Annotated in this window: 58 protein-coding genes and 3 pseudogenes; 30 read left to right on the forward strand and 31 right to left on the reverse strand. The window is 67.2% G+C overall.

Annotated features, from left to right (window positions below):
- A partial coding sequence (locus tag AC07NS_RS21940) for a toxin-activating lysine-acyltransferase (protein ID WP_494607027.1) occupies positions 1–177 on the forward strand: 177 nt, incomplete at its 5' end.
- A 1121-nt stretch (positions 178–1298) separates the two neighbouring features.
- Here AC07NS_RS21940 and AC07NS_RS21945 read toward each other — a convergent pair.
- The 3 genes from AC07NS_RS21945 to AC07NS_RS21955 form a co-directional block, all read right to left on the reverse strand.
- Positions 1299–1592 (reverse strand): DUF6894 family protein, encoded by a 294-nt coding sequence (locus tag AC07NS_RS21945; protein WP_110117681.1) that lies wholly within the window; start codon positions 1590–1592, stop codon positions 1299–1301.
- A gap of 203 nt (positions 1593–1795) precedes the next feature.
- Positions 1796–2554 (reverse strand): Crp/Fnr family transcriptional regulator, encoded by a 759-nt coding sequence (locus AC07NS_RS21950; RefSeq protein ID WP_494606727.1) that lies wholly within the window; start codon positions 2552–2554, stop codon positions 1796–1798.
- Entirely contained in the window at positions 2551–2751 is a 201-nt protein-coding gene (locus tag AC07NS_RS21955) for a hypothetical protein (RefSeq protein ID WP_158285926.1), read from the reverse strand. Before AC07NS_RS21955 ends, AC07NS_RS21950 begins: the two co-directional genes overlap by 4 nt.
- 146 nt (positions 2752–2897) lie before the next feature.
- Here AC07NS_RS21955 and AC07NS_RS21960 point away from each other — a divergent pair, with 146 nt between their 5' ends.
- Positions 2898–3617 (forward strand): Crp/Fnr family transcriptional regulator, encoded by a 720-nt coding sequence (locus AC07NS_RS21960; RefSeq protein WP_494606729.1) that lies wholly within the window; start codon positions 2898–2900, stop codon positions 3615–3617.
- Positions 3618–3647: 30 nt separating this feature from the next.
- Here the strand turns inward: AC07NS_RS21960 and AC07NS_RS21965 are convergent, their stop codons facing one another.
- The 3 genes from AC07NS_RS21965 to AC07NS_RS21975 all read right to left on the reverse strand — a co-directional run bounded on the left by AC07NS_RS21965 (position 3648) and on the right by AC07NS_RS21975 (position 5282).
- Positions 3648–3908, reverse strand: coding sequence for a hypothetical protein (locus tag AC07NS_RS21965; protein WP_494606731.1), 261 nt, complete (start codon positions 3906–3908; stop codon positions 3648–3650).
- Positions 3909–4134: 226 nt separating this feature from the next.
- Positions 4135–4668, reverse strand: a complete 534-nt coding sequence (locus AC07NS_RS21970) for an iron-containing redox enzyme family protein (RefSeq protein ID WP_494606732.1) — start codon at positions 4666–4668, stop codon at positions 4135–4137.
- Positions 4665–5282: a hypothetical protein gene (locus AC07NS_RS21975; protein ID WP_494606734.1), complete on the reverse strand. Its 618-nt coding sequence runs from the start codon at positions 5280–5282 to the stop codon at positions 4665–4667. Before AC07NS_RS21975 ends, AC07NS_RS21970 begins: the two co-directional genes overlap by 4 nt.
- Before the next feature lie 84 nt (positions 5283–5366).
- Here AC07NS_RS21975 and AC07NS_RS21980 point away from each other — a divergent pair, with 84 nt between their 5' ends.
- The 7 genes from AC07NS_RS21980 (at position 5367) to AC07NS_RS22010 (ending at position 10064) form a co-directional block, all read left to right on the forward strand.
- A complete protein-coding gene (locus AC07NS_RS21980) occupies positions 5367–5954 on the forward strand; it encodes an SRPBCC family protein (RefSeq protein ID WP_110117678.1) in 588 nt (195 codons plus the stop codon).
- A 26-nt stretch (positions 5955–5980) separates the two neighbouring features.
- On the forward strand, positions 5981–7171 hold the full coding sequence (locus AC07NS_RS21985) for a zinc-dependent alcohol dehydrogenase (protein WP_494606736.1): 1191 nt from the start codon (positions 5981–5983) through the stop codon (positions 7169–7171).
- Complete coding sequence (locus AC07NS_RS21990; protein WP_110117677.1) at positions 7171–7962, forward strand: SDR family NAD(P)-dependent oxidoreductase; 792 nt, start codon at positions 7171–7173, stop codon at positions 7960–7962. Before AC07NS_RS21985 ends, AC07NS_RS21990 begins: the two co-directional genes overlap by 1 nt.
- A gap of 192 nt (positions 7963–8154) precedes the next feature.
- Positions 8155–8337, forward strand: a complete 183-nt coding sequence (locus tag AC07NS_RS21995; protein ID WP_101716315.1) for a hypothetical protein — start codon at positions 8155–8157, stop codon at positions 8335–8337.
- 182 nt (positions 8338–8519) lie between these two features.
- Positions 8520–8960 (forward strand): hemerythrin domain-containing protein, encoded by a 441-nt coding sequence (locus tag AC07NS_RS22000; RefSeq protein ID WP_494606739.1) that lies wholly within the window; start codon positions 8520–8522, stop codon positions 8958–8960.
- Between the two features lie 3 nt (positions 8961–8963).
- The gene (locus AC07NS_RS22005; protein ID WP_110117675.1) at positions 8964–9476 is read left to right on the forward strand and encodes a CinA family protein; all 513 of its coding nucleotides are present in this window, start codon (positions 8964–8966) and stop codon (positions 9474–9476) included.
- 195 nt (positions 9477–9671) lie between these two features.
- Entirely contained in the window at positions 9672–10064 is a 393-nt protein-coding gene (locus AC07NS_RS22010) for a GFA family protein (RefSeq protein ID WP_110117674.1), read from the forward strand.
- A gap of 353 nt (positions 10065–10417) precedes the next feature.
- On the opposite strand, the gene AC07NS_RS22015 is transcribed toward AC07NS_RS22010, so the two are convergent.
- Positions 10418–11404, reverse strand: coding sequence for a helix-turn-helix domain-containing protein (locus AC07NS_RS22015; RefSeq protein ID WP_110117673.1), 987 nt, complete (start codon positions 11402–11404; stop codon positions 10418–10420).
- Positions 11405–11942: 538 nt separating this feature from the next.
- Between AC07NS_RS22015 and AC07NS_RS22020 the strand changes: the two genes are divergently transcribed.
- Both AC07NS_RS22020 and AC07NS_RS22025 read left to right on the forward strand, forming a co-directional pair.
- Positions 11943–12077 carry an antirestriction protein ArdA gene (locus AC07NS_RS22020; RefSeq protein ID WP_233245120.1) on the forward strand — a complete coding sequence of 45 codons (135 nt, stop codon included), beginning with the start codon at positions 11943–11945 and terminating at the stop codon, positions 12075–12077.
- A gap of 131 nt (positions 12078–12208) precedes the next feature.
- Positions 12209–12508 (forward strand): hypothetical protein, encoded by a 300-nt coding sequence (locus tag AC07NS_RS22025; protein ID WP_110117672.1) that lies wholly within the window; start codon positions 12209–12211, stop codon positions 12506–12508.
- A 329-nt stretch (positions 12509–12837) separates the two neighbouring features.
- Here the strand turns inward: AC07NS_RS22025 and AC07NS_RS22030 are convergent, their stop codons facing one another.
- Entirely contained in the window at positions 12838–13182 is a 345-nt protein-coding gene (locus AC07NS_RS22030) for a hypothetical protein (RefSeq protein ID WP_110132752.1), read from the reverse strand.
- Between the two features lie 261 nt (positions 13183–13443).
- On the opposite strand from AC07NS_RS22030, the gene AC07NS_RS22035 reads away from it, so the two are divergent.
- Positions 13444–13722 (forward strand): SemiSWEET family sugar transporter, encoded by a 279-nt coding sequence (locus AC07NS_RS22035; protein ID WP_494606743.1) that lies wholly within the window; start codon positions 13444–13446, stop codon positions 13720–13722.
- 37 nt (positions 13723–13759) lie between these two features.
- Here the strand turns inward: AC07NS_RS22035 and AC07NS_RS22040 are convergent, their stop codons facing one another.
- Both AC07NS_RS22040 and AC07NS_RS22045 read right to left on the reverse strand, forming a co-directional pair.
- Positions 13760–14221, reverse strand: coding sequence for a response regulator (locus AC07NS_RS22040; protein WP_494607029.1), 462 nt, complete (start codon positions 14219–14221; stop codon positions 13760–13762).
- Positions 14219–15559, reverse strand: a pseudogene (locus tag AC07NS_RS22045) (sensor histidine kinase); the annotation flags it as partial. The pseudogene AC07NS_RS22045 and the gene AC07NS_RS22040, both read right to left, overlap by 3 nt.
- Before the next feature lie 109 nt (positions 15560–15668).
- Between AC07NS_RS22045 and AC07NS_RS22050 the strand changes: the two are divergent.
- The 4 genes from AC07NS_RS22050 (at position 15669) to AC07NS_RS22065 (ending at position 18125) form a co-directional block, all read left to right on the forward strand.
- Complete coding sequence (locus AC07NS_RS22050; protein WP_110117668.1) at positions 15669–16160, forward strand: MarR family winged helix-turn-helix transcriptional regulator; 492 nt, start codon at positions 15669–15671, stop codon at positions 16158–16160.
- A gap of 92 nt (positions 16161–16252) precedes the next feature.
- Positions 16253–16735 carry a hypothetical protein gene (locus AC07NS_RS22055; RefSeq protein ID WP_110117667.1) on the forward strand — a complete coding sequence of 161 codons (483 nt, stop codon included), beginning with the start codon at positions 16253–16255 and terminating at the stop codon, positions 16733–16735.
- Between the two features lie 155 nt (positions 16736–16890).
- Positions 16891–17676, forward strand: a complete 786-nt coding sequence (locus AC07NS_RS22060) for a TIGR02587 family membrane protein (protein ID WP_494607031.1) — start codon at positions 16891–16893, stop codon at positions 17674–17676.
- Positions 17676–18125 (forward strand): hypothetical protein, encoded by a 450-nt coding sequence (locus AC07NS_RS22065; protein WP_494606745.1) that lies wholly within the window; start codon positions 17676–17678, stop codon positions 18123–18125. The genes AC07NS_RS22060 and AC07NS_RS22065 overlap by 1 nt, the downstream gene beginning before the upstream one ends.
- Before the next feature lie 5 nt (positions 18126–18130).
- On the opposite strand, the gene AC07NS_RS22070 is transcribed toward AC07NS_RS22065, so the two are convergent.
- From AC07NS_RS22070 to AC07NS_RS22085, 4 genes are read right to left on the reverse strand one after another with little or no spacing between them, the layout of a single operon-like run.
- The gene (locus tag AC07NS_RS22070) at positions 18131–18436 is read right to left on the reverse strand and encodes a hypothetical protein (protein WP_110117664.1); all 306 of its coding nucleotides are present in this window, start codon (positions 18434–18436) and stop codon (positions 18131–18133) included.
- Positions 18433–20976, reverse strand: coding sequence for a cbb3-type cytochrome c oxidase subunit I (locus tag AC07NS_RS22075; protein ID WP_494606747.1), 2544 nt, complete (start codon positions 20974–20976; stop codon positions 18433–18435). The genes AC07NS_RS22070 and AC07NS_RS22075 overlap by 4 nt, the downstream gene beginning before the upstream one ends.
- Entirely contained in the window at positions 20973–21938 is a 966-nt protein-coding gene (gene coxB / locus AC07NS_RS22080) for a cytochrome c oxidase subunit II (RefSeq protein WP_494606748.1), read from the reverse strand. The genes AC07NS_RS22075 and coxB overlap by 4 nt, the downstream gene beginning before the upstream one ends.
- Positions 21928–22317, reverse strand: coding sequence for a c-type cytochrome (locus AC07NS_RS22085; protein WP_494606750.1), 390 nt, complete (start codon positions 22315–22317; stop codon positions 21928–21930). The genes coxB and AC07NS_RS22085 overlap by 11 nt, the downstream gene beginning before the upstream one ends.
- Before the next feature lie 202 nt (positions 22318–22519).
- Here AC07NS_RS22085 and AC07NS_RS22090 point away from each other — a divergent pair.
- Positions 22520–22966, forward strand: a pseudogene (locus AC07NS_RS22090) (c-type cytochrome); the annotation flags it as partial.
- 25 nt (positions 22967–22991) lie between these two features.
- Here AC07NS_RS22090 and AC07NS_RS22095 read toward each other — a convergent pair.
- From AC07NS_RS22095 to AC07NS_RS22110, 4 genes are all read right to left on the reverse strand, one after another.
- Positions 22992–23702 (reverse strand): cytochrome b, encoded by a 711-nt coding sequence (locus tag AC07NS_RS22095; RefSeq protein ID WP_494606751.1) that lies wholly within the window; start codon positions 23700–23702, stop codon positions 22992–22994.
- Positions 23699–24412 (reverse strand): cytochrome c oxidase assembly protein, encoded by a 714-nt coding sequence (locus tag AC07NS_RS22100; RefSeq protein WP_494606753.1) that lies wholly within the window; start codon positions 24410–24412, stop codon positions 23699–23701. Before AC07NS_RS22100 ends, AC07NS_RS22095 begins: the two co-directional genes overlap by 4 nt.
- Positions 24413–24415: 3 nt before the next feature.
- Positions 24416–26764 (reverse strand): membrane-bound PQQ-dependent dehydrogenase, glucose/quinate/shikimate family, encoded by a 2349-nt coding sequence (locus AC07NS_RS22105; RefSeq protein WP_494606755.1) that lies wholly within the window; start codon positions 26762–26764, stop codon positions 24416–24418.
- A gap of 107 nt (positions 26765–26871) precedes the next feature.
- Positions 26872–27771: an SDR family oxidoreductase gene (locus tag AC07NS_RS22110; protein WP_494606756.1), complete on the reverse strand. Its 900-nt coding sequence runs from the start codon at positions 27769–27771 to the stop codon at positions 26872–26874.
- A 133-nt stretch (positions 27772–27904) separates the two neighbouring features.
- On the opposite strand from AC07NS_RS22110, the gene AC07NS_RS22115 reads away from it, so the two are divergent.
- The gene (locus AC07NS_RS22115) at positions 27905–28084 is read left to right on the forward strand and encodes a DUF3008 family protein (RefSeq protein ID WP_494606758.1); all 180 of its coding nucleotides are present in this window, start codon (positions 27905–27907) and stop codon (positions 28082–28084) included.
- A gap of 69 nt (positions 28085–28153) precedes the next feature.
- Here the strand turns inward: AC07NS_RS22115 and AC07NS_RS22120 are convergent, their stop codons facing one another.
- The 3 genes from AC07NS_RS22120 to AC07NS_RS22130 form a co-directional block, all read right to left on the reverse strand.
- Entirely contained in the window at positions 28154–29173 is a 1020-nt protein-coding gene (locus AC07NS_RS22120) for a sensor histidine kinase (RefSeq protein WP_494606760.1), read from the reverse strand.
- A gap of 653 nt (positions 29174–29826) precedes the next feature.
- On the reverse strand, positions 29827–29952 hold the full coding sequence (locus AC07NS_RS22125) for a hypothetical protein (protein WP_110117655.1): 126 nt from the start codon (positions 29950–29952) through the stop codon (positions 29827–29829).
- 298 nt (positions 29953–30250) lie between these two features.
- A complete protein-coding gene (locus AC07NS_RS22130; protein WP_494606762.1) occupies positions 30251–30475 on the reverse strand; it encodes a hypothetical protein in 225 nt (74 codons plus the stop codon).
- 182 nt (positions 30476–30657) lie between these two features.
- Here AC07NS_RS22130 and AC07NS_RS22135 point away from each other — a divergent pair, with 182 nt between their 5' ends.
- Positions 30658–30795, forward strand: a complete 138-nt coding sequence (locus AC07NS_RS22135; RefSeq protein WP_158285867.1) for a hypothetical protein — start codon at positions 30658–30660, stop codon at positions 30793–30795.
- Between the two features lie 70 nt (positions 30796–30865).
- A complete protein-coding gene (locus AC07NS_RS22140) occupies positions 30866–31969 on the forward strand; it encodes a catalase family protein (RefSeq protein WP_494606764.1) in 1104 nt (367 codons plus the stop codon).
- Between the two features lie 46 nt (positions 31970–32015).
- On the opposite strand, the gene AC07NS_RS22145 is transcribed toward AC07NS_RS22140, so the two are convergent.
- The 3 genes and pseudogenes from AC07NS_RS22145 to AC07NS_RS22155 all read right to left on the reverse strand — a co-directional run bounded on the left by AC07NS_RS22145 (position 32016) and on the right by AC07NS_RS22155 (position 37708).
- Positions 32016–32900: a hypothetical protein gene (locus AC07NS_RS22145; protein ID WP_494607039.1), complete on the reverse strand. Its 885-nt coding sequence runs from the start codon at positions 32898–32900 to the stop codon at positions 32016–32018.
- Positions 32901–33087: 187 nt separating this feature from the next.
- Positions 33088–34269, reverse strand: a pseudogene (locus tag AC07NS_RS22150) (molybdopterin-dependent oxidoreductase); the annotation flags it as partial.
- 91 nt (positions 34270–34360) lie between these two features.
- Positions 34361–37708, reverse strand: coding sequence for a DEAD/DEAH box helicase (locus AC07NS_RS22155; RefSeq protein WP_494606766.1), 3348 nt, complete (start codon positions 37706–37708; stop codon positions 34361–34363).
- Between the two features lie 180 nt (positions 37709–37888).
- Here AC07NS_RS22155 and AC07NS_RS22160 point away from each other — a divergent pair, with 180 nt between their 5' ends.
- The 4 genes from AC07NS_RS22160 to AC07NS_RS22175 all read left to right on the forward strand — a co-directional run bounded on the left by AC07NS_RS22160 (position 37889) and on the right by AC07NS_RS22175 (position 43159).
- The gene (locus AC07NS_RS22160) at positions 37889–39121 is read left to right on the forward strand and encodes a DUF2252 family protein (protein ID WP_494606768.1); all 1233 of its coding nucleotides are present in this window, start codon (positions 37889–37891) and stop codon (positions 39119–39121) included.
- Between the two features lie 67 nt (positions 39122–39188).
- Positions 39189–39446 carry a GlsB/YeaQ/YmgE family stress response membrane protein gene (locus AC07NS_RS22165; protein ID WP_110117701.1) on the forward strand — a complete coding sequence of 86 codons (258 nt, stop codon included), beginning with the start codon at positions 39189–39191 and terminating at the stop codon, positions 39444–39446.
- A gap of 154 nt (positions 39447–39600) precedes the next feature.
- Entirely contained in the window at positions 39601–41115 is a 1515-nt protein-coding gene (locus tag AC07NS_RS22170) for an ATPase domain-containing protein (protein ID WP_110117700.1), read from the forward strand.
- A gap of 40 nt (positions 41116–41155) precedes the next feature.
- The gene (locus AC07NS_RS22175; protein ID WP_494606771.1) at positions 41156–43159 is read left to right on the forward strand and encodes a hybrid sensor histidine kinase/response regulator; all 2004 of its coding nucleotides are present in this window, start codon (positions 41156–41158) and stop codon (positions 43157–43159) included.
- 305 nt (positions 43160–43464) lie between these two features.
- Here AC07NS_RS22175 and AC07NS_RS22180 read toward each other — a convergent pair whose 3' ends face one another.
- A complete protein-coding gene (locus AC07NS_RS22180; protein ID WP_494606773.1) occupies positions 43465–43737 on the reverse strand; it encodes a hypothetical protein in 273 nt (90 codons plus the stop codon).
- Between the two features lie 316 nt (positions 43738–44053).
- Here AC07NS_RS22180 and AC07NS_RS22185 point away from each other — a divergent pair, with 316 nt between their 5' ends.
- Together AC07NS_RS22185 and AC07NS_RS22190 are read left to right on the forward strand one after the other, a co-directional pair.
- Positions 44054–44344 carry a hypothetical protein gene (locus AC07NS_RS22185; RefSeq protein WP_146217985.1) on the forward strand — a complete coding sequence of 97 codons (291 nt, stop codon included), beginning with the start codon at positions 44054–44056 and terminating at the stop codon, positions 44342–44344.
- A gap of 96 nt (positions 44345–44440) precedes the next feature.
- On the forward strand, positions 44441–44785 hold the full coding sequence (locus AC07NS_RS22190; RefSeq protein ID WP_494606775.1) for a CsbD family protein: 345 nt from the start codon (positions 44441–44443) through the stop codon (positions 44783–44785).
- 51 nt (positions 44786–44836) lie between these two features.
- On the opposite strand, the gene AC07NS_RS22195 is transcribed toward AC07NS_RS22190, so the two are convergent.
- Entirely contained in the window at positions 44837–45754 is a 918-nt protein-coding gene (locus tag AC07NS_RS22195) for an NAD(P)/FAD-dependent oxidoreductase (RefSeq protein WP_494606777.1), read from the reverse strand.
- Positions 45755–45767: 13 nt separating this feature from the next.
- Positions 45768–47969: a catalase gene (locus AC07NS_RS22200; protein WP_494606779.1), complete on the reverse strand. Its 2202-nt coding sequence runs from the start codon at positions 47967–47969 to the stop codon at positions 45768–45770.
- A 231-nt stretch (positions 47970–48200) separates the two neighbouring features.
- Here AC07NS_RS22200 and AC07NS_RS22205 point away from each other — a divergent pair, with 231 nt between their 5' ends.
- On the forward strand, positions 48201–49106 hold the full coding sequence (locus AC07NS_RS22205) for a glycosyltransferase (protein ID WP_158285985.1): 906 nt from the start codon (positions 48201–48203) through the stop codon (positions 49104–49106).
- On the opposite strand, the gene AC07NS_RS22210 is transcribed toward AC07NS_RS22205, so the two are convergent.
- Genes AC07NS_RS22210 through AC07NS_RS22225 form a run of 4 tightly spaced genes read right to left on the reverse strand, consistent with a single transcriptional unit; the run spans position 49103 to position 52110 of the window.
- Positions 49103–49684, reverse strand: a complete 582-nt coding sequence (locus tag AC07NS_RS22210) for an SAM-dependent methyltransferase (RefSeq protein ID WP_494606781.1) — start codon at positions 49682–49684, stop codon at positions 49103–49105. The two genes, AC07NS_RS22205 and AC07NS_RS22210, sit on opposite strands and share 4 nt — an antisense overlap.
- On the reverse strand, positions 49681–50427 hold the full coding sequence (locus tag AC07NS_RS22215) for a PIG-L deacetylase family protein (RefSeq protein ID WP_494606783.1): 747 nt from the start codon (positions 50425–50427) through the stop codon (positions 49681–49683). Before AC07NS_RS22215 ends, AC07NS_RS22210 begins: the two co-directional genes overlap by 4 nt.
- A 5-nt stretch (positions 50428–50432) precedes the next feature.
- Entirely contained in the window at positions 50433–51536 is a 1104-nt protein-coding gene (locus tag AC07NS_RS22220; RefSeq protein WP_109099841.1) for an acyl-CoA dehydrogenase family protein, read from the reverse strand.
- 1 nt (position 51537) lies between these two features.
- On the reverse strand, positions 51538–52110 hold the full coding sequence (locus AC07NS_RS22225; RefSeq protein ID WP_109099898.1) for a ferritin-like domain-containing protein: 573 nt from the start codon (positions 52108–52110) through the stop codon (positions 51538–51540).
- A 302-nt stretch (positions 52111–52412) separates the two neighbouring features.
- Between AC07NS_RS22225 and AC07NS_RS22230 the strand changes: the two genes are divergently transcribed.
- The 3 genes from AC07NS_RS22230 to AC07NS_RS22240 all read left to right on the forward strand — a co-directional run bounded on the left by AC07NS_RS22230 (position 52413) and on the right by AC07NS_RS22240 (position 54850).
- Positions 52413–52757 carry a hypothetical protein gene (locus AC07NS_RS22230; RefSeq protein WP_109099840.1) on the forward strand — a complete coding sequence of 115 codons (345 nt, stop codon included), beginning with the start codon at positions 52413–52415 and terminating at the stop codon, positions 52755–52757.
- Positions 52758–52808: 51 nt separating this feature from the next.
- Positions 52809–53552 carry a hypothetical protein gene (locus AC07NS_RS22235; protein ID WP_109099839.1) on the forward strand — a complete coding sequence of 248 codons (744 nt, stop codon included), beginning with the start codon at positions 52809–52811 and terminating at the stop codon, positions 53550–53552.
- A gap of 146 nt (positions 53553–53698) precedes the next feature.
- Positions 53699–54850, forward strand: coding sequence for an extracellular catalytic domain type 1 short-chain-length polyhydroxyalkanoate depolymerase (locus AC07NS_RS22240; RefSeq protein ID WP_494606787.1), 1152 nt, complete (start codon positions 53699–53701; stop codon positions 54848–54850).
- Positions 54851–54915: the final 65 nt, after the last annotated feature.

Raw genomic sequence — 54915 nt, forward strand, 5'->3', positions numbered from 1 at the left:
TGGCAGGCCGGCGATCGTCCCTGGCTGATGGAGCTGGTCGCCCCCTTCGGCGGCCAGGACGAGATCCTCGCCGACCTCGCCGCCAACGTCTTCCCCGGCAAGACCTTCAAGTTCCACACCATCGGCGCAGACGGCCAGCGCGTGGTCGTCTCCTATCCCCCGCAGCCCCAAGCCTGAGTTCGTGTCGTCGTGCTGATCGCTACTCTCGCCGCGGCGGGCGCGCTGGGCCTTTCCTGGCCCAGCCTGCCGCATTCCATCCCGTTCCCGACCGAGGGGATGCATCGGCGCGCCGGCTACCGGGGTCCACGTCTAGGTTTCCGCTAAAGGGCGCCTAACCGTCTCTGAGCGCAGACATGTGATGCTGGCGGAGTGAGTGGTCGGCTCTCATTACACCGTAGATGAACTATGCTCTTTCCATTGATGCTCAGCGGGATTCGGAAACGACGAGGGCATTTCCCTGAGGTCTGGCTAGCGATTGTCGAGTCAGAGGCTGGCTCTAGTCATCGAACAGATCGCCGCGCAATCAGGTGACATACTCGGTTCGGAAGAACGAGCGCGAGAGTGGTTACGATCTCATCCGATACCGGCGCGTGATGGCAAAGCAGCCCAGCAGCTCGTCGCCGAGGATGGGTAATGCAGTTATTGGCTACCTCAATGAGATGAGGTACGGCAGTCGCGTATAGGCGAGCACTGACTCATCGCTCCCGTTGGGAAGGTCTCTGGCGGCTCACCTGGAGTATGACTATAGCTTCCGGCTTTAATGTCCCTAAGCTCGGCGACAGAGCCATTGCTGCGCTTTCTTAATATTTGTGCATAAAGACCATGATTGTTTTCGCCTCGTCGTCAAGTTGCGCGCATGTATATTCTCATTTTTCTCTGATAATTATCATTATATCTGAAAATTAATACAGGCCCGAGCTCCTCGGCGGGGCAGCGCCTGGACACGCGTGGCGAGATTCCCGATCGTCCCGCGGACAGCCTCTTCGAGGTCCGTGCGGCCCATGACCTCGCCTTCTTCGACCGGCATCCTGACGTGGCCGCTTGGCGCGCAGAGATCGCCCTCAACGAACATGGCCCCGGCGCCGTTCATAAGGTCGAAGTGTGGATGAGGCCGCCGCGTGTCGGCTAGGCGCTCTCGCGCGAGCAAGGGGCATAAGCAGCCCCTTCCGGCTCGGGCTGGATCGTAGCGGTGTTATACTTAGGACAAGCGCTGTTCCTCTTCCGGCGCCGGAGGGCGGTGATCCGGACTGGTTGGGACGGGCAATTTGGCTTGAGCGAACACCCAAGCGGCAAAGGCCTCAGAGCGGGTTTGACCCTGGGCGATCAGCTCGGGTCTCGCCTGGGTCCTTGACGTCGTTGTCCTCCACGACCGGCTGAAGCCCGCGGGCGCTGCCTTGCCACACGACCTGCTCGTCCTGACTGCGGACGCTGATGCGCAGGGATATGGCGGTGTGATCGCAAAGCGCATGGTCGCGGAGAATTTCCGAGACCAGCAGCAAGGCTTGTCTGATCGCCGCGGGAGCGTCGGCCGCATCAACCTGTTCGGTCGTGGCCGCGCCGTCGCTGTCGATGTCGAAGTGAAAGGTGGTCATGCTCACACGCCCGCGTGGCGCCTCGATCCTGTGCTGTCGACGCGCGGCGGCCGGTGAGACCTGACCTCTCCGCGGACTGTTGCCCGTCGGTTCAACAGTTCAAGGCTCCCCTGGAGCCGGTCTTGATCCTTGGCTGAAGCCCCTGACAAGCCGGCCGTTCCCTGATCGCGCTCCGCTGATCAATTGATGATCCTGGTCACGCATCACGCCTCCTGTCGGCTCGGCTGGGGACGACGCAGGACAGACCCTTCACTAGCCTCGGTCTGGGGGCGAAAGACTTCAGGATCAAAGCCGCCAAGCGCGGCCAGGCGATCCCAATCGAGAATTTGCAGAACGCCGTTCTTGACCACCGCCAGGTGATCGTCGCGAAGGCCGCGCAGCACCCTATGGATATGAACCACAGAAAGTCCTAGGGCGTCGGCGATGTCGCTCTGCACAGCCGGCAGGGCGCAACGGCTGTCGCCGGCCAGGCCCAAGGTCTTTTGACGCCAGTAGATCTCGCAAAAGAAATTGGCCGTCCGCGCCGACGCAGATCGCCGTCCCAGGCTGATGAGGCCGTTTCGCTGGGCGCGCGCCTCGGTCAGCACCGCGCGGCAGAGCGTGGCCAGAAGACTGGCATGGTCGCGCAGCATGGCCCGAAGATCCGGGGCGCTGATTTTCCGCACCTCGCAAGGCGCCAGCGCGCGCACCTCGTAGTCGACCCCGACAAAGAGGCCGGCCAGGTCAATAAGGTCGCCAGGCGTGGCCACGCTGAAGATCTGGCGCCCGCCGTCGCTGAGCACCGTCTGCTTCACGGCCAGACCGCGCGCCAGGAGCCGCAAGCACGAGCGCTCGCCGGGAGCCAGGATGAGATCACCAGCCTCGAATGTCTCAGACGTGGGGGCGCACTCCGACAGGCGCTCGCGAACGCCTTCGCGCAAAGGCCCGAACCGGTCGAGGCTGGCTATCAAAAGACGGTTCAAGCCGGCGGTTCCGCTGGCGAGCGGGTAACGACGGCGATGCGTTCTTCGTCGCGCCAGATCTCGATCTCCTGGCAGCTGCGATGCTCGGCCAGCAAGGCTTGAGCACGGTGCTGAGGATCTACGGTTTCGACATCCAGATCGACAAACGTCGTCCTGCAATCGTCGGTGACGCCGATAAAGATAAGCGGAGTGAGCAACGAAACCTCCAGGCGCGAGGAGTCTAGGCCCCTCGCAGCAGGTTCGCGTTGATCTAGGTTATCGGCTCGATCGTTTGACGGCCTTAAAGCTCTTTGTCCGTAAAGGGAGAGGGGAGTTTCCCCATGTCGCTATGCCGCCAGCCCCAGTGATCACGCCTCTCATCGAAAAGATGGCAAGACGCGACGTCATCTCTCCGATCGAGCGCGAGGCGCTGGCCGGCCTTCTCGGGCCAACGCGCAGGGTCGCCGCCGGCAAGGCGCTGGTCGAGCCCGGCGACCGGCCCGATTTTAGCACCTTCGTCGTCAGCGGCTTTTGCGCCCGTTTCACGCTGACGCCGACCGGCGGGCGTCAGCTCACCGAGATCAATATCGGCGGCGATTTTGTCGACCTGCACAGCCTTCTGATGCGGCAGATGGATCACGGCGTCGTGGCCTTGGCCGATTGCGTCGTCGCGCCCGCCGCCCACGAGGATCTGCGTCGCCTTAGCGAACAGCAGCCGCATCTGATGCGGTTGCTCTGGCTGGAAACCGTGGTCGACGCGGCGATCCATCGCCAGTGGCTGGTGGCGCTTGGGCAACAGAACGCGGCCAGTCGCTTGGCGCACCTGATCTGCGAACTCTATCTGCGGCTCGAGGCGGCCGGCATCGCCCGGAACTTCGGATTTGTTCTGCCCATGACACAGGCTGATTTGGGCGACGTGCTCGGCTTGACTCAGGTCCACGTCAATAGAGTGCTTATGGACCTGCGGCGCCAGGGGCTCGTGGACTGGAAGGCCGGTCACATGACCATCAACGATTGGGAGTCCTTGGCGCGGCTTGGCCAGTTCGACCCAGCCTATCTTCGCCTCCAGAACGACCCCGTCTGATCGCCGCCGCCGATCTTGACCATCAGCGCTTTAACGCCCGGTCGACCGTCGTTTTCGTGCGCGCGTCGGCGGCGCGCGCGATCTGAGAAGCTCGTGGATGATCAACGCGGCGGCCTGCTTTCGAGACGCCGCCAGGCCCTGAACACGTGGCTGCCCATCGCCTTCGAATACCCTCCAGAGCCAGTGGCCTGCCGGGGTTGGCGAGACGGTGAAGCGGATGACCACTTCGCCAGCGGCGTTCTTCGAGCGCGTCGCCGCCGGCGTGAGGGCGCACTGCGCTTGCGTGGTCATGCCGGCGCTCCCAAAGGATAGGCAAAGCTATCCGGGGCGCGCCAGGGCTCAGGGCTTGGCGCCCGTCGAGCGTGGACCTCGACCCTGGGGCTCCGCGGCCAGGCGTGCGCCAGGCGTCGGGCTTGAGCGATAGCGCCCCGGCGCCCGGTGAAGAAGAAGAAACTCGCCCGTCTCGGCGATCTTTACGCACCGCAGGGCAGGACATCCAGGATGGTCGTCATGGCGATCACTCGGCCGCGTAGACCAGAGGGGGGGCGTGGGCCCAAAGATGAGCGCGATAGGTCTCAAAGCACTGCTCGCCGCAGATCAGCCGCATCACCGCGCCCTCGGCGATGTAGCGAGCGCGCGTGGGATCTTCCGCTACGAGCGGCAGCAGGGCCTCAGTGTTCCAGGCCTTGGAATGCTCGATGTCGAGATGGGCGTGAAGCGCGAAGTATTTGCGGGCGTCGGGCGAAACGCCGACACGCTTGAGACCGGCGTCAACGCAAGACACCCGCGTTGGCGCGGTCAGCTCCACCACCCCCAAGGCGCCGATTGAGTGCCATGCATAACGGCGCGTGGTGGCGAAGGCGGTCATGGTGTTGGCCAGGCACAGTGACTGCCAAAGCGTGGTGTCGATGGTGGGGGTCAGGCCCAGGGTCGCAGTCGTTCGCGAGAGCATCGGGCCATGCATCCCCTTGGCGCTGCCGCGACCCATCTCGTCCCAGTAGTTGCGGGCCAGTTCGAGCTTGGCGCGGTCTGGGATCTTGACCTGGGTCAAGGCGACCAGATCGTCGAATCCGGCCTCGCCGCCGCCTCCTGGGTCAGAAACCACTTGATATCCTCAAGGCTGGCCGCGCCCTGCAGCCAGCCGAACAGGGAATCCCCTTGGCCGGGGCCGTGGTCCTTCAGCGCCTCGAACCACGCCACGAATGCTTCGGCCTCTTGCGGGACCGCCTCGACCAAGGGCGCGACTAGATCGCGGAAGGCTTCGATGAACTCGCCCTCGACCGCTTTCATGAGGCGCTCTTCCTCGATGGTGCAGCGCCAATCAGCGCTCGGCGTCGCGGGCGACAGGCGGCGGTGGTTCCAGTGCGCCAGACCTTTGTGCAAGGCGTCGGCGTCAGGAAATTGCGGGCTGAAGCCGCCAAGGCGCGAGAGGCGATCGCCACCGAACACGGTTGGCACTCCGATAAGGCGGGAAAAGGTCGGCGTGAACGCAGATCGCACGTCCTGGCCTTCTCCCGCGGTTGCACTGGCCGCGTCATCAGCGGCGAGCAGCACAAACGACACGCCCCGGCGCGTGTTCCAATGTCGACAAGCCGGCTCAGCGCCGCGCGTCAAAAGAACCTTGCTGCCTTTGGCGATCGAACGGTTTTCGCCGCGGACCGTCATTTGATGGGGCGCCTGGCCTGGACCTTGGCTTTCGGAACAACGGCGACGGCGGGTGGTTGATCCGCCGAACCCAGGAGATCGAGGATGTCCGAAGAGACCATCGGCCGCGCGCTGCAAAGCGACGCGCCGCTGACCGCCGCCGTGCACCAGCGCGATATCGCCCACGAGGTCGCTGAGGAGCGCGGCTGGCGCGAGGCCGCCTTGGTGGGGCGCACCGTCACCATCAATCGGCCGCGCGCCGAGCTCTATGCGTTCTGGCGCGATTTTCGAAACCTGGCGCACTTCATGGAGGACGTCGAAAGTATCACGCCGAGCGACGATCGCCGCTGGCGCTGGGTGGTCAAGGGGCCGGCGGGTAAGACCGTGGCGTGGGAAAGCGTCCTCACCGACGAGGTCGAAAACGAGCTCCTGGCCTGGGAGTCGGTTGAAGGCGCCGACATCAAGAACTTCGGTCGCGTGGAGTTTCGCGATGGTCCGCCCGGACGGGGGACCGAAGTGACCGCCACCATCATCTACGAGCCGCCGGGGGGAGACCTGGGCAAGCTCATCGCCAAACTGTTCCAGAAGGAACCCAAGATCCAGGCGCGCCGGGAGCTGCGCCGGTTCAAGCAGTTGATGGAGACGGGCGAGATCTCCACCGCAAAAACCTCCAACGCCGCGCCGCAAGGCTGACCCCAACCCAATTGATGGAGCCGCCGATGCGCGCTTTGACCTGGCACGGCAAACACGACGTACGGATGGACACCGTTCCAGACCCCAAGATCGTCAATCCCCGCGATGCGATCATCAAGATCACCTCGACTGCGATCTGCGGCTCGGATCTGCATCTCTACGACAGCATGATCCCCTCCATGGAGCGCGGGGACATCCTGGGCCATGAGTTCATGGGCGAGGTTGTCGAGACCGGTCCCGGCTCGACCTTGCAGAAGGGCCAGCGCGTCGTCGTCCCGTTCGTGATCGCCTGCGGCAAGTGTTTCCACTGCGAAAAGCAGCAGTTCTCCGGCTGTGAGAACTCAAACCCGGCCGAAACCCAGGACCTGGGCGAGATCGCTTACGGGACGGCGATGACGGGCCTTTTCGGCTATTCGCACATGACCGGCGGCTATGCCGGCGGCCAGGCCGAATATGTCCGCGTGCCCTATAGCGACGTTGGCCCCATCGTCATTCCCGACGGGCTGGAGGACGACAAGGTGCTATTCCTGTCGGACATCCTGCCCACCGGTTGGATGGCGGCGGAGAACTGCCAGATCGAGCCGGGCGATACGGTGGCGGTCTGGGGTTGCGGGCCCGTTGGTCTGTTCGCGGTCCAGAGCGCGCTGATCCAGGGCGCGCACAAGGTCATCGCCATCGACCATCACCCCCATCGTCTGGATCTGGCCAGGTCCATGGGCGCGGAGGTGATCAACTATCACGATGTCAAGGTCCGCGAGGCCCTGATGGCTATGACCGGCGGCATCGGTCCGGACGCCTGCATCGACGCGGTGGGCATGGAGAGCCACGGTTTCTCGATCGACAATGTCGTGGACGCGGTAAAAGTGGCCACGCGGGTCGGCACCGACCGAGCCCATGTCCTGCGCGAGGTGCTGATGGCCTGCCGCACCGGCGGGCGGGTTTCGATTCCCGGCGTCTATGGCGGCATGGGCGACAAGATCCCGATCGGCGCCCTGATGGAGAAGGGCCTGCAGATCCGCACCGGCCAGACCCACGTCCACAAGTACCTGCGGCCGCTGCTCGACCTGATCGGCGATGGGGTCATCGACACCACCTTCCTGATCAGCCACCGGCTGCCGCTGGAGAGCGCCCCGGCCGGCTACAAGATGTTCAAGGAAAACCAGAACGAGGTGACCAAGGTCGTCCTCAAGCCTGACTGGCAGAAGGAAGCCGCCTGATGATCGAGGAACAACGCCCCCTGGCCGTGATTACCGGCGCCTCGTCGGGCATCGGCTACGAACTGGCCAAGCTGGCGGCCGAAGACGGTTACGACCTGGTGATCGCCGCCGACGAACCGTCCATCGTCGAGGCCCATGCCGGTCTCAAACAGCACGGCACGCGGGTCCAATCCCTGCAGGTGGACCTGTCGACCACGCAAGGCGTCGACCAACTACTGGACCTGGTCGGCGATCGCACCGTGGACGCCCTGATGGCCAACGCCGGCCGGGGCCTGGGTCACGGCTTCCTCGACCAGGACTGGGACGACGCTCGGTTCGTGATCGACACCAACATCACCGGCACGGTCTATCTGATCCAGCAGGTGGCCAGGGACATGCGCGACCGCGACCGCGGGCGGATCCTGATCACCGGCTCGATCGCCGGCTTGATGCCAGGCTCCTTCCAAGCCGTCTACAATGGCACCAAAGCGTTCCTCGACAGTTTCGCCTGGGCGTTGCGTAACGAGCTCAAGGAAACCGGCGTTTCGGTTAGCTGCCTGATGCCGGGTCCGACCGACACCGAGTTCTTCGACCGTGCCGACATGCTCGACACTAAGGTCGGGGCCGATCCCAAGAAGGCAGATCCCGCCGATGTCGCGCTCGCGGGCTATCGCGCCATGCAAAAGGGCGAGGGTGACGTCGTGGCCGGCTTCAAGAACAAGTTGCAAGCGGCGATGGCGGCGGTGACGCCCCAGAGCGTGCTGGCCGAGCAGCATCGCAAGATGGCCGAGCCGGGGTCGGGAGACCGATGATGGGCGCCCAAGACCCAGAAGGTTCGCAGAAGCCTGGGGACAGGGATGCGGCCTTGAGGCGCCGCCGCCGCCGGCGCTCGACCCGAACCGCAAGACCGATGCGACCTGCGACCCGACGGCTGACGATCCGGGTAACGGCGCGGACTGAGGGAACAGCGCAAACCGGTAGCTTCACGGCGATAGGAGAAGGTTATGAGCGACAAGCCCAATACGGAAGGGCGCCAGTCCAACGCGGCGTTGCCGCCGGGGGAGCGACCTGGGTTGGTCTCGGAGAAGGGGACGGTTCGCACTGGCAAGGCCGAGCAGAAAGCCGCCGGACCGGACGGCCCCAGCGCCGCCGAGGTCGGTGACACGTTCAAGGGCAAGGCCCCCTAGGTCGCGTCCGCTCGAGGGGCGGTCCAGTCCGACTTTGGCGCGGTTTCTGGATGCGTCCTACTTCAATAACCAATGCAAGCCTTAGAGGAGAGCGTCCCATAGTCGCCGCCGCCAAGTCCAAAGCCCCCGCCAAGAGCCGCCGCACGCGACGCACCGGGCGTCGCGATCCCCTCGCCATCACCTTGCTCAAGAAGGACCATCGCCAGGTCGAGAGCTGGTTCGACGAATACGAGCAACTCGAGGACGACGGTGAGAAGCTCGTCCTGTTCAACAAGATCGCCCTGGCCCTCAAGGTCCACACCCAGATCGAGGAAGAAATCTTCTATCCGGAAGAGCGCGGCGAGATTGAGGACGACATGCTGGACGAGGCCTATGTCGAGCACGACGGCGCCAAGAAGCTGATCGCCGAGATCGAGGAAATGCAGCCGGGCGAAGAGTTCTACGACGCCAAGGTCAAGGTCCTGGGCGAATACATCAAGCACCACGTCAAGGAAGAGGAGCAGCCGGGCGGCATCTTCGCCCAAGCCAAGAAGGGCGATGAGGATCTGGACGCCATGGGCGAACGCCTGAAGGCTCGGAAGGAAGAGCTGATGGCGACCATGGGCGCCGAGCGAGCGAACTGACGGGTGGCCCAGGCGCTAGACCCTATCCTGACGCCGCAGCTGGACGCCTTGACGCGACGAGTTCTGGAGAAGGCCTGCGCCCAGGACTTGAAGCTGGGTACGGCGGAAAGCTGCACGGGAGGTCTGCTGGCCTCCCTGCTGACCGACGTGCCCGGCTGTTCGCACGCGTTCGAACAGGGCTTCGTGGTCTATTCCGACCACGCCAAGCATCAGCAACTGGGCATTCCCCTCGAAAAGCTGGTCGGCGGCGGCGCGGTGTCACAGGACGTCGTCGTGGCCATGGCCAGCGCCGCCCTGGCCCGCTCCCAGGCGGACATCGTCCTGGCGGTGACGGGCTGGGCCGAGGACATGGGCGACCCTGAAAGGCCTGGCGGTCTGGTTCATTTCGCCTGCGCGCGACGCGACAGGCCGACCCAACATCGCAAGGTCGAACTTGGCGTCATCGGCCGCCAAGCTTTTCGTCTGGCATGCCTGGCGATCGCCATGGACATGCTGGCCGTCGCGGTCTCCACGTGAATCCGGCTCGCGTTTGAAGCCGAAGCTCAAGTTCAAAACCCTCAGAAGGTCTCTGGCGTGGTCTAGGTCAGTGGACACCGATGGTCGGCTGGCCGTGGGAGCTCCGGGCGCGACCCTCATTGAGGTTTGAGCTAGGCGATCGCAATGCAACCTGGAGCATGCTGAATTGTTTGCAGTGCAGCATGGAGATTTAGCATGCGTATCGCTCGATGCAGATGCGGGTCGGTGTCCGCCCAGTGCATGGGAGAGCCTGTGCGGGTTTCAGTCTGTCATTGTCTTGCCTGCCAGCAGAGAACTGGCAGCGTTCTGGCGTCCCAAGCCCGGTTTGAAGAAACCTCAGTCGCGATCGGCGGTCGGACCAGCACCTACATCCGGACAGCCGATAGCGGTTCCAGGGTCCTCTACATGTTCTGCCCGAACTGTGGCGACACGATCGCCTACGTCAATGAAGGCGAGCCTGATGTGGTGGCCATCCCCATCGGGGCATTCGCCGACCCTTCGTTCCCGGCGCCGACCGTGTCGTTTTACGAGCATCGCGCACATCGATGGGTCCTGATTGCGCTACCCGGCGGAGACCATCGCCATTGAGGAAAGATCGTAGATCTTTGCCCCGGGTTCGCGCACCACTTGGGCCTCGCACGAGGACGCTCAAGCGGCAGCCAAGAACGGAGCGGCCCTCTGCGCCAGAAGGCCCATGATCAGGCCGCCGAGAACGTCGCCAGAACCTAAAATCAAGCTCCGCCCCACCGCCGAGGTAGCCCGCGCAGCAGCTTGGGCGTCAATCAAACGATCCCATAAATCGCGGCGGCAACGCGCTGGGCGTCTTCATCGGCCCGGCTCTCAGCTTTTGGGAGCGATCATGAGCTATTTGAGCGACTAGGCGGCCGGGTCCAGCGCGCCTTGCTGCACGGAGACGTAAAGGCGTTGTGGCCATTGGTCGGCTAGGCCACGCTTGACGGCTGGTCCTTAGGGCTTTGCAAGACTGCAAAGCGACATGGATCGCCGCTCTCATTTGCGACCTGGACTTGGTGGGGTGAGTTCAGCGCCAGACAGTCTCCGGCGTTGAGGTGATGGTGTTCATCGCCGTCCATTACGGTTACGTCCCCGTGCAGCAGCCAAATGGCCGGCCGTGACGCCGTATGGGTGAGCGAGAGTTTGGAGATCGCACCGCCTGGCAAAGTGTAGTCCGCCAGCAGGATAGGGTGCCCGGGCAGGGCAAGTACTTGCGTGCGGCTGAGGCCTGTCTCCGGGTCGGTCCAGCGCGATTGATCGCGCGCCCGCGAGAGGCGGTCGGCATGCTCTGGCTTAATAAGAAGATCTGAGAGATTCAGCTCGAAAGCGGCCGCCAATCGAATGAGTAGGGCCGCCGTGGCGCCGGTCTGATTTCGTTCGATTTTACTGATCATCGCCTTCGATACGCCCGAGCGCTCGGCGACAACGGCCAACGACCATCCTCTTACTTCCCGCTCCAGGCGAAAGCGCCACGCCAGCAGCGGTCCAACGTCGGGCGCGGCCAGCGCCTTTCGGGGCTCAGGCCGCGGCGGGGGAAGGGGCGGCTCATTTAACGATGCTAACGCGTTCGGTGTGGACGAGCCGCTGTCGTCCGCCGGGGCTAGGCCTGGCCAGAGATCGTAGTCTTCCTGGCTCAACCACAGGCGTCCCTGCGGAATGAAGCGGGCCGGGGTATTCAGCATCAAGGGTTCGCCTGGCGAGACCTCCTGATTTTTCAAGAACCGGTACGGTGATGAGCCGGACCTGTGCAGGTCAAGCGTCGCCCAAATGCGGCCGATGCCGATGATCGTAACAGGATAGGGCTTGGACCTGACAGTCGGGTCTGGATCCGTTGATTCCAGTAAAAGAACTTGGCCTACGTTGATCGCGACCTTGGCCTTTGTCGCAGCGGCAGGCCGGATGGAGGGGAGCGGCATGATCAGCCCGAAATTGCCGAGAACGATCCAGCAAAGAAGCAGGTGATGAAACAGTGTCTACTATAGGCGATATGGTCAATTATAGAAGCCAATTCCATGCATCGACTCGTTGCGTGTAGCTAAGGTCGAGTCGTTGAGCCTGGGCGCGGTGGGCGGCGACCCTTCGGCCAGAAATTCCTCGCAGACGGTGACCCTCTCCTGAAGCTCCAGGGTCAGCTCATAAGTTAGCGGATGCTGATCGTAGACACGCAGCGCCTCAAGTGGCGAAATTGAAGGCGCCAGGCCTCGCGTCCTCCCAAGCGTGTAAGCATCTTCTGACCGCTGCTGCGGCCCCAGCTTAGGGCGCCGCCCTCGGCGCGCTTCGGATCGGCTTCCGCCCAGCTTCGGTCCCTTCGGGCCCTGCAGCCGGGTCCCCGCGAAGCCGCCCTCCGCTTGCACACCCGCTCTCGCCGAGGGGCAAGGGTTCGATGACGAACCCCTGCCTCTATGTGTGAGGATCATTGGACAAGCTTCTGAAAGCCTTGAGCCCCGCATCTATGTGGCGTGTCTTGCCGCCTATAATCGCGGCCTCCTCCATGGCGCCTGGATCGAGGTCGAGGACGACCTTGCGGCCATGCTGGCGGGGCTGCTCGCCGCCTCGCCTGGAGGGGGGCGAGGAGTACAGGCGCGGTGAGGAGGTGTGGTGAAGGCGCAGGCCCCTGGAGATCGATCAGGTCGGGCCGGCGAGCCGCTGCGGCCGTGAGGGAACCGGCGGGCTCGCCCGTGGTTGTGGCAGGCGAACCCAACATCCTGCAAGGAGACATCATGACCGACACCGGTATTTCCCAGGCCAATGTACGCCATCGCGATAAGGCCAGGGATCAGCTTGGCGCGGCCGGCGCGTCGGCCAAGGACGCCTATGGCAGCCTCCGGACCGGCGCCGAAGAGCTCTATGCCGGCGGGCGCGAACATTTTCAGGACGGTCGCCAGGTCATCGAGGAAAAGGTTCGCGAAAGGCCGATCCTGGCGTTGACCGCCGCGATCGGCGTCGGCGTCCTGCTGGGCCTCCTGCTGCGCGGCCCGCGCACCGTCTATGTCCGCGTGCCTGCCACCACCCGGCCCTAGTCCTGGAGAGAAGCCCCGCGCCTTGATGGCCGGGCGGGCCGCCCTGGATGAGACACCCAGAGCGGCTGGGCCAAACGGATCTGATAAGCGGCCTGCTCCTACAAGGCCGCATTGGCGCGACCAGTCCGCTGTCCTGGCTAAGCTCAGCCTCGGTGTGAAGGCCTAGCGCCGCCGGGTGGTCCGAAGTGTCCAGCCGTCCCGCGGGCCGAGGCGCTCCGCTGGCAGGATCGGCGCTCCCAAGGCGTGGAATGTTCGGCTCGCAGCGGCTCGACCACCTCGCCGTCGGCGACGAGCCGCGCCTGGCGACCGTGCGCACGAACCTCGGATCTTTAAGTCTCGGCGGCGTCGAGAGCGACCTTGAGAAGGTCCCGGCTCGCGCCTGCGCGGATGATCGGAACGTCGATCAGCACATCGGCGGCAAAAACGCCGTCGTGCTCGATGGTTTCGGCCACCGCGACCAGCGGCAAATCAGGAGACAGGGCCTTTAGGACGGCGAGCCGGCGCAGGTCATCCTCGTAATGGTCGGGCCGCAGACCGGCGATGACGAAATCCACCTGCGACAACGTTCCGAGACGATCCAGATCGGCCTGCTCGGCGTCGACGACCTCCCAGCCGCGCGCCTCCAAAGCCGCGCGGGTCTCGCCACCGCAATGGTCGGTCAATACCCGGACCATGAAACCTCCCAACCGCGCCTTCAGTCTGGACGCGCCAAAAGGTTTGGCCGTCCCGTTCATCAGGCCAAACCACAGTGCTCGCCAGACGGTTCCTGGCGAGGGGGCGGTGGGCGATGAAGGCGCGAGGCCACAGCTTCACTTCCTTTGTCGCAGCCGTCTTTTGATAGGCGAGCAGGGTGGTTTTGGGCCCCGCCCGCTGCGGCGTGAAGCCATCGACGCCCCGATCGCTTATTGCGCCTGATGACAGACAGGTTGGCCTGAATGACCACACATTTCGACGTCGTGGCGCTGATCGGACTGGGCGCGGCCCTCTGCTCGATGAGCAGCTTCGTGCCTCAACTGATCAAGATCTGGCGCGAGGGCGATGCTTCTGCCGTCTCGCTGCGAATGTTCGCCCTGACGGTCGCCGGCTTTACGCTGTGGGCGGTCTACGGCGTCTTGCGGGGAGGCTGGCCGCTGGTGCTCAGCAACCTCGTCTGCCTGGAACTGTCGGCGACGATCCTGATTTCCAAGACGATCCTGGAGCGGCGCTCAGCCTGAGGCCGACATCGCCGCAGCCGTCCAAGATGCTGGCGCATCATGCCGCGCCAGTTTCGGGAACGCGGGCGTTCGAGCCAAGGCGGCTCATCACCGCGTGGAGCGCGGCAAACTGCACCGGCTTGGCCATGTACCCGTCCGCCCCCGCCTGCAGGCCCGCCGCCCGGTCGGTCTCCCCGGCGCTGGCGCTGAGCATCACGATGGGCACGCAGAACCCCTCGAACCGTATGGCCCGGACGGCCTCCAAGCCGTCCATGACCGGCATGTTGACGTCCATGAGCACCAGGTCGAAGCCGCCTTGACGGACAGCCGCCAGGCCTTCCGCCCCGTTCCCGGCCACGACGCACAGGTGCCCAAGGCCCTCTAGCCAGGCGGCGAGGATGCGCTGGTTGGCTGGGTGATCCTCGACGACAAGGACGCGGCGCGCCGGCGAGGCTGCATCTGGCGCCTCGGGCTCAGGGAGGATCTGGGGCGAGGCGCAACGAACCAGCGGCAGATCGATGACGAACCGTGCGCCCGCCTCGCTCGGCTCAAGGCGAAGATCGCCGCCCAAGAGGCCAGCCACTCGTCGCGAAATCGCCAGGCCAAGACCCGCGCCGCCATGGCGGCGGGTGCTGGAGCTGTCGACCTGGCTGAAAGCCTGGAAGAGGCGGGCCTAGCCAGCGGCCGTCACGCCCGGACCGGTGTCGGCGACGGTAATCCGTAGGCGCTCGGACCCTGGCGACCGGGCTGCCTCGACATGGACGTTTACGGCGCCGGCGTCGGTGAACTTCACCGCGTTGGACAGCAGGTTGTGAAGCATTTGGCTGAGGCGGATAGGGTCGCAGAGCAAAGCCTCTGGGGCCTGCGGCGCAAACGTCACGTCAAGCGCCAGCCCCTTGTCCTGAGCCCTCGGCCTCCAAAGCGCCGCGATGCGGCGCACGAGCGGCGCAAGCTCGACATCGACGATCGCAACCTCGAGCTTGCCCGCCTCGATGCGCGCGAAATCCAAGATATCGTCCAGCAGGCACGCCAGGGTGCGACCCTGCTCGTCGATGACCGCAACCAGTTCCTGCGTCGGCGCGTCCAAGGCGCCGTTGCGCAACAGCTGCGCCGCCCCCAGCACCCCGTTCATGGGCGTCCTCAGTTCGTGGCTGATGACGCCCATGAACGCAGACTTTGCGTCGCTGGCGGCGGTCGCCTCGTCGCGAGCGATCTCCAGAGCCGCGATCAAGCGCGCCTGCTCGGCCTGGAAGGCGTCGATCTGCGCCTTGTGAACCCGTCCGAAGAAAGCCTTGGTGAGGATCGCCGAGCCCGCCACGCCGACGGCCGCCAGCAGCGCCAAACGTCCCGGCTCGCTGCGCGCCGTCGCCAGCACATAGGCCAGCACCGCCAGATAAGGCGTCGCAACGATCAAGGCGCGTCTGGGGAGATGCCGAAACTGGGTCGCGACCAGGAGGACCCCGGCGAACAGGAACGTGATGGTCGCGACCAGTGACCACGGGCCATGGGTTCGCCACGCCAACAGTGGGGCCAAAGCCCAGGCCGCCGAGGTCACGGTGGCGATAACGGTAAGCTCGGCGCCGACGCTGACCCGGGCGCTCCGCGTCAGGGCGCGCTCGATGCGCCCCCGCACCAGCCCCAGGACGCAGCAGGCGATGAACCAGCCAAAGGCGAGATAAGGGCCGCAGGACACGCCGAGCAACAAGGCCCAGGCGCCCAATAGCCAATAGCGAAGACCCTGGGCGATGACGATCGTCGACACGCTCGGGCTGCCGTCGGTTTCTGCCGGGCCGACCACCACGACACGGTTGGGCGGGTAGGGTCCCTGCGGGGACGGCGAGGTTGCGCGCGAGCTCATCGTCCTAGTTCCCACGCAGTTGCTTAAGAGTCGATTATATCGATGTCGATATTTTCGACTCCGGCAGACCTTTTTGATGTCTGGGCAAAGTTGGTCTAGAACCTGACATATGGCGCAGAAAGATCCTGTCACCGCGTTCCCGATCGGGTCGCAAGGCGCGTTCGACGAATTACGGGTCGATCAACAGCTGTGCCTGGCGCTGCAAACGTCAGACAGCCTGGTGACGAGGCTCTATCGCGAGATGCTCGCGCCTTTGGGCCTCACCCATCCGCAGTATCTCGTTCTGATTTCGCTGTGGCAGGAGAATGGTCGGGCGGCGATGGGCGACCTTCGGCGGATCCTGTGCATGGATACCGGCGCTGTCACACCGCTGGTCAAACGCATGGAGAGCAAGGGCCTGCTTGTCCGCTCGCGCGATGACCTGGACGAACGCAGGGTTTGGGTCGATCTGACGCCCCAGGGCTGGGCCCTTCGCGAGAAGGCCCTGGAGGCGCGGCGCTCCGTCGTGCGCCAGTTGCCGTTGACCGAGGCTCAAATCGCCGCCTTGCGCAGCGAGCTGCAGGCGATGAACGAGGCGCTGCTGACGGCTCTCCGAGACTAAGCCCCCGGCAGCTCGACGACCTTGCAGCGCGGGTATCAGGGTTCGGCCAGCGACAGCTCTGAACTTGGCGGCGTCTGGCGTGTTCAGCCGACATGACCAACACCGCCCTGATCCCCTCCGCCCTCATCGGCGCCGTCGCCAGCGCCCGGTCGATGACCCCGATGGCCACCATCGCCGCGGCCCGCCTTGCCGGCCGCTCAACGCCCGGCAAGCTCGTCCTGCTCGACCATCCGCTGTTCAAGTTCGGCGCCCTGGCCATGGGCATCGGCGAGCTGCTGGGCGACAAGATGAAAACCGCGCCCGACCGCACGGTCTTTCTGGGTCTGCTGGCCCGGATCGCCAGCGCCGGCATCGCCGGCGCGGCCCTGGCCCCGCGCGGCCGTGAGAAGGCCGGGGCGGGCGTGGCGATCGCCACCGCGGTGCCGCTGGCCTACCTGACCCTGGCCGGCCGCAAGCAGGCCATGGCCAAGTTCGGCCAGACCCCGAGCGGCCTCGTCGAGGACGCCTTGGTTGTCGCCGCGGGCGTGGCGACCATCGCCTTCTTCACGCACCAGCCGTGGGGCGCCCGCGGCTGACGGGGCGCACCTTGCGATAGTCCGCAAGGCCCTCGCGCAACTGCAATTCCACATCGCCTGATGGCCGCCCAGGAACCGACGGCCAAGCCTGACCGTTGGCAAGGCGAGAGCTGGAGGACAGCGCCTTGGATGCGAACGCGGGTTATGCTCGGGCCTTGAGCCGGGCCTTCGGCGGGGCCTTGCTGTTTTCATTCCCGCTGCTGATGACCATGGAAATGTGGTCGCTGGGCATGGCGGTGGAGCGCTGGCGCCTGCTGGTCTTTCTGCTGCTGACGCTGCCGATGCTGATCGGTCTTTCCTACTACGCCGGCTTCGAGCCGACCTTCCGGCTGAAGGACGAGGTGCTGGACGCCTTGGCCGCCTTCGGCGTCGGCTTCCTGCTGGCGGCGGTCCTGCTGAGCGTCTTCGGCGTGCTGGGGCGCGACGACATCCTCACCCAGGCTGGCCTTGGCAAGATCGCGCTGTGCGCAGCGCCTGCGGCCGTAGGCGCGCTTCTGGCCGGCAAGCAGTTGGGCGAGCGAGGGCCGGGTGCGCGAGAGAAGGAGCGAGCCGGTCCGCTGAGTGAACTCTTCCTGATGGCGGTGGGGGCGGCCTTTCTGGCCTTCAACGTCGCCCCGACCGAGGAGATGGTCCTGATCGCCTACCAGATGGGGCCTTGGGCCACACTGGCCCTGGTGGCGATCTCCATCCTGCTGCTGCACGTCTTCGTCTATCAGCTCGGCTTTCCGGCCGAGACGCGACGCCGGCAGGCCGGCGACTTTCGCCGCACCTTCGTGGCCTTCACCTGTCCCGGCTACGGGGTCGCCCTGGTGATGAGCCTCTATCTCCTCTGGACCTTCGGGCGCACCGATGGAGTCGCCGCCCACGAGATCGCCACCATGACCGTCGTCCTTGGCTTTCCCGCCGCAATCGGCGCGGCCACCGCGCGCCTGGTGGTCTGATGGCCCAGAAGCCCAAGGCCGCAAGTCGATCGCCGGCCTCCAGGCCGAAGGCCTCGCCCAAGCCGGCGCCGGCGCAGGAAACGCCGGCCCTGGAATGGGCCTCGGCTGCGGTGGGGCTGGTGCTGGCCGCCACGGCCATCAGCCTCACGGCTTGGGACGCCCTCTTCGGCGCCAAGGGACCGCCGGCCATCGCGGTGACGCTGGTCGAGGTCACGCCGACCGCTCACGGCTATGTCGCGCAGGTGGAGGCGTTCAATCACGGCGGCGAGCCGGCCGCCCAGGTCCAGATCGAAGGCGTGCTGTCGAGCGAGGGCGGGCAGCAGACCTCGGGCTTCACGATCGACTATGTCGCCGATGGCTCCAAGGCGTCGGGCGGTCTGGTCTTCGAGAAGGATCCGAGGGCTGGCGACCTGAAACTGCGGGCGACGGGCTTCGCAGACGCGTCTTGAGGGTGCTAGTAGCGCCAGAGGAACGGCGCCGATTGCCACAGGATGGCGATGGCCGAGAGCAACGAGGCCAGGGCTGAAAGGCGCTGGACGAAAGCCCCGCCGAGGCCCGGGCGGCCGGTGGCGCGCCAAGCCCGAACCCCCAAGGCGACTGCGGCCAGGACGCAGGCCAGTGTCAGGCCCGCGAGAAGCCAGGTCAGCGGCGCCTGGTGTTCGTATGGGGAGATGTCGGCCAGACTGGCGAGCGCATAGGAGGCCAGGAAATGCGCCGCCCAGAGCGCAAGACCGCCGAGTAGGGAAAGCCAGGTGTTCACGCCAGACCTGCGGGGAAGAGACGGGTGACGCCGAGCCCGACGAGACCCTGGCCGGCGGTGTAGGCCAGGAACAGGCCGACCAGCTCGAGGGTCGCCGGCCGGTCCGGGCCCACATAGCCGCAGAGGCGTCGCATCAGCACATAGATCGCCATGATCGCCGCGACGGCGACGAAGAAGCCTTGCCAGGCCAGGATGGCGTGGACGATCGCGCCCTGGGCGCTGGCCTGCGGCTCAAGGCCGGTCGTACGCCACGACGACAGATCGACGCCGAAGGCGAGGGTCAGTAGAGCGGCCGCGGACAGGACCATGGCTGTGGCCAGCCAAGGGCGCGCGAGATGGCGCTTGGCCAGCAAGGCCAGGGCGCCGCCGGCTGCGGCCGACACGGTAGCGACGGCCTGCGAGGCCATATCCGGCGGCGGACGCCAGGCGTCGGGATTGCGGCTCCACAGGAAGACGTAGGAGAACACCGACATGACCAGCACCATGCCGCCGACGACCAGGGTCACGACCATGGCCCACCAGCCGGTGCTCGACGGTCCGCTGGCGTAGGTCGGCAGCGTGATCCCGGCGCCCACATCCACCGTCCGCTGGGGCGAGGGTTGGTCGAGGAACCAGCACCAGCGCAGCACGCAGAGGGTCGCCAGCACGCCGCTGAGCACCGAAGCGCCATAGGCCTGCACCGTCAGCAGCAGGAAGAAGCCGGCCGTGAACACCGCCGCCCAGACGTGCCAACCGGACGGAACCGGCATGCGCAGCAGATACTGGGGCTCGGCGTTGATAGGGCTGGTGACCAGGGTCTCGCGGCCGCCGGTGGGCGCGCCGGGCAGGAAGTAGCGGCCGGCGGCGACGTCGCGGGCGAGGGTCTTCTGGTCCCACAGCGGATAGAGCGAGGTCACCACCGGGATGCTGCGGGTGGAGTAGAGGCCAGCCGGCAGCCACTCCAGTCCGCCGCCCTCATAGACGTTGCCGGCCTCGCTTGCGCCGAAGGGGCGAAAGTTGCGGATCATGTCGATCAGCCAGATCAGCACGCCGGCGGCGAAGACGAAGGCGCCGATGCTGGAGATGAGGTTCGGCCACTCCCAGTCACGGCCGGCGGCATAGGTGTAGACGCGCCTGGGCATGCCCATCAGTCCGGTCAGGTGCATCGGCAAGAAGGCCAGGTGCATGCCCACGAACATCAGCCCGAAGGTCCAGCGCCCTAGGCGCTCGCTCAAGGGGCGGGCCGAGACCATCGGCGTCCAGTAGTAGATCGCCGCGAACAGCGGAAAGACCATGCCGCCGATCAGCACGTAATGCAGGTGGGCGACGATGAAATAGGTGTCGTGGGCCTGCCAGTCGAAGGGGACCATGGCGGCCATCACGCCGGTCAGCCCGCCCATAACGAAGATCAGCAGCGAGCCGAGCACGAAAAGGCCCGGGGCGTTGAACGTCATCCGACCCGAGGCGACCGTGGCGATCCAGGAAAAGACCTGCACGCCGGCCGGCAGGCTGACGGCCATCGAGGCGGCCGAGAACATTCCGACCGACACGCCCGGCAGGCCGGTCGTGAACATGTGGTGGGCCCAGACCCCGAAGCTGATGAAGCCGGTGGCCAGGAAGGCCAGCACCACCAGCCAGTGACCGACCAGCGCCGTGCGGGCCACCGCGGGCACGATGGTCGACATCGCGCCCGCCGCCGGCAGGAAGATGATGTAGACCTCGGGGTGGCCGAAGAACCAGAAGAGGTGCTGCCACAACATCGGATCGCCGCCGCGCGCGGCGTCGAAGAACGGCCAGCCCAGGGCGCGCTCAAGCTCCAGCAGCGTCGTGGCCAGGATCACCGACGGGAAGGCGATGATGATCATGCCGGCGAACACCAGCATGGCCCAGGCGAAGACCGGCAGCTTGTCCAGGCTCATGCCCGGCGCGCGGGTCTTGAGCACGCCGACGATGATCTCGATGGCCCCGGCGATGGCCGAGATCTCGATGAAGCCGATGCCCAGCAGCCAGAAGTCGGCGTTGATCCCCGGCGAGTAGGTGGTCGAGGTGAGGGGCGGATACATGAACCAGCCGCCGTTCGGCGCCAGGCCGAAGAACAGCGAGCAGAAGAAGGCCAGGCCTCCGATCAGATAAGCCCAGAAGGCGTAGGCCGACAGGCGCGGGAAGGGCAGGTCGCGCGCCCCCAGCATCTGCGGCAGCAGCAGCACGCCCAGCGCCTCGACCGCCGGCACCGCGAACAGGAACATCATCACCGTGCCGTGCATGGTGAAGATCTGATTGTAGGTCTCCTGGGCCAGCACGCCCTGCATCGGCAGGGCCAGCTGCGTGCGCATCAGGAGCGCCAGCACCCCGGCCAGCACGAAGAACAGCATGGCCGCGCCGACGTAGTAGACGCCGACATAGTTATTGTTGATGACGGTGATCCACTGCCAGCCCTTGGGCGCGCACCAGATCGCCTCCAGCTGCTCCAGCTCGCCCTTCGGCCGTCGCCCCTTGATCGGGAAGCGTTCATAGAGGCTGGTGTCGAAGCCGGTCTCCGACGGCGGGGGAGGGCCTCTCACTTCAGGCTCTCCAGATAGGCCGAGACGTCGCGCAGTTCCTTCCCCGTCAGCACCGGATAGGCGGGCATGCGGTTGCCCGGCTTGATCGCCTGGCTGTCGCCGATCCAGCCGGCCAGGGTTCCCTGGTTGTTGGGCAGGACGCCCGCGCCCAGGGTGCGTCGGGCGCCGACATGGGTCAGGTCCGGACCCGCCAGGCCGTTGGCGTCGGTTCCTCGAATGGCGTGGCAGGCCCCGCAGCCAGCGCGCTCGAACACCGCCTTGCCGGCGGCATGGACCGGCGAAGCGACGGCGGGGGCGGCTTGCCTGGCCTTCCAGGTCTCGAAGTCGCCCGGCGCGTGGGCGACGACGACCAGGGCCATCAGCGCATGCGGCCCGCCGCAGAACTCGGCGCACTGGGCGCCGTACTCGCCGGGCTGGTCGGCCTGGACGCGCAGGATGTTGCGGCGGCCGGGGATCATGTCGAGCTTGCCGTTAAGCCGCGGGATCCACAGGCTATGGATGACGTCGGTCGACTCCAGTTCCAGCGCCACGGGGCGGCCGACGGGAATGTGGATCTCGTTGGCGTCCTGGAAGGCCTCGGCGCCCGAAGCCTCCAGATAGGCCACGCGCCACCACCACATCTCGCCGGTGACCCGGATGCGCAGCTCGCCCGGGCGGGGCGGCTCGCTGAGGCGATGGGTCAGGGAAAGGCCCCAAACGAGCAGGGCGCTCAAGACGACGACCGGCAAGGCGATCCCGGCGATCCAGACGAGACGCTCGCCGCCCAGACGCCTGCGCCAGGCCCGCGGTGCGAACAGCGCCAGGGCCAGGGCGATGACGACGATCGCCAGCACCGCAGCGGTCATGGCCAGGAGGCCCCAGGTCAGGCTGCTTAGCGGCGCGGCGAATGGCCCTGCCGGGTCCAGGGCCGGCGGCGGCCAGCCCTTGAAGCTTTCGGAGGCGGGCGGCGTCTCAGTTGGCATCGGACGCATAGAGATAGGCCGCGATGTCGCGGGCTTGGGCGTCTGTCAGGCCAGACGCGGGCATGGCGGTGTCGGGGGCCATGGCCGGCGCATCGCGAAGCCAAGCCACCAGAACGTCTGGACGGTTGGGAAAGCGGCCGGCGATCAGCGCTTGACGCGGGAGATCGTCCAGCGCGCCGCCCACCGCCCCCTTGGGCCATGTCACTCCCGGGATGCGATGGCAGGCGCCGCAGCCCTCGGCCTTGATCAGGGCCAGCCCCCGGGCGGGGTCCGCGCCGGTCACCTGCCGTTGCGCAGCGGGTTTTTCGGCGCAGGCCAGCAGGCCCGCCCCGGCCAGGCCGATCATCGCTGCCTGCGCTGTCTTGGTTCCGCCGCTCAAGCCTGCCCCTTCGAAGCCCCTGGCCCTTTCGAGCGCAAGGGCTCAACCCGCCGGAACAGTCGCGGTTCCGCCGGGTTTAGGCGGGGTGGGCCGCCCGACCGTCCTTTTGCTGATCTTCGTCGCCGTCGGGGTTCTGTTGGCCTGCGGTCGCGCGCCCGGCGAGACCGATCGACGCCTGAGCCTCGATGGCCGAACCATCGCCATGAGCGGCGGCGCGGGCGGAGCGGCCAAGGCCTGCTTTTCCTGCCATGGCCTCGATGGCCTTGGCGACGGCGTCTCGGTTCCGAGGCTGGCCGGTCTGGACGCCGGCTACCTGCAAAAGCAGATGGAGGACTACGCCTCGGGCATCCGGCCCGACAAGGTGATGGGACCCGTCGCCAAGCCGCTGGACGATCGGTCCCGGCGCGCCGTGGCGGCCTATTACGCCAGCTTTCCGGTCAGGGCGGCGCCGGCCTCCGGCGCAGCGCCGCCCCGGCTTTGGACGCTCGGCGATCCTGCGCGCGGCCTGGCGCCCTGCGCCGACTGTCACGGCGCCCAGGCCCAGGGCGTCGGCGCGGGCCAGCCCGCCCTGGGCGGGCAGCCGGCCGCCTATACTCTGGATCAGCTGCAGCGCTGGAAGCGCGCCACGCGGCGCAACGACCCGCGCGGCGTGATGACGACGGTCGCCGCCAAGCTCACCGAAAGCGAAGCCGCCGCCTTAGCGGCCTGGTCAGAGACGCAACCTGCTTCTCCAGCGCCCGCCAGCGGCGTTGCCAGCGCGTCCGCCGTCGCGGCCGCTGCGGCAGGATCGGCAGCATCCCGTGAAGCACGTCGTCGCGATCGATGAGGTGGTGCTTCAGCGCCGCGCCGACATGGATCGGGATCATCGCGACGAGACACAACGCCAGGCCCCAGTGCAGCCACTCGGCGAGGGCCTCGATGGCCCACAGCGTCGCGTGGGGAAGCTCGCCGAACGGCAGCAGGGGCCAGGGCGCGAGGTTGAGCAGGGTCAGTTCCGTCTCGCGGCTAGTGGCCGACACCATCGCCCAGCCGCTCAGAGGCAGGCCGAACAGGCAGGTGTAGAAGACGTAGTGGGTGATATGGGCCGCCGTGCTCTCCCAGCCCGGTTTGTCGGCGTCATTGATGACGGCTGGGGCGAACAGCCGCCAGCCCACACGACCCAGCACCAGGACCAGCATCAACACGCCGATCAGGTAGTGCAGTTCGTAGGCCGCCTGCATCTGGGCGCCGGGCGCGGCGCGGCCCATCCACCAACCCCAGCCGAGCTGGAAGGCGACGAGCCCGGCCATGGTCCAGTGGAAGACGATGGCGACCGGCGAATAGCGTCCCTCGTCGGCATGGCCGGCGGCCCATTCGAAGAGGTTCTCGATCAGCCGGTCGATCATCGGGCGGCGACCGCCGCGCCGCGTAGCTGGCGCCCGAGCAGGGCCAGAGCCGCGGCTAGATAGACTCCGGCGGCTGGGATCCACATGACGAGACCCGCCAGCTGCTGGTCGTCCAGCGGCGAGAGGCCCCAGGACGTCGTCGTCAGGGTGTGCGGCGCATACAGGGCGCGGGGCATGAAGGTCAGCAGGGCGCCCAGCAGGCCCATCTGCACGGTGGTCGCCAGCAGAGCGGCGACGGCGGCCGGCGCGGGGGCGGCTCGCACCGCGCGCCACAGCAGCGTCGCGCTCAGCAGAAGGCTCGCCTGCATCAGCCAGTAGACGCCGTCGCTCGCCAGCGCAGCGCCATAGAGCGCCGGGACGTGCCAGGCCCAGAACGCCGCCGCGAAGGCCAGGGTCGTCGCGGCCAGGCCTCCGGTCCGTGCGCGTGGAAGAGACCTGGCCAACAGCGGCGCGGCAAGACTGGTCAGCAGCACGTGATGCAGCGTCCGGGCCGAGAATAGCGCCGAGCTCAGCGCGCACAGCGGCGAGACGAAGCTCAGCGCCAGCACCGCCATCGCCGCCACGGAGAGGCCGCGCCTTTTGGGCGCTGCAATCCACAGCGCGCAAGCCGCCATCGCCAATGCGCCCATCAGCCACGGATCCAAGTTCCACCGGCTCCAGATCTCGGCCGGCGAGGGGCCGGCGCCGCAGTAGGGCGTCCAGGTCTCCATGCCTCAGCCCTTGGGCAGGGCGTAGGCGATCAGGTAGTCGCCCTCGGGCGTCTCCATGAAGTGATGGCCGCCGGCCATGATCACCACATACTGGCGGCCGTCCTGCTCATAGACCATGGGATTGGCCTGGCCGCCGGCCGGCAGTACGTCGCTCCACACCGTCTTGCCGGTCTCGATGTCGATGGCGCGGAAGAGGTTGTCGGTCGCCGCTGCGATGAAGACCAGGCCGCTGGCCGTCACCGCGGAGCCGCCGTTGTTGGGCGTGCCGATGTCGACCGGCAGCATTGAGGGAACGCCGAACGGCCCATTGCGCCGCGCCGTGCCGAACGGACGGTCCCACAGCGTCGCGCCGCTCTTCAGGTCGATGGCGCGGATACCGCCGTAGGGCGGGCGCTTGCAAAGCATGCCCGTGCCCGGCATCCGCCAGCCGGCGTTGACGTCGATGGCGTAGGGAACGCCCGTCTGCGGATCGCCCGCGCCCTCGGCGCCGCCAGCCTTGGTCTTCTCGCGCGGATCACCGCGCGGGAACCAGCCCTTGGCGTCGGCCACGGCGCGCGGCACCAGTTGGTTGTAGTTGGGCATGTCGTTGTAGTTGGCGACGATCACGCCGCGGCGCGGGTCCAGCGCGATGCCGCCCCAGTCCGAGCCACCGTTATAGCCGGGATACTGGATCCAGCGGGCCTTGGCCTGCGGCGGCGTGTAGGGGCCGTCATAGATCGCGCGCTTGAACTGGATGCGGCAGATCATCTGGTCGATCGGCGACATGCCCCACATGTCCTTCTCGGTCAGACGAGGCTTGGCCAGGCTGTGATAGAGCGAGAAGGGCTGGGTCTTGGCCCGTTCGGCCGGCTCGACCCCGCCGCCGGGAACCGGGCGCTCCTCGACACCCGTCAGCGGGCGGCCGGTGCGGCGGTCGAGGATGTAGACCTCGCCCTGTTTGCTGGGCAGGATGATCGCCGGCACGGGGCCGCCCGCCGTGGGGAAGTCGACCAGCGTGCCCTGCGAGCCCAGGTCGTAGTCCCAGACGTCGTTGTGGGCGGTCTGGAACTTCCAGCGCGGCTTGCCGGTGGCCACGTCCAGCGCGACCAGGGCCGAGGACCATTCCTTCTCCGCCGGGCGGCGCAGCGAGCTGTAGTAGTCGGCGGCCGAATTGCCCATGGGCAGGTAGACGAGACCCAGGGCGTCGTCGCCGGTGGCCGTGGTCCACATGTTCGGCGTGCCAGGCGTGTAGGTGCGTCCCTGCGGCGGCAGGCCGGTGATGTCGGGCGCCATCATGTCCCAGGCAAAGCGCATCTGGCCGGTGACGGCGTCGTAGCCCTGTATGACGCCCGACGGCGCCCAGCGCTTTTGGCCGTCCAGCACCTGGTGGCCGGTGACGATGATCCCGCGCACGATGGTCGGCGCAGAGGTGATCGACACCATGCCGGGCACGACCTTGCCCATACCGATCTTGATGTCGACCTGGCCGCCTTGGCCAAAGCCCGCGCAGGGCTTTCCGCTGCGAGCGTCGACGGCGATCAGCCGGCCGTCCAGCGTGCCCTCGATGATCCGTGCGGCGCAGGCGGCGTCCGGCGCGGCGCCAGGCTGGACGAAATAGGTCACGCCCCGGCAGGCGGCGGTGTAGGGGATGGCGTCCTTGGAGACCTTCGGATCGTAGGCCCAGCGCTGCTTGCCATCGCGAGCGTCCAGCGCGAACAGCTTGTTCATCGCCGAGCAAAGATAGACGCTGTCGCCGATCTTCAGCGGCGTGGTCTCGGCCCCGAACTTCTCGGGCAGGTCACCGGTGCGGAAAGTCCAGACGCGCTCCAGCTTGTCGACATTGGCCTTGGTGATCTGGGCGGCGGCCGAGAAGCGCTGGGCGTCGTGCGAGCCGCCATAGGCGATCCAGTCGGCGCCCATCGCCGCGCCGGGTCCGGCGAGCGCCGCGGGCAGGGGCTTGGCCGGCGTCGGGCGATTGGCGACCGCGACGATCGCGCCGCCCGTCCCAACCAGCACGACGAATACCGCTAAGCCGGCCAGCATTGGCTTGCTGCCCCGCCGGGTCAGCACCGGCAGCGACAGCACGACCAGCAGCAGGATCACCAGCGGCGCGACGAGACGCGGCACGAGGGCCCAGCCGTCCAGCCCCGTCTCCCACAGCGCCCAGACCAGGGTCAGGGCGAAGACGACGAAGTAGACGGTCGCGCCGGTCTGCTTCAGCCTGGCGATCAGCACGCCGGCGGCCAACAGGCCGATCCCCGCCAGGACGTAGTAGGGCGACCCGCCAAGGACGGCGAGCCACGCTCCGCCGACGCCCAGCACCAGACCGATCAGAACTAGGAGAGCGCCCAGTAGGCGAACCATGACCGACATCGAACTCTCCACCGACGCTTGGTGCGACAACACCGGCGGGGGAAGGGACGTTCCGTGGCTTGGTCGTCAATCTCCAGGATCCTCATTGGGCCGTGGAGGAAGCGGCGTCAGGCGATGCCGGCGCCGCCGGTCACGCCATAGACCTCGCCCGTCGTGAAGCTGGCCTCCTGGGAGGCCAGCAGCACATAGACCGGCGCGATCTCGACCGGCTGGCCGGGGCGGCCGAACTGGCTGTGCTCGCCAAAGTGCTGGACCTTCTCCTGGGTCTGGCCGCCGCTAGGCTGCAGCACCGTCCAGAACGGACCTGGCGCCACCGCATTGGCCCGCACGCCGTCCTTGATCAGCTGCCTGGCCAGGGCCTTGGTGAAGGCGACGATGCCGGCCTTGCTGGTGGCGTAGTCGAGCAGGTTCTCGGACGGCTCATAGGCCTGGACCGAGGCGGTGTTGATCACCGCCGCGCCGGGGCGCAGGTGGGGCCTCGCCGCCTGGGTGATCCAGAACATGGCGTAAAGATTGGTCTTCAGCGTGTGGTCGAACTGCTCGCTGTCGATGGCGGCGATGTCGGGACGGCTGACCTGCTTGCCAGCGTTGTTGACCAGGATGTCGAGCCCGCCCAGGCCCTCGACCGCCTTGGCCACGAGCTCGCGGCAGAAGGCCTCGTCCTTGATGTCGCCGGGCAGGGCGAGCGCCTTGCGGCCTTCGGCCTCGATTAGCGCCATGACCTCGCGGGCGTCGCTCTCCTCGCTCGGCAGATAGCCGATGGCGACGTCAGCCCCCTCGCGGGCATAGGCGATGGCGGCCGCGCGGCCGATACCGGAGTCGGCGCCTGTGATCAGCGCCTTGCGGCCGATGAGCTTGCCTGAGCCACGATAGCTTTCCTCGCCGTGGTCGGGCTCGGGGTGCATCTTGGCGGCGAGGCCCGGCGCCGGCTGCGGCTGGGCCGGGAAGGGCGGCTTGGGGTACTGCTCGCGCGGATCCTGCATGCGCAGGCGATCGTCCTTGGTCATGTCAGTCTCCAGGGTGTGGGGATCAACGGGAGCGCCGGCGACGGTGTTCCGCCACCGGCGCTCGGACCGCGGGGGCGAGAACCTTGGCGGGAGCGTTGGGCGTTGTAGTGGGATAAGTCAGATGGAGACCATCATGCCCGCGAAGTCAGCCGCCCAGCAGAAGGCCGCCGGAGCCGCCTTGTCTGCCAAGCGCGGCGATACCCCCAAGAGCAAGCTCAAGGGCGCGTCCAAGTCCATGCTGTCGATGAGTGAGAACCAGCTGGAAGAGTTCGCGCACACCAAGCGCAAGGGCAAGTCCGAGCACGTGAGCTGATCTCCCCCGCCGGTCGACGGGAATATGGCCACCGAACAAGCTAGAAATGGGCCCGCTCAGCCATTCTGCTCAGCGCATGGATCCCAATGGCTCGGATGGAAATCTGATGTCGTACGCTGTGCCCGGCGGGCCGAATCGTTCGAGCTCACCATGCAGTTGCTGGACGAGCGAGCGGACCAGCCGCGTACCGCCGCCCTTGCGGCTCGACGCAGGATCAAAACCTACCCCGTCGTCGGCGACGGCCAGGTGGAGCATTCCCAGCCCGTCGCGGTCGAAGGCGACGGTGATCACGCCAGCCCTATCATCGGGGAACGCGTATTTGAGGGCGTTTTCCACAAGTTCGTTGACGATCAAGCCGATCGGCACGGCCGCCATTGAGCCGATATCGATCCTGGCGACGTCCACGCGCAAGCCTACGGGGCGAACCCCGATAACACCGTCGCGCAGGTCGTCGCAGATCGAGCAGATGTAGTCCCGCGCGCAGATGGAGGTCGCTTCATCGGAAAGGTGCAGGCGGCTGTAGAGCCTGCCCAGAACCCCGATGCGGCCGGTCGCCTCCTTTACTGCGCGCTGCGCGTCGGGATCGCTGATCTCCCTGAAGGACAGGTGCAAAAGACCATTGACCGAGGCCAGGTGGTTCTTGACCCGATGGTTGATGTCTTCGATCAGCAGCTTGTTGAAGTCGTTAGCGCGTTCCAGCGCTAGGCTTGTCTTGGCCAGGCGCTCGGCGGTTGAGCGCAAAGCCTCGACCGTCACGGCCAGGAACAGGCCGATAAGCACGTAGAGCGCCAGGGGCAGGGCGTCCTTCAGGTTCGGCAGCTCGAACGAGTGGAAGGTCGGGACGAAAAAGTACCAAGCCATACCGGCGCTCAGCAGGACGGCGAAGACCCCCGTCCCTCGGTCGAACAGCGCCGAGATCAGGATGATCGCCGGAAAGAAAAGCAGGAATGGAAACCCGCCCATATAGGGCGCGGCCGCCAAGCGAAGCGCGAAGAACAGCAGGATGATGGCGCTCGCAAGCACGTAGCGCAGCACCACCGGCGCGGCCCGTAGCGGCGCCGAGACGCGGAAGATCCATTCCAGCTTCAAAGGCGGTGATCCTTGAAACGACGTCTGACGATCAGGTTGCGCGCTCAAGGTATCAATATGCGGCTGTCGCCCAGTTGGACAGCCGATTTGGCGGATCTTGAAGCCAGGGGTTTTTGGCCTTGGCGCGAAAACCTGGAAACAGTCCATCCGTCACCGGCCGCGCCCACGGGTGGCGAAGGCAAGTCGCATGTGGGGGCGAACGTATAGCTTGGCTGCGTATCTAAGTCTCTGAAGGCGAATAGAAATCCAATTTAAGGCTAGGGCCCGGCCTTCCCGGCAGACGCCTACGTGTCTCCAGGGGGAGGTTGAGGCCGTATGTCGAAAAGGGGGCAGCGTCTTCCCTTTGTCAGACAGCAAGAGCACCATCTGACCATAAGTTTGAAAGTATCTTCGAGGCTTTCAATTATCGTAGGAGTTAACGAAAAAGATCCGCCTCGTGATAATGCAGTCAAAGAAGGTGAGGTCGTCGTAGTCTAGCGTATGTTGGAGTGAAATAGAGAATACGTAGTGCTCGTTATTGTGCAGTGCGGCGCGCCAAGCCTACGCCGCACTGCGCCGCACTACGCCAGAGCCGCCTGGGCTAGCAGAAATAGCGGGTCATGGTTGCGTGGCCGTGGCGGGGGCGTTGTGACCACACCAGGACGTCCGGGCGATCAGGACTTGGTCCCGCGCAGGGCGTCGGGATCGATCGGGCGGGGCCTGGAGTTTTGGCTCGAGGTTGAGCGCGGATCGTTGCAGCCCTTTGGCGGGGATGAGCGCGTTCCGGGATAGGTTTTCATCTGGTCGCCTTTCTTGGCGCGCCGCCATCGCGGCGGAGGATCATTTTTTTCGCGATGCGGCCGTCGCCAAAGAGGCCGACGGCGTAGCGGTGATCACCTTGGGCTTGATTGCCTTGGGTTTGCGGACTTCTCGGTTGCCTTTGGACAAGAGGCGTTCCTTTCGATGGCAATGAGGGCGCGACGAGCCGGCGGAGCAAAAGCTCCGTGAGGACGATAGCGAAGGTGATGGGCGGTCGACGCGTCGGGATCTTGGCGCTTAAGCGTCCGACGAACCGATCTGATGGCGTGACTGAGCGCCTCAAAGCGACATTAGCATGAACGCCCGGTCCTCAGGGAAATGATTGCGGCCTGGCGACGATCCTCCGGCTCCGAATAAGGGCTCCAGCACGGCTGTTTCGCCCTGCCTTTTGACGAGTCGCATCGGCCGCCGGCTGATCCACAGCAGGTCGATCTCGATGGCGGTCCAGCCGGCCGGCAACATGATGGTTCGTTCGGCCCAGCCATGCAGCGTTTCGGTTTTCACTCGGTCGTTTGAACGCCGGAGGCGCTCTGTGAGCCCCCTCGTATGGTCGAGCTTTGCCGCGAAATGACGATCAGTCTGCGCTGGACCGATTCCATGGCTGCGAACCCGCCGTGAGTTTCGCGATGACGCGATAGCGGAACTTCCGCGAGACCGAGGCCTTTCTCCGGACGAAGGAGAGCCACATGGTCGATCAGCCACGTTCGGAGCCCCAAGCTCGCCCCGCTCGCTGCTATTGGAGCCCGCTCATCGGAGTCGATCGCGCCTGGCTGGCGGCCTGCCTGGCCAGGCTGGACGAGGTTCGCCGGCCGGCCGTGGCCTAAGGGGGGCGCCGTTCGGCGGAACGCTTGCGGGTCGCCGGGGTTGGCATGGGACGCCGACCCTGGAGCCGCCATGACCCTTGACCCCGCCATTCGTCCGTTGCCCTATGAGCCGTCGATCGAGACGCCCGAAAAGGGCGAGGCCGAGACGACCCAGGGCCTGATCGACCAGATGCGCAAGATCGCCGAGATCACCTACGAGGACGGCGGCCATGCGATGCGAGCGGTGCACGCCAAGCCGCACGGTCTCGTGCAGGGCCAGTTGATCGTGCCGCAGGACCTGCCGCCGGTGCTAGCCCAAGGTCTCTTCGCCCAGGCCGGCGCCCACGACGTGGTGATGCGGTTCTCGACCTCGCCGGGCGATATCCTCGACGACAAGGTCTCCACCCCGCGCGGCCTGGCGATCAAGGTGTTCGATGTCGAAGGCGAGCGCCTGCCGGGGTCCGAGGGCGCGACGACCCAGGACTTCCTGCTGGTCAACGGCAAGGCCTTCGCCACCCCCAACGCCAAGGCCTTCCTGGCCAACGTCAAGCTGCTGGCGGCCACTACCGACAAGGCCGAGGGCCTGAAGAAGGTGCTGTCGGCGGTGCTGGGCGGTGCCGAGACCCTGGTCGAGGCGGTGGGCGGGAAGAGCGCGACCCTCAAGTCTCTGGGCGGCCATCCCAAGACCCACATCCTGGGCGAAAGCTTCTTCAGCATGGCCCCGATCCGCTTTGGCACCTATGTCGCCAAGCTCGGCGTGCGCCCGATCGCGCCGGCCCTGACGGCTCTGACCGACAAGCCGGTCGACCTGGACGGCAAGCCGGACGGCCTGCGCGAGGCGGTCGCCGAGTTCTTCGCCGGCCAGGGCGGCGAGTGGGAGGTCGTCGTCCAGCTGCGCACCAACGCCGACACCATGCCGATCGAGGACGCCCACAAGCCGTGGCCGGAGGACGAAAGCCCGTATCTGCCGGTCGCCCGTCTCGTGGTCGGCCCGCAGGCCAGCTGGGACGAGGCCCGCTCGCCTCGGATCAACGACGCGTCTGCCTTCAGCCCCTGGCACGGCTTGGCCGCCCACCAGCCGCTCGGCTCGATCATGCGCGTGCGCAAGGCCGTCTATCAGGCCTCGCAGGCGTTTCGCCTGACGCGGACCGGCTGCCCGCTGCACGAGCCGGCCGTCGTCGCCGATCTCGGCTGAGCCTACCCAGGCACGATCCGCACCGGCACGCTCTTGGAGGCCGGGGTCATGCTGCCCTGGGCGTGGTGACCCACCGGCACGAGGACATTGCATTCGGGATAGTAGGTTCCCAGGCACCCCGCGGGATGTCGTAGCCGGTGACGCGCAGGCCGCCCATCGTCCGCTCGACCCCGTCCTCGGCGACGGTGGCGAGGCCGGCGCGCTGGCCTTCGACCAGGCCCAGCGAGCGCATGTCGTCGCGGTTGACGAACAGCACGTCGCGCCCGCCGCTGACGCCCCGGAAGCGGTCCTCGTAGCCATAGACGGTGGTGTTGAACTGGTCGTTCGACCGCAGGGTCATCAGGCGGAAGATATCCGGGGCGTCCTCGAAGCCGGTGGCCGACAGGCTCGACGGCTTGAGAAAATTGGCCTTGCCGCCGGTCGCTTCGGAGAAGTTGCGCTGCCGGGCCTTGTTGGGCCGGTGGAAGCCGCCGGGTTGGTGGAAGCGTCGGTTGAAGCCCTTGAACCCGTCGGGGTAGGTCGCCTCGATGGCGTCGCGCACCAGGGCGTAGTCGGCTAGCCACCGGTCCCAGTCGAGTTTCGGATTGGGCGGCAGGGTCGCCTTGGCGATGCCGGCGACGATCGCCGGTTCGGACCGCAGGTTCGGGCTGGCAGGATCCTTGTCGCCGAACGAGGCGTGGATGCAGCTGGAGCTGTCCTCCACCGAAACGGTCTGCGGACCGCTCGCCTGATTGTCGCTTTCGACGCGGGAGAGGCACGGCAGGAGATAGGCGACCTGACCGCAGACCAGATGGCTGCGATTGAGCTTGGTGGCGATCTGCACCGTCAGTCTCTGGCGACGCCAGGCGGCCTCGACGCGAGGGCTGTCGGGAACCGCGCGCAGGAAGTTGCCGCCCAGGCTGACGAAGCCCTGGGCCTCGCCTTTTAGCACCGCCTCGCAGACCTCGACCGTGTTCCAGCCCTTCTCGCGGCGGCTCGAAGCCGTACTGCGCCTTGAGGATGTCGAGCGGCGCCAGCTCCGGCTTCTCGGTGATCCCGACCGTGCGCTGCCCCTGGACGTTCGAATGGCCGCGGACAGGGCAGGGACCGGTCCCGGGCCGGCCGACATTGCCGCGCAGCAGCAGCAGGTTGCAGACCATGTGAACGTTCTCGACGCCGAGCACGTGCTGGGTCAGCCCCATCCCGTAGACGCAGATCGCGGCGGGGGCCTTGGCATAGATGGCTGCGGCCGCTTCGATCTCGGCGCGAGGCAAGCCGCTGGCCGCCTCGATCGCGTTCCAGCCCGTGTCCCGGCAGGAGGCGGCGAAGGCCTCGAAGCCCTGGGTGTGTTCGGCGATGAAGCCGTGGTCGAGCACCGGCAAGCCGCCGCTCGCCCGGGCCGCCTCGTCGGCGGCGATCACGGCCTTGCACAGCCCGGTCAGCACCGCCAGGTCCCCGCCGGCCCGCGGCTGGTGATACTGGAGGCTGATCTTCGTTTCCTGCCCAGTGACCATCTGGAACGACTGCGGGTTCTTGAACCGCTCCAGGCCCGCTTCCTTCAGCGGATTGAAGGTGACGATCGGCACGCCGCGCCGCACCGCTTTTTGCAGATCGTGCAGCAGGCGCGGGCTGTTGGACCCGACGTTCTGGCCGAAGAAGAAGATCGCGTCCGTGGCCTCGAAATCCTCGAGCAGCACCGTGCCCACGGGCGAGCCGATGCTCTGCTTGAGGCCCACCGAGGTGGATTCGTGGCACATGTTGGAGCTGTCAGGCAGGTTCTGGCTGCCGTAGAGCCGCGCGATCAGCGCCCACATGTAGGATGTCTCCAGCGGCGCACGGCCGGAGGCGTAGAAGGTCACCTTGGTCGGATCGAGCGCCTTGAGCTCGGCGCCAATCGCCGCGAAAGCCTCGTCCCAGCCGCAGGGAACGTAGCGATCGCTGGCGGCGTCGTAGCGCATCGCGTCGGGCAGGCGGCCGGCCTGTTCGAGATCATAGTCGCTCCAGTCCAGCAGTTCCGTCAGCGTGTGGCGGGCGAAGAACTCCGGCGTGCAGCGCCGACGGGTCAGGTCCCAGGCCGTAGCCTTGGCGCCGTTCTCGCAGAATTCCGCCGGATGCGGCTTGGCGGGCTTGGGCCAGGCGCAGCTGACGCAGGCGAAGCCCTCGGTCTTGTTCTGCCGCAGCAACTGCCGCGCCGCCTCTAACGGCGGCGGCGCAGCATGCAGGGCGACCTTGGCCATGCCGGAGAGCGATCCGTAGCCGCCGGCCGGCCCCTCGTAGGGTTTGATGCGAGTCTTAGGCTTCGGCGGTGGGGAAGGGGGCATTGGCGTCCTGCGGGCTAGACTTTGGAAACAGCTTTGCGGGCCAGGCGGTTCGATGAAATCGGTGGCCCTGCCGCGACAGGGCGGGCGCGGATCAGCCGGCGAGCGCCAGTAGTAGGCGTTCGACCAGATGGCGACGCTGATCGGCGTCTTCGGAGGCGCCGGCGATCAGCAATCGGTCCTCGTCCAGCCGAGCCTGAGGCGCGATGGACGCGACGCGGGCCAGCGCGCCCTTGGCCGCTTCCGGCGACAGGGTGAAGGCCAAGCCCTTGGGACCCGCGCCGACCTGGCGGACGTCCGCCGCGCGGGCCAGGATTTGCAATCGGGCGAGGTCCAGCAGGCTGGCGGCGAGATCCGGCGTGGGCCCAAACCGGTCGTCGAGCTCCTCCTCGAAGGCGTCGATCTCGGCCAGGCTCGAAAGGCGCGCCAGGCGGGCATAGAGGTTGATCCGCGTGACCGGGTCGGGAACGTAGTCCAGCGGGATGGCCCCGGCCTGGCCCAGGTTCAGCACAGGCGTCCATTCGGCTGCCTCGACCTCGCCGCGCGCCACCCGCACCGCCCGCTCCAGCAGACGCTGATACAGGGCCGCCCCGATCATCTTGATATGTCCGGCCTGGTCGTCGCCGACCAGGTCGCCGCCGCCGCGCAGGTCCAGGTCGCGGGCGCTGATCGCCAGGCCCGAGCCCAGGCGGTCGAAGGCCTCCAGCGTCGACAGGCGCGCGCGGGTGGCCTCGGACATGTCGTCGTCCGGATCGGCCAGCAGATAGGCTATGCCCTGCACCCGCCCTCGACCGACCCGGCCGCGCAACTGGTGCAGTTGCGACAGGCCAAAGCGGTCGGGGCGCCAGACCAGCATGGTATTGGCCCGCGGCACGTCCAGCCCGCTCTCGATGATGTTGGTGGCCAGCAGCACGTCGCCGTCGCCATCGGCGAACCCGACCATCACCGCGTCGGCCTCCTCGGCCGGCAGGGCCCCGTGGGCGATGCGCATGGAAAGCTCCGGCGCCAGCTCCGCCAATCGCTCGGCCAGGGGCGCGATGTCCTCGATGCGCGGCACAACGAAGAAGCTCTGGCCGCCGCGCCGCTTCTCGCGCATCAGGGCGGTGCGCAGACTGGCCGGATCGAACGGCGCCAGGAAGGTGCGGATCGGCCGGCGGCGGGCCGGCGGACTGGCGATCAGGCTGACATCCTGGATGCCGACCATGGCCGCCTGCAGGGTACGCGGGATCGGCGTGGCGGTCAGGGTCAGCAGGTGTCCGTCCTGTGCCAGGTCGCGCAGTTGCGCCTTCAGGGCGGCCCCGAACTTCTGCTCCTCGTCGATGATCATCAGGCCCAGGTTGTCGAAAACCACCTCCTTGCCTGCCAGGGCCTGGGTGCCGATGACGATACGGACCTCACCGCTTTCCAGGCCTTGCCTGACGACGCGGGCCTCGGCCGGCGTCACCAGCCGTGAGAGGTGGGCGACGCCGATCCCCGTGCCGGTGAAACGCCGGCGGAAGGTGTCGTAGTGCTGGCGGGCCAGCACCGTGGTCGGGGCGGCGATGGCGACCTGCCGTCCGCTCAGGGCGACGGCGGCGGCGGCGCGCAGGGCGACCTCGGTCTTGCCGAAGCCGACGTCGCCGCATACCAGCCGGTCCATCGGGCGGCCGCTGGCCAGGTCGGCCAGCACCGCCTCGATGGCGGCCGACTGGTCGGGGGTCTCCGGATAGGCGAAGCGGGCGGCGAACTTGGCGTAGGCCGCCTTGGGCGGGACGATCGGTTCGCACGTCCTGGCCTGCCGCGCCTTGGCCAGGGCGACCAGTTGAAACGCGGTCTCGTCGACCTGGCGACTGACAAGCGCCCGCCGGGCTTGCCAGCCGTCGCCCTTAAGGCGGTCGAGGGTGACGGCCGAGGTCTCCGCGCCGTAGCGCCAGATGCGGCCGATCTCCTCGATCGGGGCCAGGACGCTGGCCCCGCCGTGATACTCCAGCTGCAGGGTGTCGCGGTCCAAGCCGTCGATCTCTACCGTCTTAAGGTCACGCAGCACGCCGACGCCATGGTCCTCGTGCAGCACCACGTCGCCGATCCGCAGGTCCGGCTCGCTCAGGAGATCCGTTGCGCTCGCCGCGCTTTTGGCTGCGATCCGGCCGCCGACAACGTCGCTGGCGGCGATCACCGCCAGGCCGGTGGCTGCGTCGATGAAGCCGGCGTCGAAATCGACCTCCAGGGCGACCACTTCGCCGAGGTCGGCCGCCAAGGCGGCGGCCCAGTTCGCGACAGGTTTCGGCTTGAGGTCGAGGCCCCGCACCAGCGCCTTGTCCAGCGGCCGTTGCTCGTGCTTCAGGCCAGCCAGCACCACACGGTGGTGGGCTTGGCGCTGGTCCTCGACCAGATCGCAGAAGGCCCGTCCCGGATTGCGCTGGATCGCCAGGTTCGGGATCGGCGCGACACCCGCCAAGTCGAGATCGCGCGCCTTCCAGCCCGCCAGGCCGGCGGCGAGCGCCTCGCCCAACAGGTAGAGGCCGTCGGGGGAGGGCGGCGACTGGCCGTCGATCCCGCCCAGGCTCTGCCGGGCCTCGAACGCCTCGATGACATGCAACTCGACATCCGCCAGGCGCTCGGCGGTCTTGCTGTCCAGGGAGACGCGCGCCTTGGGCAGCAAATCGAACAGGGTTTCCAGCGCGCCGTAGCGATCGGCCAGGCTGTGCTCCAGGCCTTGCGGTCGGGGCGCGACCGGTTCGTCTTGGTCGGCGTCTCCATCCGCCGCATCTGCGATCCATTCGCTGGCGGGGCCGAGCAGCAGCGCCTCGACCTGTCCCTCCGTGCGCTGGCTCAGGGGATCGTAGAGGCGGATCTCGGCGACCTGTCCGGCCTCGTCGAGAATGATCCGAACCGGGCGCGCGGCGTCGGCGGGGAAGATGTCGGTCACCTCGCCCAGGAAGGCGATCTCGCCGGGCTCGTCGATGCGGTCGTCGACGACATAGCCCGTGCGCGCGGCGAACCGGGCCAGGTCCGCCAGGTCCAGTGGCTCGCCGCAGCGCAGCGTCATGAAAGCCGCCGTAAGGACGGTTCGCGGCGGCAGTTTCTGCACCACGGCTTCGGGCGAGGCGATCAGGACGCGGGGACCGGCCGCCTTGGTCGCCAAGGCCCGCAAGGTTCGCATGCGGCGGCCCATGACGTCGCGCGACGGCGAGGCGCGGTCGTAGGGCAGGCAGTCCCACGGCGGCAGGATCAGCACCTCGATGTCGGCGGAAAGGCCCGCCAGGGCGCGTCCGATTTCCTCGGCCCGCCGCTCGCTCGAGGCGACATGAACAGCGACGCCACGCGCGGCGTCGGCCGCCAGGGCGGCGGCCACGGCCGCGGCCGGCGCTTGGCCGGTGGTCTTGGCGATCGCCCGCTCGGGACGCGCGCCGGGCGTCAGGATCTCGCCGACCGGCGGCTCGCCATCTTCGGTCCTGGGCATCGATACTCCCCCGCGCGGGCCCTTCAGATGGCCGCGCACGGAGCAAACACCGCCCGCTTGCAGGTCGTTGCACCGGCGAGACCGGGGAAACGGTCCGCGCCGGCGACCGGCGCAGGAACGCGACATCCGAACCGCCGTTGTGGTCATCCGCGCCCGACCGGGAGCGTCGAGGGGCAGGGCATGGGCGAAGCGCGATTGGACAAGAGCCTGGCGGACAAGAGCAGCAGGGCGCCGCGACCCTCCGAACGCGGACCGATCCTGACCCGCACCCGTAACCTGAAGATGGCGCGCTCGGCCCACGCCTATGTGCGCGGCAGCACCGTCAAATTCTACGAGTGGCTCGAGGCCAGCGGCGGCAAGCTGCCCAGCGGGCCGCCGGTCTGGATTTGCGGCGACTGCCATATCGGAAACATGGGGCCGCTGGCCGACGCCAAGGGCCGGGTCGATATCCAGATCCGCGATCTCGACCAGACGGTGATCGGCAATCCAGCCCACGACCTGATCCGGCTGGGCCTGTCCTTGGCCTCGGCCGCGCGCGGCTCGGACCTGCCCGGCGTAATCACCGCCCGGATGCTGGAGGGCGTGGTCGAGGGCTATGAGGCGGCCCTGGCCGAGGACTTCGAGGTCAAGTCGCGCCATCCGCCGATGATCGGCGCCGTGCTTGGCGAGGCCACCAGGCGCACCTGGAAGCATCTGGCCGCCGAACGCCTCAACGGCGTCAGGCCCGAAATTCCGATCGGCAAGCGGTTCTGGCCGGTCAGCCGCGCCGAGCGACGCGAGCTCGAAGAGTTGTGCCTCGGCCAGCCGATCCGCGACCTCGTCACTGGCCTAAAGTCTCGCGACCGCAAAAGCGAAATCCGCCTGCTCGACGCGGCCTACTGGATGAAGGGCTGCAGCTCGCTGGGGCGCCTTCGCTACGCTGTGCTGCTGGAAGTCGATGGTCGCGATGGCGGACCCGAGATCTGCTTCCTGGACCTCAAGGAAGCCGCAAAGGCCGCTGCGCCGCGCGATCCGGGCGCGGTGATGCCGCGCGACAACGCCGAGCGCATCGTCGCCGGCGCCCTGGCCTTGTCGCCGAACCTGGGTCATCGCATGGCCGCCTGCCGCCTGTTGGGCAAGTCGGTGATCGTGCGCGAGCTGATGCCGCAGGACATGAAGATCGAGCTGACGGGTCTGACGCCGGACGAGGCCATGGCCTCGGCGCGTTCGCTGGCCCGCGTGGTCGGCGACGCCCATGGCCGGCAGATGGAGCCGCAGATGCGACTGGCCTGGCTGACCGAGCTGGCCCGCAATCGTTCCGGGCTGCTGGATGCGCCGTCCTGGCTGTGGTCGAGCGTCGTCGAGCTGACGGCCGCTCACGAAGGGGCCTATCTCGAACACTGTCGGCGTCATGCCCTGGGACTGGACGCCTGACGACGGAACGATCGGACTGAGCGCGGCTTAACCCTGCACGCGATCCTCGCGTCTGAAAGGTATTCCGATGTCAATTCTCGCGTGGCTCGTGGTCGGACTGATTGCAGGCTTCCTGGCCAGCAAGGTCATCAACAAGACGGGCTCAGGCATTGTCCTGGACATCGTGCTGGGCATCGTCGGTGCGCTGGTCGGCGGCTTCGTCTTCAATTCTCTGGGCCATTCGGCCCCGACCGGCATCAATCTCTACAGCATCTTCGTCGCCTTCATCGGCGCCGTGATCGTTCTGGTCGTCTATCACCTGATCTTCCGCCGCCGCGCGCTCTAGCGCGATCGACTGAACGACGAGGCGACGGGAAACCGTCGCCTTTCCTCTTTGGGCGCTCCCGGGCGCAGACATTGCGCCACGTCCTGAAACTGAACCTTACGCCCGGTGTTTCACCGTGTATGCGCGCGGGTGGCGCGTCGTTTGCGGAGCCAGCATGTCGGAAGCCTCGGTCGAAAATCATGACGTCCGGGTCAGCACCGGCGTGCCTGGCCTGGACGACATCCTCGGCGGCGGCCTGACCCGCGATCGCATCTATCTGGTGGAGGGCACGCCGGGGTCGGGCAAGACCACCTTGGCGTTGCAGTTCCTGCTCAAGGGGCGCGAGGTCGGCGAAAGCGGGCTCTATATCACCCTGTCCGAGACCGACGCCGAACTACGCGCCGCGGCCGCCAGCCACGGCTGGTCGCTCGACGGGATCGCGTTGTTCGAACTGGTCAGCGAAGAGGGCCTTGATCCCGACAGCGAGCAGTCGGTGCTCCATCCCTCCGACGTGGAGCTTGGCGAGACGACACGCGGCGTGATGCGGCAAGTCGAGGAGACCAAGCCGATGCGGGTGGTCTTCGACAGCCTATCGGAGATGCGGCTGCTGGCCCAGAATCCGCTGCGCCACCGTCGGCAGATCCTGGCGCTGAAGCACTTCTTCGCCACGCGCAAGTGCACCGTTCTGCTGCTCGACGATCAGACCGCCGAGGACGGCGACCTCCAGCTGCACAGCATCGCCCACGGCGTCATCAGCCTTCAGCGGACGACCCAGGAGTACGGCGCCCAGCGCCGCCGCCTGGAGGTCATCAAGATGCGCGGCATCAAGTATCGCGGCGGCTTTCATGACTTCGAACTGGATACCGGCGGCATCCGGGTGTTCGAGCGCCTGGTGGCGGCCAATCACCCGGCCCATTTCGACCAGCAGATGGTCTCGACCGGGTCGCCGGGCGTAGACGCCCTGATGGGCGGCGGCCTGGCGCGCGGCACCAACACCCTGATCAGCGGACCGTCAGGCGTGGGCAAGACCACGACCTCGGTGCGTTGCGCCCTGACCGCCCTGGAGCGCGGCGAGACCGTCGCCTACTACCTGTTCGACGAAGGCCTGACGACTTTGCTGACGCGATCGAAGGCCCTGGGCATGGACTTGCGTCCGCACTTGGAGGCGGGGCGGTTGCTGATCCGCGCCATCGATCCGGCGGAGCTGTCGCCCGGCGAGTTCGCCTTCCATGTCCGCGACGCCGTCGAGCGTCAGGGCGCGTTGACCGTCGTGATCGACAGCCTCAACGCCTATCTTCAGGCCATGCCGGGACAGAAGTTCCTGCTCCTGCAGATGCACGAGCTTCTCACCTACCTGAACCAGCAGGGCGTGGTGACGCTGCTGATCCTGGGCCAGCATGGCTTCATCGGCGAGGTGCGCAGCGACATCGACCTCAGCTATCTCAGCGACGGCATCTTGCTGTTCCGCTTCTTCGAGGCGGCCGGTTCGGTGCGTACGGCGATCTCGGCGGTCAAGAGCCGCACCGCGGCTCACGAGAAGACCATCCGCGAAATCCGCCTGACAGAAGCGGGGATCGAGGTCGGCGAAGCGCTGACCGACTTCCAGGGCGTGATGACGGGCCTGCCGTCCTACGAGGGCAAGGTCGGCATGCTCGGCGAGGGACGTGGCGATCGGCGTCCGGATGGATGAACCTTTCCTGATCCTGGCGCCGCGAGGACGAGACGCGCTGGTGATCGCCGAAACCCTGGCCAATGTCGGCCACGCCTCGCAGATCTGTGCGGATCTCACGGCGCTGACGCAGGCGCTGGGGGACGAGGCCGGCGCGGCCGTGCTGACCGAGGAAGCCCTGGCCCAGGGGGCGACGGACGCCCTGACCGACTGGCTGGCCGGCCAGCCCGCCTGGTCCGACTTTCCCTTCATCGTGCTCGTCACCAAGCAGCCGGGAAAACGAACCCAGGCCGATGCTGCGCGCCTGCAGGCGATCGGCAACATCGTGCTCCTGGAGCGGCCGATCAACGCCGAGACCCTGGCCAGCGCCGCCCATTCGGCCATCCGCGCCCGCCACCGCCAATATCGGGCGCGCGATCATCTTTTCGCGCAGATGAAAGCCGAAGAGCAGCTGCGCTTCGCCCTCGAAGCGGGGCGGCTGGGCGCATGGGATCTCGATCTGGACAGTGGATCGCTGACGATGTCCGAGGCCGCGCGCGAGCACTTCGGGCGCGAGCCCGACCGTGTCCTTTCGCTCGCCGATGTGGAAGCGGCCGTGCATCCGGATGATGCGGCCTCGCGCCGAGGCGCGCTGGAGGCGTCGGTCTCGGGCGGCGAGGACTACGACGCCGAATACCGCGTCGCCTGGCCCGACGGCTCCTGGCACTGGCTGCAGGTGAGGGGGCGGCTCAATCGTCGGCGTGCTGAAGAGCCGCGCCGCCTGTCCGGGGTGACGCTGGACATCACCGCTCGCAAGACCGTCGAGGCCGAGCTGCGGCTGCTGAATGAGACGCTGGAACAGCGCATCGCCGACAGCGTCCGCGACCTCCAGATCGCCAATGAGCGACTGCTGGCCGAGATCAGCGAGCGGGAGCAGGCCCAGGCCGCGCTCGTCCAGGCCCAGAAGATGGACGCCATCGGCCAGTTGACCGGGGGCATCGCCCACGACTTCAATAACCTCCTGACCGCCATCGTCGGCAATATCGACATGATCGAGCGGCGCAGTCAGGACGCCCGGATCCAGCGCATGGCGCTCAACGCCCGCGAAGGCGTCGAGCGCGCGACCAAGCTCACCGCCCAGCTCCTGGCGTTCTCGCGCAGCCAGCAACTGGACTTGCAGCCCGTCGAGGTCGACGCCCTCATCGCCGGCATGGACGATCTCCTGACCCGAACCCTGGGCCACACGGTCGAGGTGCAGATGGCTCTGGACGCCGGAGACGCCCGGGCCAAGGCCGACGCCAACCAGCTCGAACTGGCCGTGCTCAACCTGGCCATCAACGCCCGCGACGCCATGGGCGAGGGCGGTAAGGTGACGATCTCGACCAGGCTGTCGGACGAATGGCGCGAGGGTCTCCAGCCCGGCGATCACGTCGTGGTGGCCGTCGGCGATACCGGTCACGGCATTCCGCCCGAGCTGTTGCAGAAGGTCTTCGATCCCTTCTTCACGACCAAGAGCGTCGGCAAGGGCACGGGCCTGGGCCTCAGCCAAGTCTACGGCATCGCCACCCAGTCGGGGGGCGCGGTCCGGGTCGACAGCACGGTCGGTATGGGAACCACGATCGAAATCTGGCTGCCCGTCACCGACGCGGCCGAGCGCGTGCGTCCCGGCGACCTGACGCCGGAGGAAACGCCGCTCAGCCAGGGCGAGCGCATACTGGTGATCGACGACGATCCCAGCGTTCGCCGCTTCATCGTCCAGTGCCTGCGCTCCCTCGGATACCGCGTCACCGAGGCGACCGGCGGGCAGGAGGGACTGCAGCGGCTCGCGAGCGACGCTCCGGACCTGCTGGTGGTGGACTTCGCCATGCCGGGCATGAACGGCGCGCAGGTGGCGACGCGCGCCAGGAGCGCTTTGCCGAACCTCGGCGTGCTTCTCGTCACCGGCTATGCGGACGCCGCCGCCATCCGTGATCTCGTCAATTCCGAAGCGGTTCTGCGCAAGCCGTTCAAGGTCAGCGACCTGGCGGTGGCGGTGCGCGCCGCGCTCACTGGAATGAAGTCGAAGCCGGCTCCATCCATAGGATGACGGCGAAGGCGCTCAGCGGAAGACCCCGGCACAGTCTTCGACCTTCGGATCAGCGTCGCCGGGCGGGCAAGTACTGGCCGCCCGCCGGCGTCAGTTTCCAGCCCGACCGGGTTCGTTCCGCCAAGCCTAGCGCCGTCAGGCTTTGGGCGTCGCCTATGTTGAGCTGAATCTCGGCGCCCTTGGTGCGGCGGTCCAGCTCGCGGAGCGATTGGAGCTGACCGCTCGTCAGGTTGAGCGGGCCAGGATCGATCTCATCGTCCGACCGGACCAGGCGCAGATGGGCGGGGGCCTGGGCGAGAGGCCGCCTACTCCTGCTGCCGATGTTTGGATTTGAGGGTTTCAAGAGCGGTCTCCATCTTCTGTTGTCTGTGGATCACCATCCGCAGAAGCACCGCTCGCGCGGGGCTGGTGCCGGGCTTGGCCAGTTCCTGTCGCGCGCCTTCGACGATGCGGCCGCGATGGAGATGACCCAGCCGCCAGCTTTCCATTCGGACCTCGCCAGGCGAGTACCAGATGAAGCGGCGCATCGCGGCGGCGAGGATGGGAAAGCGCTTGATGAGCCCAATCAGCGTTTTCATCCTGACGACACGCTCGGGCGAGCCGAGCCGATCTCTGGTCGTTCGGGCGCGCCCGCGCGGTCCCCGCGCTGGTGACTCGGGATCTGGGGCATGGATTGTCCTGATCGACGCTCTAGAGGCGAGCTTCGCCGTTTTCAGTCACGGCGCACGCCAGCAGCGTAATATAGAGTATGCGCCTTGGCGCTGTGAATAGATACATCAAACTCAAAAGGAAAATCCAAAGCTCAGGTTTAATTTTGTCGTCTACGGAATGTTACGATACACTTTCGGCGTAATGAGCACGCGGTCCTGCGGGTTGATCATGTTAGGCTGCGAAATGAACGAGACCGAACGTGACAGACTGGCCCGCGATCGGGCCGAGGCCTATGCGCCACCGCCTGCCGGCGGCGCTTTGATGGCCGGCGTCTGCGGGGCAGCGCTCGCCCTGCTGGGTGTCATCGTCGCGGCGCGGTTCTATGGTTGGCTCGTGCGTGATCATATCGGCTTGGCCGCGATCTTGGTTGTGGGAGGCTTCGTCGTCGTATGCGGAGGCTACCTTCGGCTGGCGCGCACGAACCGCAGGGCGCGCCGCGCCGAACGCCTCCTGATCGATCGGGAGCACCGATAGGTCTCCCTGCGCACAACCGTGAATATTCCCCGGAACGCCCACCGGGTTCGCGGATTGGTGTCTCGCCGCGTTCGGCGGCAGGCAAAGGACAGACCGATGGACGACCAATTTACAGGCGCCGCCCGCGAGGACGTCGGCCGGGTTCAGGACGCCGTCGGCGGGTTGACCGGCGACAGCGCCACCCAGATGAAGGGCAAGCTCAATCAAGCGGCAGGCGACGTCCAGCAGACCTACGGCAAGCTGAGCGAAGGCGTGCGCGACACGCTGGAGGGCGCTCTGGAGACGGTGCGCGGCGAGGTGCACGAGCGTCTCGACACCATCGAGACCTACGTGAAGGACAGGCCCCTTCCGGCCGTGGCGATCGCCGCGGTGGCCGGCATCGTGCTGGGGCTGCTCCTGCGTGGCGGCAGCAGGACCATCTATCTGCGCGATCCGCGCTAGGTCGCTGACGGGCGAGGTTCCAGGGTGCTCGTTCCTGGAGCCCCGCCCAGTTCAGCGCAGAAACGGCCCCCGCTTGGCCAGATCGTTTCGCAGGGCCGTGGCCGCGACGCCGGCCTCGCCCATGGCGTGGCTGATCTGGTCCAGGCCCAGCACCACGTCGCCGGCGGCGTAGAGGCCCTCGATGTTCGTGCGCTGATGGGCGTCCACCTTGATGCAGCCGTCTTCCGTGACCGCCGCGCCCAGGCCGCGGGCGAGATCGGAGTGAACCTCCGATCCGAGCGCGGGATAGACCGCATCGAAGCGCAGGCGTCCCCTGGAGCAGGCCAGGCTGATGCTGTCGTCCTCCAACGCGAATTCCCCCGCAGGGCCGGCGATGCGCCTGACCCCGATCTCATCGAGCCGCCGACGCTGGCTCTCGTCGAGGCTGTCGTCGGCCTCCAGCGCGATCAGCGTGACGCTGGTTGTGTAGGCGCGAAGGAACTCCGCTTCGCCAGCGGCGCGGGCGCCGCCACCGATCACCGCCACCCTCTGGTCGGTCACTTCATAGCCGTCGCAGACGGGGCAGTAGCGCAGGCGCCCCTGCGCGAGCGCCTGGGTATGCAGCGTCTCGTCAATCGGCGGCCGGCGATTGGTCACCCCGGTCGCAAGCAGGACGGCTCGGGCTCGGAACGCGCCGGTCGAGCAGCGGACGAGGAAGTCCTCGGGCGCGATCTCCAGCGCTTCGACGCGGGCCGAGATCATGCGCGCGCCGTACAGCTCGGCTTGCTCGCGCATGCGCGCCAGCAGGGCCTGGCCTGATATCCCGTCGGGAAAGCCCGCATGGTTGCGGGTCAGCGGGATCAGCGCGGCGCGGCTGTCGCCGGCGTCGACGACGACCACCGACAGCCGGAACCGCGAAAGATAGATCGCGGCGGTCAGGCCCGCGGGCCCGCCGCCGACGATCAGGCAGTCGATCCTTCCGTCACTCATGCTGGCCCATCGCTCATGCGGGATCAGCGACCAGCGGCTTGGGCGGCGGACGTACGAGAGGCTCGCGCGCCCAGACCCGGCCCGTCGAGGCCCTCGCGATGAAGTCGTCGATGCTGGCGGCGCTGAGATCGATCAGGCCTTCGTCGTCGTCCGGCCCGACGTCGGTGATCCCGCCCTTGGCGAACAGGGGACCGGCCGAAGGCAGATAGGCGATGACCTTCAGGTGGCCGTAGGCGTCGCGCAGGAAGTTGACTGCCGCCGCTTCCATCGCTAGCTGCGCGCCGCCTTCGTCGGAGGGCAGGATCGCCACCGTGTCGAACAGCACGGAGGGGCCGCCGTCGATCTTGTGGTCGGCCGGCAGCAGGGCGCCGCCGGCCGTCGTCACGCCGTAGATCGTGGGAGCGATGACCTGTAGTCGCGCGCCGGCCGCCTCGACAGCCGCCTTCAGCTTGGCCAGCAGCTTGTCGTCGCTGCCGTCGCTGACCAGGACGCCGACCTTGCGGCCCTCGAGCGTCGGCTGCGCCTTGGCGAGCAGGCTGAGCATGGGCGAGGGGGTCATGTCCTGGGCCGGTATCGGCGCCGGGGCCGGAACGATCTCGCCTGGGAAGCCAAGGCCCTCGGCCACCGACTGAGCCAGGAACTCATCAATGTGGATCAGGCGCGACAGCACGGCTTCGCGTACCCGCGGCGTCACGCACTTGCTGAGCTCGAACACCAGGGCCGCGACGATGTGGTCCTGCTCGGGCTTGGTCTGGCTGGCGAAGAACAATCGGGCCTGGGTGTAGTGGTCGGCGAAGGTCTCCGGCCGCAGGCGCAACTGCTCGCCGGATTCCGGATTGGGGAAGGTCTGGAAGCCGCGCTCAAGGGACTCGCGCGCCACGTCCTGGCCCAGGCTCGACGGCTCGTAGTTCACCTGGCCCTTCGGAACGCCCATCTGCATGTGGCCGTCGCGCTGCAGGTTGTGGAACGGGCACTTGGGCTGGTTGATCGGGATCTGGTGGAAGTTGGGCGAGCCTAGGCGCTTGAGCTGGGTGTCCTGGTAGGAGAACAACCGGCCCTGCAGCAGCGGGTCGTTGGTGAAGTCGATCCCTGGCACCACGTGCGAGGCGCAGTAGGCGACCTGCTCGGTCTCGGCGAAGAAGTTGTCGGGGTTGCGGTCAAGCACCATGCGCCCGACGACGCGCAGCGGCACGTCTTCCTCGGGGATCAGCTTGGTGGCGTCCAGCACGTCGAAGGCAAAGCCGTCGGCCTGTTCCTGGGTAAAGGTCTGCAGGCAGAACTCCCACTCGGGGAAATCCCCGCCCTCGATGGCTTCCCACAGGTCGCGGCGGTGGAAGTCCGGGTCAGCGCCGTTGATCTTCAGGGCTTCGTCCCAGACCACCGACTGCGAGCCGAGCTTGGGCCGCCAGTGGAACTTCACGAAGGTGCTCGTACCCGCCGCATTCACGAGCCGGAAGGTGTGGACGCCGAAGCCCTCCATCATCCGCAGCGAGCGCGGAATGGCCCGGTCGCTCATCGCCCACATGATCATGTGCATGCTCTCGGGCGTCAGCGAGATGAAGTCCCAGAAGGTGTCGTGGGCGGTCTGGGCCTGTGGGAACTCGCGATCGGGATCCTGCTTGGCCGCGTGGATCAGGTCGGGGAACTTGATGGCGTCCTGGATGAAGAACACCGGGATGTTGTTGCCGACGAGATCGAAGTTGCCTTTTTGGGTGTAGAACTTCACCGCGAAGCCGCGCACGTCGCGCGGCAGGTCGGCCGAGCCCTTGTTGCCGGCCACGGTCGAAAACCGCGTAAACACCGGAATGCGCTCGCCGGTCCTTTGCAGGAAGTCGGCGGCGGTGACGTCGGCGCAGGAATCCAGGCACTCGAAGAAGCCGTGCGCGGCCGAGCCGCGGGCGTGGACCACGCGCTCGGGGATGCGCTCATGGTCGAAGTGCATGATCTTTTCGCGCAGGATGAAGTCCTGCAGCAGCACGGGGCCGCGGACCCCGGCCTTCAGCGAGTTCTGGTTGTCGGCGATCGGCACGCCCTGATTGGTGGTCAGCTGCGTTTCCGGGCCGTCGGCCTGCTGGTGGGTCTCGCCGCCGGGCGCGATGAAGGTCTCGCCTTCGGTCGAGGGACCCGCGGGCCTGGGGGGAGGGGCGTTGGTCGGCGGCGTGGAGCCGGCGCGTGCGCCCGCTGTTTTGGCCTTGGTCTTAGCCGGGGTGGCCATGGGGCGTCTTTCAATTTTGAGGTGTGGCGAACTAACGTTCGCGCGGAGTCGAGGTTGCTGTCGCCAAGCCGACATAACTCCCTGAAACCACGATTTATTTTCGTGCGGGCCTCGCCTCGAACTTTCCGCTCCGTGGAGAGTTTGCACCCCGCCGCGTCTCTGTGAACGGCTTGGGAACGAGAGCAGGAACGTCATGCGCGCATCGATCATTCACCGGCTGGGAATCTCGTCTTGAAGCGCCGCGTGGCGGTGGCCGTTCCGGCGCGAAACGAGGCCGCCTGGATAGAGGTCTGCCTGACCCGCCTGCTGGCGATGGAGCGCGACGATCGGATCGCGTCGCTGCGCATCGTGGTGCTGGCCAACAACTGCATCGACGACACTGCCGAGCGCGCCCGTCGCCTGGGCGGCGACGTTGAGGTCGTCGAGATGCGGCTGGATCCTGACCAGGCTCATGCCGGCGGCGCCCGTCGCGCGGCGTTCGAGGCCGCCGCGGCCCTTCTGCACTCGCCCGAAGACCTGTTGCTGACCACCGACGCCGACACCCACGTCGCGGCGGACTGGCTGAGGCGTACGCTCGACCATGTCGACGCCGGCTACGACGCGGTAGCGGGGCTGGCGCGGCTCAAGGGCGCTGAACTGCGCGGCCTCGACCCGGCGCACCGCGCCCGGCTGGCCCTGCTGCGCCGCTACTACGCCGCTCTCGACGCCTTGCGGGCAGCGCGGAGCGACGAGGCCTGGCCGCACCACTTCTACGAAGGCGGCGCCAGTATGGCCCTGACCCTCGGCTGCTATGCCCGCATCGGCGGCGCGCCCGCCCCGCCGGTGGGCGAGGACAAGGCGCTGTTCCAGGCCGTAAGGGCGGCCGGCGGACGCGTGCGCCACCCCATCGACGTCAAGGTCTTCACCTCCTGCCGCCTAGCCGGTCGCGCCGTAGGCGGAACCTCCGACACCCTGGACCTCTGGGGGCGCCAGGCGGTCGACGAGCCGATCCACGAGGCGCCGCCGCTCAATGTCGCCCTCGGTCTTGCGACGCCGGGACCCGCCCTGACCTTCGCCGATCTTCCGGCCGAGATCGACAAGGCCCGCGCTCTGGTGCGCATCGGGCGCGAGCGGATGCTGCTGGCCGAGGCCGGCTAGGCCCAGCGCCACAGATCGAGGCGATAGTCGGCGTTGCGCTGAGCCGAATCCACAGTGACAGCGTCGCCCAGGTGCGCCCGCAGGCCTTCGACGGCCTCGTCGGCGGTCTTGGGATAATCGGTCTCGCCTAGCCAGTGGACCAACAGGATCCGTCCGCCGGAAACGCGTGCCGCCCGGAAGGCTTCGGCCGCCAGGGCCAAGTCGCCGTCGTCCCAGTAGTAGGCGACCTCCGACAGCACGATCAGGTCGAACGACCCGGGAAAGGGATCGCGCGGAACCTGCAGCAGGGCGAATTCGACATTGGCCAAGTCGGCGCAACGCTTTCGCGCCTGATCCAGAGCGGTCTCCGAAACGTCCAGCCCCAGAAGGCGGTCGCAGTGTTCGGCCAACTGCCGGGTCAGGACACCGATCGAGCAGCCGACCTCCAGCGCATGGGCGGCGCGCTCTTCACCGAGGGCGGCGAGGGTGGCCGCGTACTTGCCCTTCTCGTAGGCGCTGGTCTCGAAGCCCCAGGGGTCGGGATCGGCGGTGTAAAGGCCTTCGAAATAGCCGGGCTCCAGCGAGCGGGTTTTTCTCAACGCCTGCACTCCAGGAAGATCTCGACCGGCCGGTCGGTCAGGGCCGCCAGGTCCGGCGGCACCTGGAAGGCCTCGGCGGCGTCCTGGATCATCGGGGTCATCTGGGTCTCGTGGCAGGCCAGGGCCTTTCGGCGGCGCGTGATCTCGCCGCCGCACATCAGGCCCCAGACGCCCTTGGCGCCGTGGCGATGGGCCAGGTCCGGATCGGCCCAGCCCCAGACCAGATATTCCATCTTCACCGGCTCGCGGGTGTCGATCGAGGCGATGTAGTCCGACGCCAGAAGGTTGGCCGCGACATGGTCGCAATGCCGTTCCTCGCGCCACGGCGCCCAGACGCTCCACGGCTTGAAGCCGTCGGACCAGTCGCGCAGCTCCCGCAGCGACGCGGCGTAGGCTGTATCCTCGCGAGGGATCGGCGCGCCGTCGGGCCACCCCATGAAATGGACGTCCTCGGGCGGAACGCCCAGCACCTCCAGGGCCGCCAGCGCCTCTTGCCGCCGAACACGGGCCAGCCGCTTGGGCGGCCAGGTCGGCGAGCCCGTGTGCGAGCCGGCGCCATCGGTGAGATAGGCCACGCGGGGCTTCAGGCCCAGCTTGCTGGCTGTCGCGATCAGGCCGCCGCAGCCCAGCGTCTCGTCGTCGGGGTGCGGCGCCAGGATCAGCAACGGCGACAGGCCGTCCAGCACCGTGGCGTCGAGGTTGAAGGCCTGGTTGACCACGGCCGCCCAGGCCGACTCGCCCATCGCCGTCACCACAGGGGATCGTCCGCCCAGGCGTCCTTGGCCAGGAACGCCGCCGCCGCGCGGTCCAGCGCCTGGTCCGGCACGGGCTGGCGCAGATAGAGCGCCAGGTCGCGACAGGCCTGGTCCAGTGGATTGTCGACGAAGAAGGCCCGGGTGCCGACGCTGCGGGCCGCTGCCTCCATGACGGTCAGGCCGGCCTCCTCGACCACGCCTCGGGTCATCAGTACGAAGCTGATCGCCTCGGCTCCCGCATCCGGCGCTTCGGCCCGCTGGGCCGCTTCCCGCACCCACAGATAGGCCGAGCGCGTCGCCGCCAGCGCCTTGCCGAAGCGGGCCCGATGGATCGGATCCTGGCCGGCGGGCGAGGCCGCCAGATGCTCTCGCAGCAGGGTCAGCACGTGCTCCACGCCGCCCAGCTGCACCGCCGTGAACCGCCAGGCTCCGGCCGAAAAGCGCGGCTCGCGTTCGTAGTCGCCGGGCGCGCCCAGGCGCGTCGCGGCGTCGACCGGCAGGCCGGTAAGGTCGTATGTCCCGCTGACCGTCGCCCTCATGCCCCGCACCCGCCAGGCCGATGGATCGGCGCGGGCCGGATCGGCGGCGTCCGCCAGGACCATCTGCTTGCCGCCGCTCGCCGTGGCGGCCGTGATCACGGCGATGTCGATATGGCCCGCGCCGGTGGCGTAGGACTTCGCCCCGTGCAGGCGACCATCGGCGATGGTCACGCCCGGCGTCGGTTCGGTGTTCCAGACACCCAGGACCTTGCCGGCGGCCAGGTCGGCTTCCAAGGTCCGCCGCTGTTCGGCCGACCCGTACCAGGCGACCAGCCGCGCGCCGTTGACGTGACCTTCGAAGATCCGCCCCAGGCTGAGATTGGCGCGGCCGACAAGGCGCAACGCCTCCATCAACTCGCGCGGGGAGGTGGCGTCGCCGGCCATCACCTCAAGCGCGCCGATCGACGCGAGCAAAGCGACGTCCTCGGCGGGGAACTCGCCGCCGGCGTCGAGATCCGCGGCGCGGGCGCGAATGTCTTGCAAGGCATGGCGCAAAGCGGCCAGCACCGCCGCCACAGACGGCGGGGCCGGCGCTGGCGTAAACGCGATCTGCGCCAAGTCAGGCGTCCTCGAGCATCGGCGTGCCTTCGTGCGCGACCAGTAGGTCGTGCATGTCGTCGGCATGCTCCTCCTCGACGGTGAGAATGCCCTCCAGCATCACCCGCGTGGTCGGGTCGTCGTCGCCGAAATAGCGGATCAGTTCGCGATAGTGCTCCACCGCGATCCGTTCGGCGATCAGGTTTTCCTTGATCATGTCGACCAGGTTCTCGCCCTCGACATATTGCGAGGCCGAGCGGCTGGCGAGCCCTTCGGGGCTGAAGTTCGGCGTGCCGCCCAGCTGGGTGATGCGCTCGGCCACGGCCAGGGCGTGGGCGTGCTCTTCCTTGGCGTGTTCGGCGAACTCGGCCTTCGGGCCCTGGCTGGAGATCCCCGAGGCGATGATCGAGTGCAGGGTGTAGCGCAGCACGCAGACCAGTTCGGTGGCCAGCACCGTCTGCAGGATCTCGATGGTCTTCTTGACGTCGCCGCCATAGGCCGGCGTCAGCGCGCCGTCCTCCAGGTGTTCCCGCGCCCTGGCCCGCAGGGTCTGCACGTCGCTGAGGAAGGGTTTGTCGCCGACCTGATCGTTCATCTTGCGTCCCTCGATGATCCGAGCATGCAACGCGCCGTGGGCGGTCTCGATCCGGAAGGGCGCGACGGCGGCCGCCTTTATTAGTCGATGACGAAACAGGTGGCGAAATATCTTCGCGGAGAATTCGACGTCGATTGTTTTATGATGCCGCCGCGCGTGAATTATTTTCACGATGCGTGCAAATATTTATATTCATGTTACCAGAGATAAATTTCCATATTTCCGGGAATAAGCTGCGGATCATCGCGCAACCTTGTCGGGTCGAGAGGGCTTAACTCCGCACCTCTCGGAGATCCACGAACATGTTGAAGCCCATGATTGGCGTCGCGCTCGTCGCGATGCTGCTGGCCGCGTGCGGCCAGAAGAACGCCGACCACGAAAAGGTCGAAGGGCCTGCCGTCTCCGCGCCGGCGGCTCCGGGTAACGCCGCCGTCGACACCGCGCCGACCACCGGCGAGACCGGCCCCACCCCGGGCGCCAGCTCCTACACCGCCGACCAGGCCCGCATGGCCATCGAGAAGGCCGGCTACACCGCGCTGGGTCCGCTGAACCAGAACGCCAACGGTCTGTGGCAGGGCGAAGCCACCAAGGACGGCCGCAAAGTCAACGTCTCGATCGACTACAAGGGCGCTATCACCGAGCTCTAGGCTCGGCCGTCCTTGCTCGCCTCAAATCATAACCTTTCTGGGAACATCCACATGAGCAAGACCATCACCCGGCTGTTCGACAGCCACACCGAGGCGCTCGACGTCGTCTCGGACCTGGAAGCCTACGGCGTCGGTCACGACCGCATCAGCCTGGTTTCCGACAACACCGACAACTGGCATGACGGCGACCGCAAGGCCGACGGTCCGCTGGGCGACCACAATGGCGACGGCGACAACGACGTCGCCGACGGCGCCGGTAAGGGCGCGGCCACAGGCGGTCTGGTCGGCGGCGGGGCGGGCCTGCTGGCCGGGCTCGGCATGCTGGCCATTCCGGGCCTGGGTCCGGTCGTGGCGGCGGGATGGCTCGCGGCCACCGCAGTCGGCGCCGCGGTCGGCGCGGCCGCCGGCGGCGCCACGGGCGGCCTGCTGGGCGCCCTCAAGGAGGCCGGCCACAGCGACGACGAGGCCAATGTCTATTCCGAAGGGGTGCGTCGCGGCGGCGCCCTGGTCAGCGTCAAGGCGCATGACAACGAGATCCAGGCCGTCGAACGGATCCTCGACGAGGGACGGGGCGTGGACGCGGCCACGCGCGGCGACGCCTATCGTCAGGACGGTTGGACCAGCTTCGATCCGGCCGCCACGCCGTACAGCGCCGAGCAGATCGGTCGCGAGCGCACCCTCTACGGCGAGAACCGCTCGTTCGAGGCGGCTCCGACCGACGATGTGCTGATCGATGACGACGCTGTTCGCCCCGAGGACCGCGACGTCGTCGACCCCGTCCGTCGCGACTACTGAGCCTTCACCCCGACTCTGGAAACGCCTGGAGTCGGGGTGTATTCGCGCTCTCTCAAAAGACGTGATCAAGCGTGATGGCGCCTTTGCTGCATTGCAGCATTCAGACTGGGCGGCGGCTTTCCGTCTCGCTCTTTCAGGACATCACCATGCCGAGCCTCGGCGACACCACCGCGATGCTGGCGCGCCTGCGCCGTACGTCCTTCCCGACCTCCGACGCGACGGGGCGCCTGAATCGCATCGACGATTTCGGCGCCAATCCCGGCCAATTGACGATGCTCGGCTATCGCCCGGAAGGGCTGGCGCCAGGCTCGCCCCTGGTCGTTGTTCTGCACGGCTGCACCCAGACCGCCGCGGCCTATGCGGAAGGCGCCGGCTGGCTCGACCTGGCCGATCGGATGGGCTTCATGGTCGTCGCGCCCCAGCAGCCGCAGGCCAACAATGCGGGCCGCTGCTTCAACTGGTTCCTGCCGGGCGACATCCGGCGCGGCGAAGGCGAGGCGGCGTCGATCGCGGCGATGGTCGCCCACGCGGTCGAGACTCATGATCTCGATCGAAGCCGCGTCTTCGTCACCGGCTTGTCGGCCGGTGGGGCGATGACTGCGGTGATGCTGGCGGTCTATCCCGACCTCTTCGCCGGCGGCGCGGTGATCGCCGGTCTGCCCTATGGCGTGGCCAGCAATGTCCAGGGCGCGATGCAGGTGATGAACCATCCGGCCGGCCGTTCGGGCGCGAACCTGGCCGCCCTGGTTCCAGTGTCTCGCGACGGCGGGTCTCGTCCGCGGCTGTCGATCTGGCACGGCGACGCCGACGGGACGGTGCAGGTCAAGAACGGTCATGACCTGGCCCAGCAATGGGCCGCCTTGAACGGCTTGCCCAGCGCGCCGCATCGGGTGGAGCCTCTGCCGCACGGAACGCGATCGATCTGGCGGTCCGCCGACGGCGAACCCCTCGTCGAGTTGAACATCGTGCGCGGTCTCGGCCACGGAACGCCGCTTTCAACCAAGCGCGCGGACGATGTCGGCAGGGCGGGACCCTTCATGCTCGAGGCCGGCATATCCTCGTCGCTGGAGATCGCCAGGTTCTGGAACATCGACGGCGGCGAACGGGTCGAGCCCGGCACCCTGGCGATGATCCCCGCGACGCCGCAGCGTGAGGGGGCGGCGAAGCATGCCGTCGATCCGGAGCCTGTCGAGGCCTCGGGCCTGGGGCAGGGCGTCATGCACGCCATTGGCCATGTGCCCGCCGGCGTTCAAGAGGTCATAGCCAAGGCGCTGCGGGCGGCGGGTCTGTTGAAATAATTTTCACAAGTTGATGTAGCTCGTTTATTTAGTCGCGTTGGAACCAATATTTGATTTGGTTCCAG

Source organism: Caulobacter sp. GW821-FHT10A10, from assembly GCF_059415745.1.

Coding starts and splice junctions, on each gene's coding strand:
- AC07NS_RS22190 (WP_494606775.1), top strand. CDS start 44,441: ATGGACGACCAATTTACAGGCGCCGCCCGCGAGGACGTCGGCCGGGTT.
- AC07NS_RS22125 (WP_110117655.1), bottom strand. CDS start 29,952: ATGAAAACCTATCCCGGAACGCGCTCATCCCCGCCAAAGGGCTGCAAC.
- AC07NS_RS22185 (WP_146217985.1), top strand. CDS start 44,054: ATGAACGAGACCGAACGTGACAGACTGGCCCGCGATCGGGCCGAGGCC.
- AC07NS_RS22225 (WP_109099898.1), bottom strand. CDS start 52,110: ATGAACGATCAGGTCGGCGACAAACCCTTCCTCAGCGACGTGCAGACC.
- AC07NS_RS21980 (WP_110117678.1), top strand. CDS start 5,367: ATGTCCGAAGAGACCATCGGCCGCGCGCTGCAAAGCGACGCGCCGCTG.
- AC07NS_RS21975 (WP_494606734.1), bottom strand. CDS start 5,282: ATGACGGTCCGCGGCGAAAACCGTTCGATCGCCAAAGGCAGCAAGGTT.
- coxB (WP_494606748.1), bottom strand. CDS start 21,938: ATGCCAACTGAGACGCCGCCCGCCTCCGAAAGCTTCAAGGGCTGGCCG.
- AC07NS_RS22215 (WP_494606783.1), bottom strand. CDS start 50,427: ATGGGCGAGTCGGCCTGGGCGGCCGTGGTCAACCAGGCCTTCAACCTC.
- AC07NS_RS22015 (WP_110117673.1), bottom strand. CDS start 11,404: ATGCCGCTCCCCTCCATCCGGCCTGCCGCTGCGACAAAGGCCAAGGTC.
- AC07NS_RS22235 (WP_109099839.1), top strand. CDS start 52,809: ATGAGCAAGACCATCACCCGGCTGTTCGACAGCCACACCGAGGCGCTC.
- AC07NS_RS22030 (WP_110132752.1), bottom strand. CDS start 13,182: ATGGTCCGGGTATTGACCGACCATTGCGGTGGCGAGACCCGCGCGGCT.
- AC07NS_RS22105 (WP_494606755.1), bottom strand. CDS start 26,764: ATGTCGGTCATGGTTCGCCTACTGGGCGCTCTCCTAGTTCTGATCGGT.
- AC07NS_RS22010 (WP_110117674.1), top strand. CDS start 9,672: ATGCGTATCGCTCGATGCAGATGCGGGTCGGTGTCCGCCCAGTGCATG.
- AC07NS_RS22170 (WP_110117700.1), top strand. CDS start 39,601: ATGTCGGAAGCCTCGGTCGAAAATCATGACGTCCGGGTCAGCACCGGC.
- AC07NS_RS22230 (WP_109099840.1), top strand. CDS start 52,413: ATGTTGAAGCCCATGATTGGCGTCGCGCTCGTCGCGATGCTGCTGGCC.
- AC07NS_RS22195 (WP_494606777.1), bottom strand. CDS start 45,754: ATGAGTGACGGAAGGATCGACTGCCTGATCGTCGGCGGCGGGCCCGCG.
- AC07NS_RS22025 (WP_110117672.1), top strand. CDS start 12,209: ATGACCGACACCGGTATTTCCCAGGCCAATGTACGCCATCGCGATAAG.
- AC07NS_RS22160 (WP_494606768.1), top strand. CDS start 37,889: ATGGGCGAAGCGCGATTGGACAAGAGCCTGGCGGACAAGAGCAGCAGG.
- AC07NS_RS22180 (WP_494606773.1), bottom strand. CDS start 43,737: ATGAAAACGCTGATTGGGCTCATCAAGCGCTTTCCCATCCTCGCCGCC.
- AC07NS_RS21990 (WP_110117677.1), top strand. CDS start 7,171: ATGATCGAGGAACAACGCCCCCTGGCCGTGATTACCGGCGCCTCGTCG.
- AC07NS_RS21995 (WP_101716315.1), top strand. CDS start 8,155: ATGAGCGACAAGCCCAATACGGAAGGGCGCCAGTCCAACGCGGCGTTG.
- AC07NS_RS22110 (WP_494606756.1), bottom strand. CDS start 27,771: ATGACCAAGGACGATCGCCTGCGCATGCAGGATCCGCGCGAGCAGTAC.
- AC07NS_RS22200 (WP_494606779.1), bottom strand. CDS start 47,969: ATGGCCACCCCGGCTAAGACCAAGGCCAAAACAGCGGGCGCACGCGCC.
- AC07NS_RS22095 (WP_494606751.1), bottom strand. CDS start 23,702: ATGATCGACCGGCTGATCGAGAACCTCTTCGAATGGGCCGCCGGCCAT.
- AC07NS_RS22165 (WP_110117701.1), top strand. CDS start 39,189: ATGTCAATTCTCGCGTGGCTCGTGGTCGGACTGATTGCAGGCTTCCTG.
- AC07NS_RS21985 (WP_494606736.1), top strand. CDS start 5,981: ATGCGCGCTTTGACCTGGCACGGCAAACACGACGTACGGATGGACACC.
- AC07NS_RS22035 (WP_494606743.1), top strand. CDS start 13,444: ATGACCACACATTTCGACGTCGTGGCGCTGATCGGACTGGGCGCGGCC.
- AC07NS_RS22100 (WP_494606753.1), bottom strand. CDS start 24,412: ATGGAGACCTGGACGCCCTACTGCGGCGCCGGCCCCTCGCCGGCCGAG.
- AC07NS_RS22050 (WP_110117668.1), top strand. CDS start 15,669: ATGGCGCAGAAAGATCCTGTCACCGCGTTCCCGATCGGGTCGCAAGGC.
- AC07NS_RS22055 (WP_110117667.1), top strand. CDS start 16,253: ATGACCAACACCGCCCTGATCCCCTCCGCCCTCATCGGCGCCGTCGCC.
- AC07NS_RS22115 (WP_494606758.1), top strand. CDS start 27,905: ATGCCCGCGAAGTCAGCCGCCCAGCAGAAGGCCGCCGGAGCCGCCTTG.
- AC07NS_RS22135 (WP_158285867.1), top strand. CDS start 30,658: ATGGTCGATCAGCCACGTTCGGAGCCCCAAGCTCGCCCCGCTCGCTGC.
- AC07NS_RS22140 (WP_494606764.1), top strand. CDS start 30,866: ATGACCCTTGACCCCGCCATTCGTCCGTTGCCCTATGAGCCGTCGATC.
- AC07NS_RS22065 (WP_494606745.1), top strand. CDS start 17,676: ATGGCCCAGAAGCCCAAGGCCGCAAGTCGATCGCCGGCCTCCAGGCCG.
- AC07NS_RS22240 (WP_494606787.1), top strand. CDS start 53,699: ATGCCGAGCCTCGGCGACACCACCGCGATGCTGGCGCGCCTGCGCCGT.
- AC07NS_RS22155 (WP_494606766.1), bottom strand. CDS start 37,708: ATGCCCAGGACCGAAGATGGCGAGCCGCCGGTCGGCGAGATCCTGACG.
- AC07NS_RS21965 (WP_494606731.1), bottom strand. CDS start 3,908: ATGACCACGCAAGCGCAGTGCGCCCTCACGCCGGCGGCGACGCGCTCG.
- AC07NS_RS21945 (WP_110117681.1), bottom strand. CDS start 1,592: ATGACCACCTTTCACTTCGACATCGACAGCGACGGCGCGGCCACGACC.